General features: G+C 69.9%; 51 protein-coding genes (1 of these 51 cut by a window edge). 28 read left to right on the plus strand and 23 right to left on the minus strand.

What is annotated here, in order from left to right; all coding sequences use genetic code 11:
• Together GUI43_RS00215 and GUI43_RS00220 are read right to left on the minus strand one after the other, a co-directional pair.
• Positions 1-122: the 5' end (the start) of a carbohydrate ABC transporter permease gene (locus tag GUI43_RS00215; protein ID WP_112588710.1), read on the minus strand. It extends 832 nt beyond the left edge of the window; 122 of the gene's 954 nt are visible here — the first part of the coding sequence; it begins with the start codon at positions 120-122; its stop codon lies off the left edge, out of view.
• A gap of 76 nt (positions 123-198) precedes the next feature.
• Entirely contained in the window at positions 199-1446 is a 1248-nt protein-coding gene (locus GUI43_RS00220; RefSeq protein WP_112678373.1) for an ABC transporter substrate-binding protein, read from the minus strand.
• Positions 1447-1608: 162 nt separating this feature from the next.
• Between GUI43_RS00220 and GUI43_RS00225 the strand changes: the two genes are divergently transcribed.
• Entirely contained in the window at positions 1609-2400 is a 792-nt protein-coding gene (locus tag GUI43_RS00225) for an IclR family transcriptional regulator (RefSeq protein ID WP_170158629.1), read from the plus strand.
• A 19-nt stretch (positions 2401-2419) separates the two neighbouring features.
• Here the strand turns inward: GUI43_RS00225 and GUI43_RS00230 are convergent, their stop codons facing one another.
• On the minus strand, positions 2420-2734 hold the full coding sequence (locus tag GUI43_RS00230; protein ID WP_112697335.1) for a chorismate mutase: 315 nt from the start codon (positions 2732-2734) through the stop codon (positions 2420-2422).
• Between the two features lie 139 nt (positions 2735-2873).
• Between GUI43_RS00230 and GUI43_RS00235 the strand changes: the two genes are divergently transcribed.
• Positions 2874-3758: a CDP-diacylglycerol diphosphatase gene (locus GUI43_RS00235; RefSeq protein WP_249037601.1), complete on the plus strand. Its 885-nt coding sequence runs from the start codon at positions 2874-2876 to the stop codon at positions 3756-3758.
• Between the two features lie 326 nt (positions 3759-4084).
• Here GUI43_RS00235 and GUI43_RS00240 read toward each other — a convergent pair whose 3' ends face one another.
• The 3 genes from GUI43_RS00240 to GUI43_RS00250 all read right to left on the minus strand — a co-directional run bounded on the left by GUI43_RS00240 (position 4085) and on the right by GUI43_RS00250 (position 6360).
• Positions 4085-4675: a TetR/AcrR family transcriptional regulator gene (locus GUI43_RS00240; RefSeq protein ID WP_112697339.1), complete on the minus strand. Its 591-nt coding sequence runs from the start codon at positions 4673-4675 to the stop codon at positions 4085-4087.
• Positions 4668-5504 carry an alpha/beta fold hydrolase gene (locus GUI43_RS00245; RefSeq protein ID WP_112697636.1) on the minus strand — a complete coding sequence of 279 codons (837 nt, stop codon included), beginning with the start codon at positions 5502-5504 and terminating at the stop codon, positions 4668-4670. Before GUI43_RS00245 ends, GUI43_RS00240 begins: the two co-directional genes overlap by 8 nt.
• A gap of 76 nt (positions 5505-5580) precedes the next feature.
• Positions 5581-6360, minus strand: a complete 780-nt coding sequence (locus GUI43_RS00250) for a hypothetical protein (RefSeq protein ID WP_146765835.1) — start codon at positions 6358-6360, stop codon at positions 5581-5583.
• Positions 6361-6413: 53 nt separating this feature from the next.
• Here GUI43_RS00250 and GUI43_RS00255 point away from each other — a divergent pair, with 53 nt between their 5' ends.
• Positions 6414-7016 carry a class I SAM-dependent methyltransferase gene (locus GUI43_RS00255; RefSeq protein WP_112603105.1) on the plus strand — a complete coding sequence of 201 codons (603 nt, stop codon included), beginning with the start codon at positions 6414-6416 and terminating at the stop codon, positions 7014-7016.
• Positions 7017-7109: 93 nt separating this feature from the next.
• Here the strand turns inward: GUI43_RS00255 and wrbA are convergent, their stop codons facing one another.
• Positions 7110-7718 (minus strand): NAD(P)H:quinone oxidoreductase, encoded by a 609-nt coding sequence (gene wrbA / locus GUI43_RS00260; RefSeq protein ID WP_091399821.1) that lies wholly within the window; start codon positions 7716-7718, stop codon positions 7110-7112.
• Positions 7719-7902: 184 nt separating this feature from the next.
• On the opposite strand from wrbA, the gene GUI43_RS00265 reads away from it, so the two are divergent.
• Positions 7903-10731, plus strand: a complete 2829-nt coding sequence (locus tag GUI43_RS00265; RefSeq protein WP_170158630.1) for an AfsR/SARP family transcriptional regulator — start codon at positions 7903-7905, stop codon at positions 10729-10731.
• Between the two features lie 69 nt (positions 10732-10800).
• A complete protein-coding gene (locus tag GUI43_RS00270) occupies positions 10801-12366 on the plus strand; it encodes an alpha/beta hydrolase (protein ID WP_170158631.1) in 1566 nt (521 codons plus the stop codon).
• Positions 12367-12485: 119 nt separating this feature from the next.
• On the opposite strand, the gene GUI43_RS00275 is transcribed toward GUI43_RS00270, so the two are convergent.
• Positions 12486-12878, minus strand: coding sequence for a YybH family protein (locus GUI43_RS00275; protein WP_112697638.1), 393 nt, complete (start codon positions 12876-12878; stop codon positions 12486-12488).
• A gap of 346 nt (positions 12879-13224) precedes the next feature.
• On the opposite strand from GUI43_RS00275, the gene GUI43_RS00280 reads away from it, so the two are divergent.
• On the plus strand, positions 13225-14988 hold the full coding sequence (locus GUI43_RS00280; protein WP_112697347.1) for an alpha/beta hydrolase-fold protein: 1764 nt from the start codon (positions 13225-13227) through the stop codon (positions 14986-14988).
• 62 nt (positions 14989-15050) lie between these two features.
• Here GUI43_RS00280 and GUI43_RS00285 read toward each other — a convergent pair whose 3' ends face one another.
• Positions 15051-15764, minus strand: coding sequence for an alpha/beta fold hydrolase (locus tag GUI43_RS00285; RefSeq protein WP_112697349.1), 714 nt, complete (start codon positions 15762-15764; stop codon positions 15051-15053).
• A 110-nt stretch (positions 15765-15874) separates the two neighbouring features.
• Here GUI43_RS00285 and GUI43_RS00290 point away from each other — a divergent pair, with 110 nt between their 5' ends.
• From GUI43_RS00290 to GUI43_RS00305, 4 genes are all read left to right on the plus strand, one after another.
• Positions 15875-16540 carry a DNA alkylation repair protein gene (locus GUI43_RS00290; protein WP_112583541.1) on the plus strand — a complete coding sequence of 222 codons (666 nt, stop codon included), beginning with the start codon at positions 15875-15877 and terminating at the stop codon, positions 16538-16540.
• A gap of 75 nt (positions 16541-16615) precedes the next feature.
• Positions 16616-17854 carry an MFS transporter gene (locus tag GUI43_RS00295; protein WP_112583540.1) on the plus strand — a complete coding sequence of 413 codons (1239 nt, stop codon included), beginning with the start codon at positions 16616-16618 and terminating at the stop codon, positions 17852-17854.
• Between the two features lie 200 nt (positions 17855-18054).
• The gene (locus tag GUI43_RS00300) at positions 18055-18852 is read left to right on the plus strand and encodes a hypothetical protein (RefSeq protein WP_146765836.1); all 798 of its coding nucleotides are present in this window, start codon (positions 18055-18057) and stop codon (positions 18850-18852) included.
• 13 nt (positions 18853-18865) lie between these two features.
• On the plus strand, positions 18866-19150 hold the full coding sequence (locus GUI43_RS00305) for a hypothetical protein (RefSeq protein WP_112583538.1): 285 nt from the start codon (positions 18866-18868) through the stop codon (positions 19148-19150).
• A gap of 228 nt (positions 19151-19378) precedes the next feature.
• Here GUI43_RS00305 and murQ read toward each other — a convergent pair whose 3' ends face one another.
• Complete coding sequence (gene murQ, locus GUI43_RS00310; RefSeq protein ID WP_112583537.1) at positions 19379-20272, minus strand: N-acetylmuramic acid 6-phosphate etherase; 894 nt, start codon at positions 20270-20272, stop codon at positions 19379-19381.
• A 195-nt stretch (positions 20273-20467) separates the two neighbouring features.
• Here murQ and GUI43_RS00315 point away from each other — a divergent pair, with 195 nt between their 5' ends.
• The 3 genes from GUI43_RS00315 to GUI43_RS00325 are packed head-to-tail and all read left to right on the plus strand — an operon-like array spanning position 20468 to position 26139.
• Complete coding sequence (locus GUI43_RS00315) at positions 20468-22033, plus strand: sodium:solute symporter (protein WP_112678388.1); 1566 nt, start codon at positions 20468-20470, stop codon at positions 22031-22033.
• Between the two features lie 11 nt (positions 22034-22044).
• Entirely contained in the window at positions 22045-23241 is a 1197-nt protein-coding gene (locus GUI43_RS00320) for an anhydro-N-acetylmuramic acid kinase (RefSeq protein WP_112697640.1), read from the plus strand.
• Between the two features lie 24 nt (positions 23242-23265).
• Complete coding sequence (locus GUI43_RS00325) at positions 23266-26139, plus strand: FAD-binding and (Fe-S)-binding domain-containing protein (protein WP_112697353.1); 2874 nt, start codon at positions 23266-23268, stop codon at positions 26137-26139.
• Positions 26140-26217: 78 nt separating this feature from the next.
• On the opposite strand, the gene GUI43_RS00330 is transcribed toward GUI43_RS00325, so the two are convergent.
• From GUI43_RS00330 to GUI43_RS00345, 4 genes are all read right to left on the minus strand, one after another.
• Entirely contained in the window at positions 26218-27141 is a 924-nt protein-coding gene (locus GUI43_RS00330) for a peptidase inhibitor family I36 protein (protein ID WP_112583534.1), read from the minus strand.
• 6 nt (positions 27142-27147) lie between these two features.
• Entirely contained in the window at positions 27148-28032 is an 885-nt protein-coding gene (locus GUI43_RS00335) for a peptidase inhibitor family I36 protein (protein ID WP_112697355.1), read from the minus strand.
• 33 nt (positions 28033-28065) lie between these two features.
• Positions 28066-28929, minus strand: coding sequence for a peptidoglycan-binding domain-containing protein (locus GUI43_RS00340; protein WP_112697357.1), 864 nt, complete (start codon positions 28927-28929; stop codon positions 28066-28068).
• 209 nt (positions 28930-29138) lie between these two features.
• A complete protein-coding gene (locus GUI43_RS00345) occupies positions 29139-30167 on the minus strand; it encodes an NBR1-Ig-like domain-containing protein (RefSeq protein WP_112697359.1) in 1029 nt (342 codons plus the stop codon).
• A gap of 136 nt (positions 30168-30303) precedes the next feature.
• Between GUI43_RS00345 and GUI43_RS00350 the strand changes: the two genes are divergently transcribed.
• Positions 30304-30720, plus strand: coding sequence for a hypothetical protein (locus tag GUI43_RS00350; RefSeq protein WP_112583530.1), 417 nt, complete (start codon positions 30304-30306; stop codon positions 30718-30720).
• Between the two features lie 72 nt (positions 30721-30792).
• On the opposite strand, the gene GUI43_RS00355 is transcribed toward GUI43_RS00350, so the two are convergent.
• Both GUI43_RS00355 and GUI43_RS00360 read right to left on the minus strand, forming a co-directional pair.
• Complete coding sequence (locus tag GUI43_RS00355; RefSeq protein WP_112697642.1) at positions 30793-32826, minus strand: hypothetical protein; 2034 nt, start codon at positions 32824-32826, stop codon at positions 30793-30795.
• 67 nt (positions 32827-32893) lie between these two features.
• Positions 32894-34141 (minus strand): MFS transporter, encoded by a 1248-nt coding sequence (locus GUI43_RS00360; protein ID WP_112697361.1) that lies wholly within the window; start codon positions 34139-34141, stop codon positions 32894-32896.
• 45 nt (positions 34142-34186) lie between these two features.
• Between GUI43_RS00360 and GUI43_RS00365 the strand changes: the two genes are divergently transcribed.
• Positions 34187-34732 carry a CGNR zinc finger domain-containing protein gene (locus GUI43_RS00365; RefSeq protein ID WP_112697363.1) on the plus strand — a complete coding sequence of 182 codons (546 nt, stop codon included), beginning with the start codon at positions 34187-34189 and terminating at the stop codon, positions 34730-34732.
• Positions 34733-34820: 88 nt separating this feature from the next.
• Here GUI43_RS00365 and GUI43_RS33630 read toward each other — a convergent pair whose 3' ends face one another.
• From GUI43_RS33630 to GUI43_RS00375, 3 genes are all read right to left on the minus strand, one after another.
• Positions 34821-34967 (minus strand): hypothetical protein, encoded by a 147-nt coding sequence (locus GUI43_RS33630; RefSeq protein WP_167337290.1) that lies wholly within the window; start codon positions 34965-34967, stop codon positions 34821-34823.
• A 132-nt stretch (positions 34968-35099) separates the two neighbouring features.
• Entirely contained in the window at positions 35100-35741 is a 642-nt protein-coding gene (locus GUI43_RS00370; RefSeq protein WP_112697365.1) for a GNAT family N-acetyltransferase, read from the minus strand.
• A 253-nt stretch (positions 35742-35994) separates the two neighbouring features.
• Positions 35995-37209 carry a cellulose-binding domain-containing protein gene (locus GUI43_RS00375; RefSeq protein WP_112697367.1) on the minus strand — a complete coding sequence of 405 codons (1215 nt, stop codon included), beginning with the start codon at positions 37207-37209 and terminating at the stop codon, positions 35995-35997.
• Between the two features lie 436 nt (positions 37210-37645).
• Here GUI43_RS00375 and GUI43_RS00380 point away from each other — a divergent pair, with 436 nt between their 5' ends.
• Together GUI43_RS00380 and GUI43_RS00385 are read left to right on the plus strand one after the other, a co-directional pair.
• Entirely contained in the window at positions 37646-38032 is a 387-nt protein-coding gene (locus GUI43_RS00380) for a YciI family protein (RefSeq protein ID WP_112603132.1), read from the plus strand.
• Positions 38032-39246, plus strand: coding sequence for an RNA polymerase sigma factor (locus GUI43_RS00385; protein WP_112697369.1), 1215 nt, complete (start codon positions 38032-38034; stop codon positions 39244-39246). The genes GUI43_RS00380 and GUI43_RS00385 overlap by 1 nt, the downstream gene beginning before the upstream one ends.
• Before the next feature lie 58 nt (positions 39247-39304).
• Here the strand turns inward: GUI43_RS00385 and GUI43_RS00390 are convergent, their stop codons facing one another.
• Positions 39305-39967 (minus strand): tetratricopeptide repeat protein, encoded by a 663-nt coding sequence (locus GUI43_RS00390; protein ID WP_112697371.1) that lies wholly within the window; start codon positions 39965-39967, stop codon positions 39305-39307.
• Positions 39968-40155: 188 nt separating this feature from the next.
• On the opposite strand from GUI43_RS00390, the gene GUI43_RS00395 reads away from it, so the two are divergent.
• From GUI43_RS00395 to GUI43_RS34405, 5 genes are all read left to right on the plus strand, one after another.
• Positions 40156-40647 (plus strand): SigE family RNA polymerase sigma factor, encoded by a 492-nt coding sequence (locus tag GUI43_RS00395; protein WP_225855188.1) that lies wholly within the window; start codon positions 40156-40158, stop codon positions 40645-40647.
• A 14-nt stretch (positions 40648-40661) separates the two neighbouring features.
• Positions 40662-41510 carry a hypothetical protein gene (locus tag GUI43_RS00400; protein ID WP_112697375.1) on the plus strand — a complete coding sequence of 283 codons (849 nt, stop codon included), beginning with the start codon at positions 40662-40664 and terminating at the stop codon, positions 41508-41510.
• Between the two features lie 46 nt (positions 41511-41556).
• Positions 41557-41910 carry a VOC family protein gene (locus GUI43_RS00405; RefSeq protein ID WP_091399869.1) on the plus strand — a complete coding sequence of 118 codons (354 nt, stop codon included), beginning with the start codon at positions 41557-41559 and terminating at the stop codon, positions 41908-41910.
• A gap of 74 nt (positions 41911-41984) precedes the next feature.
• A complete protein-coding gene (locus GUI43_RS00410; protein ID WP_249037602.1) occupies positions 41985-45272 on the plus strand; it encodes a glycosyl hydrolase family 95 catalytic domain-containing protein in 3288 nt (1095 codons plus the stop codon).
• A gap of 82 nt (positions 45273-45354) precedes the next feature.
• On the plus strand, positions 45355-47484 hold the full coding sequence (locus tag GUI43_RS34405; protein WP_112697377.1) for a ThuA domain-containing protein: 2130 nt from the start codon (positions 45355-45357) through the stop codon (positions 47482-47484).
• A 19-nt stretch (positions 47485-47503) separates the two neighbouring features.
• Here GUI43_RS34405 and GUI43_RS00420 read toward each other — a convergent pair whose 3' ends face one another.
• Positions 47504-47974, minus strand: coding sequence for an RrF2 family transcriptional regulator (locus tag GUI43_RS00420; protein ID WP_112583519.1), 471 nt, complete (start codon positions 47972-47974; stop codon positions 47504-47506).
• 116 nt (positions 47975-48090) lie between these two features.
• On the opposite strand from GUI43_RS00420, the gene GUI43_RS00425 reads away from it, so the two are divergent.
• A complete protein-coding gene (locus tag GUI43_RS00425; protein WP_112583518.1) occupies positions 48091-48558 on the plus strand; it encodes a cupin domain-containing protein in 468 nt (155 codons plus the stop codon).
• A 78-nt stretch (positions 48559-48636) separates the two neighbouring features.
• Here GUI43_RS00425 and GUI43_RS00430 read toward each other — a convergent pair whose 3' ends face one another.
• A complete protein-coding gene (locus GUI43_RS00430; protein WP_112727081.1) occupies positions 48637-51117 on the minus strand; it encodes a M14 family zinc carboxypeptidase in 2481 nt (826 codons plus the stop codon).
• Between the two features lie 232 nt (positions 51118-51349).
• Between GUI43_RS00430 and GUI43_RS00435 the strand changes: the two genes are divergently transcribed.
• The 5 genes from GUI43_RS00435 (at position 51350) to GUI43_RS00455 (ending at position 55370) form a co-directional block, all read left to right on the plus strand.
• On the plus strand, positions 51350-52369 hold the full coding sequence (locus GUI43_RS00435) for a hypothetical protein (protein ID WP_146763108.1): 1020 nt from the start codon (positions 51350-51352) through the stop codon (positions 52367-52369).
• Positions 52366-52890, plus strand: a complete 525-nt coding sequence (locus GUI43_RS00440; protein ID WP_112697383.1) for a hypothetical protein — start codon at positions 52366-52368, stop codon at positions 52888-52890. Before GUI43_RS00435 ends, GUI43_RS00440 begins: the two co-directional genes overlap by 4 nt.
• Complete coding sequence (locus GUI43_RS00445) at positions 52887-53426, plus strand: hypothetical protein (RefSeq protein ID WP_112697385.1); 540 nt, start codon at positions 52887-52889, stop codon at positions 53424-53426. Before GUI43_RS00440 ends, GUI43_RS00445 begins: the two co-directional genes overlap by 4 nt.
• Before the next feature lie 47 nt (positions 53427-53473).
• Positions 53474-54421, plus strand: a complete 948-nt coding sequence (locus tag GUI43_RS00450) for a hypothetical protein (RefSeq protein ID WP_112697387.1) — start codon at positions 53474-53476, stop codon at positions 54419-54421.
• A gap of 97 nt (positions 54422-54518) precedes the next feature.
• Positions 54519-55370 (plus strand): CPCC family cysteine-rich protein, encoded by an 852-nt coding sequence (locus GUI43_RS00455; protein ID WP_112697389.1) that lies wholly within the window; start codon positions 54519-54521, stop codon positions 55368-55370.
• Here the strand turns inward: GUI43_RS00455 and GUI43_RS00460 are convergent.
• Entirely contained in the window at positions 55348-56301 is a 954-nt protein-coding gene (locus tag GUI43_RS00460; protein WP_249037604.1) for a cyclase family protein, read from the minus strand. The two genes, GUI43_RS00455 and GUI43_RS00460, sit on opposite strands and share 23 nt — an antisense overlap.
• Between the last annotated feature and the right edge of the window lie 51 nt (positions 56302-56352).

Raw genomic sequence — 56352 nt, forward strand, 5'->3', positions numbered from 1 at the left:
AACAGGGCGGCGGGTGCCAGGAAGAGGTACGGCGTCCACTTGCTACCCAGCGGGCTGGGCCGGCGCCGGGGCCGACCTGGGGTTGTTGTCTTCGGTGCTCCGGTCTGCTCGACCACAGTCATCGGGTTCGATCCTTCTGGGGGAAGGACGCTGCCGGCGCACGGATCGTTGCGCCGGCAGCGTCGCTGTGTCGAGCGGTCAGCGGACCAGTTCGCTCGCCTGCTGCTGGGCGCGATCCAGTGCCGACTTGAGGTCGGCCTTGCCCTGCAGTGCCGCGACCACGTTCTGCACGACCACCTTGCGGATGTCCGGCGTCTTGGCCTCGAACCCCAGCACGATCTGCGGCAGGCTGGTCTCGGTGAGTCCGTCGAAGACGGGGAGGAACGGGGTCGCCTTGAGCGCCTCCGCGCTGCGCTGCGTGGTGGTGGCCACGCTGCTCGCGCCGAGAATTTCCTGCAGCTTGACCTGGTTCTGCGGCTCCAGCGCCCACTTGATGAAGGTGCCGGCCTCGTCCTTGCCCTCGCTCGCCTCGTTGATCACGATCGGTGCGAGGATCGCGCCCTGCTTGCGGACCGGGAACGGGATGGGCGCGACGTTGAAGTTCAGCTTGGCGTTCTGGCCGCGGGTGGCGGTCACGTAGCCGCCGTTGTTGAGTTCCATCCCGACCTTGCCCTCGGCGAACATCCGCCGGAAGGTGGCCGCGTCCGCTCCGCGCGGGATCACGTTCGCGTCGTACAGGTCCTTGAACGCCTGCAGGCCCTTGAGGTTCTCCGGCGAGTTGATTGTCAGGTTCTTGCCGTCGGACCACGCACCGCCGAAGCCGTAGACGTAGTTGAAGATGTCCTGCCAGACACCGGCCTCCTCGGCCTCCGTCTGACGGAACGCCAGGCCGAAGACGTCACCCTTGGTCAGCGACTTCGCGGTGGAGGTGAACTGCTCGTAGGTGGTCGGCGGCGTCGGGATCAGGTCCGCGTTGTAGAACATCGCGTAGTTCGACGCCTCGAAGATGACGCCGTGCCGGACACCGTCGTGGACCATGAACTGGTCCGGCTGCTTGAGCAGGTCGTACTTGCTGGCGTCGATCACCTTGTCCAGCGGCGCGATGAGGCCGGCGTCCGAGGCCGCCTCGAACTCGGGCATGTCGAAGCGGACCAGGTCGGGGCCCTTGCCGCTGCCCATCTGCGTGAGCACGGTCTGGCCGAAGGTCGGGTACGGCACCGCGGCGGCGGACACCTGGACCTTGGTCTGGCTCTGGTTGAACTCGTCGAGCCACTTGGTCAACAGCGGCCCGCGACCCGGGTCGCCGAAGGTCGAGGCGGCGAAGGTCAGTTTGGTGACGCCGTCGCCGGAATCGCCGTCCGAGCCGCAACCGGTCAGGAGGGTGGCGACCAGGCCGAGGGCACATGTCGCCCTGGCGATGCCGAAATGAGCGCGCTTATTACCCATCGTTACTCCACTGTTACGTGTTGGCACCGAACCGATTAAATTGCAACGATCGTAGCGCCATGTGCAACGGTGTCAAGTGGCGATTGCGCATCGCGTCATCTATATTGCATAATGTGCAATGACTGCGACGGTGCTGTCCGTCGCGCGAGGGGAGACACAGCCTTGGCGCAATCAATCCGCCGCGCGATCGACCTCATCCGTCGATCCGCGGAGCACCCGCTGTCCCTTACGGAGGCTGCGGACGTGCTCGGCGTCCACAAGTCCACAGCCCTGCGCATCCTGCAGACACTGGAGTCCGCGCGCTTCGTCCGCCGCACCGGCGCGGGCACCTACGTGCTCGGCAGCGGCCTGATCGAGCTGTCCGAGCTCGCGCTCGGCTCGATGGACCTCCGCCAGCCCGCAGCCGCGCACCTGCGTGCGCTGCAACGCGCGACCGGCCACACCGTACACCTGGCGCAACTGACCGGCGACGAGATCATCTATATCGACAAGGTGGACAGTCCGGCGTTCGACGCCGTCAAGCTGCCCTCGCGGGTGGGACGCGCCGTGTCCATCTACGCGAGCGCCGTGGGCAAGACGATCCTGGCCTACCTCCCCCGGCAGGAACGCGACCGACTGCTCTCCCACGTCGTCTTCGAGAAGTTCACCGACACCACCTTCACCGACAACGACGCCCTGGAAGCCGAACTCGCCCGCATCCACGACTGCGGCTGGGCCGTGGACAACGGCGAGCACGACGCATACGTGATGTGTGTGGCCGCGCCGATCAGGGATTCGCGGGGGCAGGTCATCGCCGCCGCCTCGATCACGGCGATCGAGGTCATCGCAAGCCTCGACCAGCTCAAGAGCAACCTTCCGCTGCTCCTGGAGACCGCCAACAAGATCTCGTACGAGCTCGGCTACGCGCCGCCCGCCGTGGCGAGCCCGGACGGTGAGAGCCGCTCCGCCACCTGAGCGCGCACGTCCCGAGCGATCACCGCGTTCTCGGCGCCGACCCGCCGGTGACGCGGTGGTGCTCGTCGGTCTCCATGTCGATGAAGGCCTGGATCATGCTCCGGTAGATTCGCTCGATCAGATCCGGGTCGGCACCGGCCTCGCTGGCCAACGTGCGAACCCGGGCCACCACCTGCGCCACCCGGTCCGGCGCACGGACCGCCTGAGCGTCGCTCTTGAGCGGGGCGGCCTGCCGGACCAGTGCCTCCCGCCGGGCGAGCAGCCCGACCAGTTCTCGATCCAGCTCGTCGATCCGAGCACGGATCTCGGTCAACGTCGCCGCAGTCTCTGCCACGCCGGAAATCGTCGCACGACGGCGACACGATCAGGCGACCCGTTCGCCGGGCGACGCGCCGAATGCCCACTTTCGCCCTAATCTCGACACGTTCATGTTCGCCTCGGCACGGCAACCACGGAGGATGACGATGGGCGGAATGCCACGACGTCAGTTCGTCAGACTCTCCGGGACCGCCGGCGCCACGGGACTGCTGGGTCTGGCCGGCGCGGCCCGGGCGCTGGCCGACGGCGGCCCGACCCCCGAACCCTCCCCATCGACCCCCGGCGGCCCGGGCGCCGCGGCCTGCCCCACACCCTCGGCCCTGTGCGGCTACCCCACCGACACCGGTGGCAGGTACGACCTGTGGGACCGGGTCCAGGTCTGCGAGGGCACGAAAACCGGCCCACCGTTCCCCCAGTGTCTGCGCACGACTCCCACATACGTCGTCCTCAATGGAGGAACCGGGTCGAACCACGACTTTCTGCTCGTGCCCAGTTGCCGGATCAGCGGCATCGAGTGCCCGTTCATCACCACCGCCAACGCGCCCAACTACTGGCTGGAGGCGTGGAACAACGCGCAGCCGGGGCAGCCGGGGCACGTCGTCTACCCGCATATCGGGCTGGGCGTCAACTCCGCCGACCCGACGATCCGGATGCAGGACCAGCTACACATCCACCTGGCCGGGATCCACTCGGGAATCCAGACCCAACTCAACAACCACGACAGTGCGATCAGCAACGACCCGTCGCGCTGGCGCAACCAGATCGTGCCGATCTGGGGTCTGACGAGCACCGGCCTGCCCGCCCCGCGCTCGTACCGGGTGCTGCACGTCGCGAACCTGAACGGGAACCTCTTCCGACTCCTGCTGGACAGCGTGGTGCTACCGACCGGGGCGACAATGGCCGTGCAGATGCTGGCCGTGACGCCCCGTCTGATCGGCAGCGGCGGGTTCTACGTCCTGAACAGCGAGCCTGGCCTGCCCGTCCCGGCCGGCCAGCCCGGCGGCACCGGCACCGTCGACTTCCTGCTCGCGTACGCCTGAGCCGTCCGCTCAGCGCAGCAGCGCCATCCGGTCGATGATGGAGTCGCGCAGCCCCGGTGAAGACCTCGAAAGCTCCCATGCCGAGCACGGCTAGCTCGGCCGCCATTTCCGGGGCCCGCTCAAGGGCCTGCCCAGCGTCCCAGACGGCACCGAACATCACCCGGCACTGATGGGGCCGGCGTTCGGCGAAGGTCAGGTAGGCCGCGCAGATCGCGCGCAGGCGCTCGACCGGATCCACGTCATCCAGTGCGCCCAGCTCCTGCTCCAGGATGCCGAACGCGCGTTGAGCGACCGCGAGCAGCCGGTACGGGTCGAGGCTCCCGGTGTCAGCGGGCGGCGTCGCTGCCGCTGGCGGCGCCGGCACGAAGGCCCTGATCGATGAAGTTGATCAGCCAGGTGAAGCTCTCGTCGACGGACGCGTCGATCTGGAAGCCACCGGCCGCCTCCAGGGTGGCGAAGCCGTGCAGGACACTGCGCAGCGTCCGCATGGCGTGGATCTCCTGGCCGGGATCCAGGTCGTACCCGCTGAGCATTGCGGCCCAGGAGGCGAGCACCCGCTCGCTGGCCGGGATGAACGGGTCGTCGGGGCCGGTCGGGCGGGTGGCGTTGGCGGCCGCGTACCGGCCGGGGTGTTCCCGCACGTACGTCCGCATCGCCTGCGCGCCCGCGGCGAGGGCATCGCTGCCGGACCGGCCCTGGATGGCGTCGCGGATGGCATCGCCGGCCTCGGTCATGGCCAGGACGGCGATCCGGTGTGCCAGCTCGGCCTGGCTGGTGACGTGCTTGTAGAGCGAGGGGGTCTTGACCCCGAGCCGTTCGGCGAGCAGGCCCATGCTGAGGTTGTCGAAGCCGACCTCGTCGACCAGCGCGGCGGCGGCTTCGGTGACCGATGCCGGGGTGAGCCGGGCCTTAGGCATTGGTCAGCGTCCGGGCGAGGAAGGGCAGGGTCAGGGCGAGGACCTCGTCGGGCGTCTGGGCGTGCGGGTAGTGGCCGGCGCCCTCGATGACAGCCAGCTCGCCGAGCCCTCGCGGCAGGTCGGCGAGGATGCGCTCGCCCTCGGCCCGCGGGTCGGCCCAGTCGGGGTCGGCACTGCCCTGGATCACCAGGACCGGGCAGGTGACGTTGGGCAGTTGCCGACCGGCGTCGGCTGGGCTGGTCCTGGCCATGGCCTGGAGGACCTTCATCCGGCCGGGCTCACTCAACTTGGCCTCGATGCGCGCCAGCTCGCTGTGCCAGTCGGCGGGCTTGGTGGGGTACGCCACGTCGAGGTACTTCTTCCAGTTCGCCAGGCTGCCCCGCATGAGTACCTGCGCCAGTTGGAGGGAGCCGGCCCGGAAGCGCTTCACCCGCACCAACCCGCCGAGGTCGAAGGACTGTGCGCGGGTGAACGGCGCCAGCTCGATGGCGCCGACGATCAGCTCGGGCGCGGTGGCGGCCGCGATGGTCGCGGCACCGCCGCTGATCGACTGGCCGATGAGCACGGCCGGTCCGCCCAGGTGGCGCACGACAGCGACGAGATCATCAGCGATGTCGGTGCGGCTGTAGCCGCCCCAGCCGAGGCTGGAGTCGCCGCAGCCACGGATGTCGACGTTGGCGACCCGGTATCCGGCCGCGGCCAGGGCCGGCGCGACGAACCGGTACGAGTGCCGGCTGTCGCCCATGCCGTGTGCCAGGACGACCAGTGGGCCCTGCCCGGTGGCCTCGTAGGCGATGGTGTTGCCGGCAATGTCCAGGTATTCGGTCATGACGCCCTCCACTGAAGCTAACGCGATTAGCTAAAGGCTAACTGCATTAGCCGCAGAGGGCAAATGCCGGTCGCCGCTACTTCCCTTCGCCCAGGCCGAGCTGGGGATAGAGGGCGTCGGGGGCGGCGATCGCTCCGGGCGGCCGAGCGACAGTGACTGTCGTACCGAAGTCGCTGTAGCGCAGGGACGCGTTCGGCAGCCCGCTGGCCTCCGGCATCAGGAAGCTGACCAGTCGACCCTCGGTGTCCAGCGATGCCCGGAACGTGTGCCTGCGCGCGCTGTCCGGAAAGACACCACCGGGACCGGGGCGGAAGCTGATCCCGTTACCGGCGGCAATCCGGGTCGCGTCGATCGTCCCGGAGATCTCCGGGCCGTCCGCTCGTGCGGTGACAATCGCGTCGATCAGGCGGCCGGAGCCGCCGGAGTCGTTCTTGCCCGGTGCGAAGCTCAGGGCGAAGTCCGACGGCACCCGGGCCGGGTCGAGGACCGTCCATCCGTCGCCGACACCGCGGAACAGACTGGTCTTCATGTAGACCTCGTCGTCGATCATCCGGATGTCGATGACCCCACCCGGCGCCGTAACCTTGGCGGTCAAGCGCTTGTGGACGTTGTCGGTGTGCGACAGCGACGTGATCTGACTGGCGATGTCGACGTCGCTGCGATAACTCGTCTGATTGACGAACGCCGTGCCGCCACGCAGCAGGCCGATCGCCTCGGCCGTCGTGGTGGCATCGGCGCTGGCGGCCGACACCGGCACGGATTCAGGTCTGGGTTCGCTCTTCGTCGGCGCGCCAACCGAGCAACCCAGCAGGAGCAGGCCCGCAGAAATGCCGGCCAGTGTGGCTCGACGTGTCATGGCCATCACGGTAGGCCGCCTGGGCAAGGTCGGGTGGCCCGTATAGTGCCGCGATGGAAACGGACACGGTACGGCAGGCTTACACGTCCGTCGCGGAGCTCTACATCGAGCTGTTCGGCACGAGCCAGCAGGTGGACGCCGACGACCTCGCCCTCATCAGACGACACCTGGGCAGCCGGCCCGGCCGGGTGCTCGATCTGGGGTGCGGGCCCGGCCACCTCACCGGCTACCTTCGTGAGCTTGGCGTCGACGTGATGGGGATCGACCTCGTCCCCGAGTTCATCGCGCATGCGCGGGCGTCCCACCCGGGCGTCGAGTTCCACCTCGGTTCGATGGAACGCCTCGACGTCGCCGAGGACTCCATCGACGGCATCCTGGCCTGGTACTCGTTGATTCATCTTCCGCCGCCGGAGTTCGACGGCATGCTCAAGGAGTTCCGGCGGGTGCTGGTCCCGGCCGGGCGGTTGGTCCTGGGCGTCTTCGACGCCGAGGAGGTCGGCGCCTTCGACCACAAGGTCCTGACCGCCTACCGCTGGCCGGTCGACGAGGTCTCCGAACGACTCGGCCGAGCCGGTTTCCGGGAGGTGGAACGTCTCCGGCGGCCCGGCACCGACGAGCATCGGCCGCTTGCCGCCATCGCGGCGGTCGCGGTGTGAGGACGCTGAGGGCCGGTCTCCCATCGTGGGAGACCGGCCCTCGCCCAGCTGAGCACCCGCGTCGACGCGGGCGTGCGTTACGTGCCAGCGCGCTCAGGCGCTGAGCTTCCCGGCGATCTTGACGACCCGCTCGGCCATGTGGTCGAGGGCAGCGAACTGGGCATCGCCCAGCGGGGCGTCGTTGCTTCCGCCGGTGACGTGCGAGACGCCGTACGGGTTGCCGTCGGCGAACTTCAGCGGGTCGGTGTAACCCGGGGCGACGACCAGACCGCCGAAGTGGTGGACGGTGTTGTAGAGCGCCAGAAGGGTCGACTCCTGGCCGCCGTGCGCGGTCATGGATGCGGTGAAGCCGGCGTACACCTTGTCGGCGAGCAGGCCCTGCGCCCACTGCGGGCCGAGGGTGTCGATGAACTGCTTGAGCTGGCTGGCCACGTTGCCGTAGCGGGTGGGCGTGCCGAACAGCACCGCGTCCGCCCAGACGACGTCGTCGGCGGTCGCCTTCGGCTCGTTCTTCGTGGCGTCGAAGTGCTGGCTCCAGGCGGCGTTGGAGGCGATGGCCTCCGCCGGGGCGAGCTCCGGAACCTGACGCAGCCGCACTTCGGCGCCCGCCTTCTCGCCGGCCTCGGCGAGGCGCTTGGCCATGGCGTGGAGGGTACCGGTGGACGAGTAGTAGATGACGGAGAGCTTGGTCATCGGAGGCATCCTTCCCAAAGTAGTTGCCGCTGATAAATTTGCGGCCGCAACAATCTCGACTGTAGCAGCCACCTCGCGGCACCCCAACGTCCTGACCATGCCCACCTGCGTGACGGAGCACACCAGGAGACGGGCGCGGGCCGCGGCCGTCCAGCCGATGAGGCGGAATGGTTCGGGCCCCTACGATGAGGCGATGGACCCCGCTGGGGCGCCACCGGCGGCGCGGTACCAACTGCTCGGACCGGTCGAGGTGCGGTCTGCCGGTGGGGAACGGCTGGCCCTCGGCACGCCGATGCAGGTACGCCTCCTGGCCGTGCTGATGTCGCAGCCGGGCACCGGGTGGTCCATCGACCAACTCGTCGACGAGCTGTGGCAGGGGCGCCCACCGAAGACGGCAGCCGGCAACGTGAAGACCTATGTCTGGGCGTTGCGCCGGGCGCTGCGTTCCCCCGGCTTCCCCGACCCCGCCATCCTCGCCGGGCCAACCGGCTACCGCCTCGCCCTGGACGGGCTGACGGTGGACAGCGTGGCCTTCGACGACCTGGCCCAGCGCGGGTATTCCGCGCTGCGGCACTGTCACTGGCCAGCCGCCCAGGAGTCGTTCGAGGCCGCGTTGGCGCTCTGGCGTGGGGAGCCGTTCGCGGGCCTCCCGGGCTGGGGGGTGTTGCTCTCCGTCCGAGCGCGGCTCCAGGAGCAGCGGTCGAGCCTGGCGGAAGAGGTGGCGGACCTCCAGCTGCGTGCCGGACGGCATCACGAGCTGATCGAACCGCTGCGGAGCCAGGTCGACGCCGATCCGCTGCGCGAGCGCCCCTGGGGGCAACTGATGGTGGCCCTGGCGCGGACCGGCCGGCGTGCCGACGCGCTGGCGACGTACCGGCAGCTCCGCCACCTCCTCGCCGAGGAGGTGGGAGTCGAGCCCGGCCCCGATCTCCAACACCTGCACACCCGCATCCTGCGGGCGGAGCGGGAGCTGTTGACATCCGATCCGCGGCCACCGGAAAGAGTCGCGCCGCGAATCGTCCCCCGGCAGCTGCCAGCCCCACCGACGTTGTTCACCGGCCGGGCCGCGGAGCTGGCCCGGCTCACCACGCTGCTGCTCGGTGACTCCCGCTCGGCCAGCACCGTCGTCATCACCGGTACGGGCGGCGTCGGAAAGAGTTGGCTGGCGCTGCGCTGGGCGCACGACAACCTGCATCATTTCCCCGACGGGCAGCTCCACGTCGACCTGGGTGGATTCGGCACCGCGACGCAGGAGGCGTCACCCTCGGCCGTCGTCGTACGCTCGCTCCTGCCCGCCCTGGGTGTGAAACCCCTGGAAATCCCCGCGGAGCCGGCGGCCCAGTTCGCCCTGTACCGCAGCCTGACCGCGGACCGACGGCTGCTCGTGCTGCTCGACAACGCCCGCGACGCGGAACAGGTGCGGCCGCTGCTTCCAGGATCGACAGGCTGCGTTGTGCTCGTGACGAGTCGCCACACCCTGCCCGGCCTGGTCGCCACCGATGGCGCCCATCCCCTCGCCCTGGACCTGCCCAGCGACGGCGAAGCGCGCCAACTGCTCGTCCGCCGACTGGGTGCGCAGCGGGCCGCCGCCCAGCCGGCAGCGGTGGACGAGCTGATCAGACGTACCGCGCGGTTGCCCCTGGCCCTGTCCATCGTGGCCGCGCGAGCCGCCGCCCGGCCCACGTTTCCGCTCCAGGCCATCGCCGACGATCTCGCGGCGAGCCGGGGCGGGCTCGCCGCCCTGGCCACCGGCGATGCCGCCACCGACGTGCGTACCGTGCTCTCCTGGTCATACCGACTGCTCAGCGCGGACGCGGCCCGACTGTTCCGGCAGATCAGCCTGCACCCCGCCGCCGACGTCAGCGCGGCGGCAGCAGCCAGCCTCGCCGGAGCGCCACCGCCCATGATCCGGCCGGCGCTCGACGAGTTGACCCGGGCGAACCTGCTGGCCGAGCAGTCCCCCAACCGCTTCCGCTGTCACGATCTGCTCCGCGCCTACGGCGAGGAGCTGACGCACGCGCTCGACCGCCCGGCCGACCGTAGCGCCGTCCGCAGGCGCCTGCTTGACCACTACCTGCGTGTCGCCCGTGACGCGGCGAGGCTGGTCGACGCTGGTTGGCAGCCGCTCGATCCGCCGCCCCTGCCGACCGACGCGTCACCGTCGGCGTTCGCCGACCACCGGGCCGCGCTGGCCTGGTTCACCATCGAACAGCGGGTGCTGCTGGCCGCCGTCGACGACGCGGCCACGCACAGCTTCGACGCCCACGCCGGGCACCTCGCCCAGGCCCTCACTCCCCTGCTCAGCCGGCTCTCACAGTGGCACGACCTGGCCGCCGTACAGGCCATCGCGGTAACGGTCGCGCAGCGCCGCGGTGATCCACGGGCCGAGGCGCTGGCCCACCGGGACCTCGCGCTGGCCCACATCCAGCACCGCCGGTTCGATGCGGCCCACCATCACCTCCGGCGCGCGATGGCACGGTACGACCAGGCCGGCGACCGCCCGGGGCAGGCCAGCGCACACCTGCACCTCGCCTGGCTCTCCGACATCGAGGGCGACGCCGGAGCGGCACTGCCGCATGCCAGGGAGGCACTGGCGTTGGCCAGCAGCACCGACGACCGGCTCGGCGAGGCGGCAGCGCTCAACGCTCTCGGCTGGAGCCACGCGCGGCTGGACGAGCACGCCCGCGCCATCACCTACTGCGAGCAGGCGCTGGCGCTCTACGAGGAGGCCGAGGACCGGCTCGGCGCGGCCCACACCTGGGACAGTCTCGGATTCGCCTATCAGGGCCTCGGGAAGCATCCGACCGCTGCGGACTGCTACCGGCGCGCGCTGGCGCTCTATTCCGACGTCCAGGACCCTTGCGGACGGGCGGACACACTCGTCCGCCTCGGCGACACCCATCAGGCGGTGGGCGACCACGACACCTCGGTCGACCTGTGGCGGCAGGCATTGGCGATCCTCGACCGGGTCGGTCATCCGCAGGCCACGGTGCTGTCCGAACGGCTTGAGGCGTACCGGTGAATGCCCTGCGCCGAGCGGCTGCGGACCGGCATGGATCCGACGTGGACCGGGCGTCGGCAGGCTGGACGAATGTTGACCACGAAGAGAACCACCTTCCGGCATCCCCGCGGGGTCGCCCGTCGACGCCGGCGGCTCCTCGGTAGCCTCTCGGCCGTCGTCGCGGTCCTCGTCGCCCTCTCGCTCAACGCCCCACCGTCGCTCGCGGGCACCACGCCGACGGCCGGCGGCACCGGGCCCGTCGCCGCGGACACGACCGGCGGTTGGAACGGTCGGATCGACTGGCGGGCGTGCCCGGAACAACCCGACGATCCGGGTACGCGGTGCGGCACCCTGCGCCTGCCGGTCGACTGGGCCCGTCCGGGCGGGGAGACCTTCCCGCTGGCCCTGGCCCGGCGACCCGCCACCGATCCGGCCGCCCGCATCGGTGTCCTGGTCTTCAACCCCGGCGGTCCCGGCCTGTCCGGGGTGGACGTGGCGTTGACGGCCGCCAGCCAGCTCGGGCCGGACGTGTTGCGCCGCTTCGACATCGTCGGCTTCGACCCCCGGGGCACGGTCCGTAGCGCACCGGTGCGCTGCTCATCGGAGCTGCTGGGCCAGCACCCCTCCCTGGCACCCGTCAACGCTGCGGAGTTCGAGCGACTCCGTACCTACAACCGCCAGTTGCGCGACGACTGCCGCGCTCACAGTGGCCCACTGTTCGACCACCTCGACAGTGTGAGCGTCGCGCGTGACACGGACGCCATCCGGGCCGCACTCGGTGAGCGACAGCTGAGCTTCTATCAGTGGTCCTACGGCACACTGATCGGACAGTCCTACGCCGAGCTGTTCCCCGACCGCGTCCGCGCACTGGTCATGGACAGCGTGATGGACCACAGCCAGGGGGGCCGGGAGTACTTCCGCAGCGGGGCGGCCAGTAACGAGACGCTGTTCCACGAGTTCGTGACCTGGTGCGAGCGGAACTCCGGTTGCGCGCTGCACGGACGTGACGTGCCGGCGCTCTACGACCAACTGATGCGCCGTGCCGATGCCGGCACGCTTGTCGACGCGGCCACCGGCACCCCGCTGACCTGGTTCGAGCTTGGGTTCGCGACCTTCGTCAACTTCTTCGACGCGACCTGGGCCGATCTCGCTAACATGCTGCTCGCGCTGGAACGGGGCGAGCCCGCCTCACTCGCGTCCCCGATGGTGCCGGTCGACGGCGACAAGGACCTGACCGAGTACGCGTTACCGGCGTTCTGCCAGGACTGGTCGCTGCCGATCGACGGGTTCGCCGACTGGAACCGGTATCTCGAACTGTCCCGCGCCGCCGCACCGCACCTGCGGGCCTCCCCGTTGGCCGTCCGCTTCGGCGCGATCTGCCTGGGCTGGACGGCGACCAACCCACAACATCAGCTGCGGGTACGCACGAGCGCGCCGCTGCTGGTGCTCAACGGACGGTACGACCCGGCCACCCCGTACGACGGGGCGCAACGGGTGGTGCGCCAGCTCGGCAGCCGGGGCCACCTCGTCACCTACGAGGGGTCGGGCCACGCCAGCTACCCACGGACCGAGTGCACCCGTCGTCAGGTGGAGCGGTACCTCATCACCAGAACCACACCGCCGACCGGAGCGAGCTGCCCGGCCGCCCCGGTCTGACGGGTCGACATCGTCACGGTGACGCCCCAGCTCACGGTAGGTAGTGCGACCCATCCGACGGCCTGTCGGTCAGGTCCCCTACCCGGTGGCTGGGGCGTCGCCACCGCAACCGTCTCAGGTCAGGAGCCGTCGGACGGCTCGGCGGGCTGCTGCCCCGGCCAGAACGGCCACTCCTCGAATGAGCGGCACCGTCCGTCGTCGGCGAACCGCATGACCCACAGGTCGCGGTACTCCTGGTCGACCGGGTCGCCGTAGCGGACCTCCTGGCGCGACACGGCGGTGTCACCCTCGACCGCGACGATCTCCGTGGTCAGCTGGAACACCTCGTCGGGACCCTTGCGCTGCTTCTCCCACATCCGAGCGACGGCCGGCAGGCCGACGACGGGCGTCCAGTACGGCCCCTGCTGGTAGCTCGCGTCCTCGGTGAAGAGCGTGACCAGCGCGTCCGTGCCCGGGGTCCGCCAGAGCCGCTCGTAGGTGGCAAGCCAATCCTCGACGTGCTTCCTGTCCATGGCCCTCACCTTGCCATCCGAGCGGCGGTCAGCTGGGAAAACCCGCAGGCCGCGGGTGGCGCAGCCGTCGAGGCGCTGGCGGGCCTCGGCCCTGGACACCCTTGACATCGAAAGGGGTACCCAGCCACACTCCCGATGCTAATTCGATTTAGCTGCCATCGGAGCCCTCAACTCCCAGCACCGGACCAGACCGCGACGAGCGACCACCACAAAGGAGTCTTCGCGCATGAGGGAAACGACCGGAAGACGCAGGCTCCGGCTTGCGATCTCGATTCTCGCGTTCACGGCACTCGGTGCGGGGGCCGTCGTCCCCGCGCCGGCTGCCGCCGCCGGCAGGCCCGCGCCCGTGCCGGGTGCGACGGTCAAGGCCGACCGCACGTCACCGACCGGATACACAGTCACGTTCGTCTACCGCAATCCCCACGCCACCCAGGTCCGCCTCGCCGGGGATCTGACCCTGCTCGACGTCGACACCGGCACCACGCGCTACCAGCCGGAAGAGTGGCGGCCGGGGCGCTACCACGCGGGCGGCACCGAGTTCCTCCGGGACATGACCCGGGACCCGAAGGGGAACTGGTCGGTTTCGGTCCCGCTGCACGCCGGAGGTCTCAGCTACTGGTACCGCGTCTGGGACCCGACCCAGGGCTGGGAGAACAAGCGCATCTGGGACCCCGCCTCGACGAACCCTCGCCCGCCGGGCGAGTCCTCGTTCCGGGTCAGAAACAACGACGTGCTCGATGCCGTGCACGTGCCGTACGCCAAGAAGCAGAACGACCCGGTGCTGAAGGCGCGTGCGGACTACGAGTTGCCGGTGGCCGACCGCGCGAAGCGAGGAACTGTCCAGTACGTCCCGTACACCACGATTCTGGGCGACAGCGGCCACTACCTCGGCGTCTACCTGCCGGCCAACTACGACGCCAACCGGGCGGAGCCGTACAAGGTCGCGTATCTCGCCCACGGCATCTTCGGCGACGAGACCGACTTCATGGTCCCCGCGAACGTCCCGAACATCCTGGACAACATGACGGCCAGGGGCGAGATCGAGCCGACGGTGGTCGTCACCATGGGCAACCACTTCACGGGCACCAGCCTCGGCTTCGCGTCCTACAACCAGACCAACGCGGCAAACAACCTGGTCCAGACGATCCTGCCCCTCATCGAGAGCAGCTACAACGTCTCGACCGAGCGCTCCGGGCGGGCCTACGCCGGGTTCTCGTACGGCGGGATGACGGGCGGCGTCGTCATCAGGAACTACCCGACCACCTTCGCGTTCTACGGACACTTCTCCGGCAACCCGTCGCTCACCACCCAGGACTACGACACCATCGCGAACGCGGTCGGGGACGACGACCTCACCGTCTTCCTCGGCAACGGCGTCTTCGAGGGCAACCTCAACGCCCAGAACACCATCGCGGACAACTTCCGGGCCCGGGGGTACGCCGCCGCGACGACCCAGGTCCCCGGGGCGCACGACGGAATGACGGCGGGCCAGCTGTTCACGATCTTCGCCCGGGATCACCTGTGGTCGGGGGTCGACTCCGTGTCGGTGACGCCGGCGACGGTGGACCTGACGAAGGGATGGAACTGGGAAAGGCGGTTCACCGCCCAGGTGACGACCAACGAGGGTGTGAGCCCGGCGGTGACGTGGTCGGTCCAGGGTGCGACCTCTGCGGGCACCACCATCTCCGCGGAGGGTCTGCTCTCGGTCGCCGCCACGGAGACCGCGTCGTCGCTCACCGTCGTGGCGACGTCGGTGGTCGATCCGAAAAAGTCACGCTCGGCCCAGGTCACCCTGACGCCTCCGGGTCCGGCACGGGTCGCGGTGAAGGCGAAGGCCACGCCGGCCTCGGTCGTCCGCGGTGGCACGTTCACGCTGACCGTCGACGTACGGGCACAGTCTCCGCACCCTAAGGCTCCGAAGGTGACCGGCGAGGTCGCCGTCACCTTCGGCGGCACCACGCAGGTGGTTCCGCTCCGTGGTGGCGCGGCCGTCGTCGAGCTGCCGACCGACGGACTGCCCGCAGGGGTGCACCCGGTGCACGTCGCCTACTCCGGTGACCGGGTCCACGCCCCCACCGCGGCGGTCCACCAGCAGCTGCGGGTCCGCTAGCCAGCAGGGGTGGGCCGGCGACCTCTCGTCGTCGGCCCACCGTCAGCTGTCCGTCCGGACCGTCAGCTCACACCCCGGACCGCCTCGATGATCGTCTCGGCGACCTCGCCCGGCCGGGCCACCGCCATCGCGTGCGAGCCGCCGACGACCTCGCGCTGCCCCCGGGGGTTGGCCCGCTCGGCCATGAACCGATGCGCCTCGACGGGGATGTTCTTGTCCGCGTCCCCGAACACGAACCAACTGGGCAGCGAGCGCCAGGCGGGATCGCCGGAAAGCCCGTCACTCAGAGCCTGTTCGGTGATCGGGCGCTGGGTCCGGGCCATCAGCGCGGCCATGTCGCCCGACGCGTCCGCGCAGAACTGCGCGTGGTACTGGTCCTGGCCGATCGCCACCTCGTTCCCACCGGTCGACACCGGATACTGCACCAGGGTGTCGGCGAGGGTGCTGCCGGGGAACTTCCCGGACAGTGACAACGCCGAGTCACCGGTGTCCGGGCACAAAGCGTTGACGTACACGAGGGCCCGCACCGAGGTGTCGCCGGCCGCGGCCTGCGTGATCACCATGCCGCCGTACGAGTGGCCGACGAGGACGACAGGACCGCCGATCCAGCGGACGACATCCCGCACGTACGCGGCGTCGCCCGCCACGCTCCGCAGCGGGTTCGCGACGGCCACCGAGTCGTACCCGGCGCCCAGCCGCTCGAGCACACCGTTCCAGCTCGCCGACTCGGCGAACGCGCCGTGCACGAGCACGATGGTGGGCTGTGGATCAGGCATGATAGGTGCCCCCTCACTCCGTGAAGCTGTTCACCGCCGGTCGCACTGGTACGCCTGGATACCCGTCACGCGAGTGTGAAACGTCCGGTCCCGATGGGCAGGAGGCTGCGATGACTACGACGACGCTGGCCGAGGTGACGGCCGAACTGGCCCAGCTGGAGGACCAGAAGACACGCGAGGTGAACGTCAGACACGGCGACGATCATGGCGTGAACCTCGGCGCGCTTCGGGCATTGGCGAAGCGACTGAAGACGCAGCACGATCTCGCGCGCCAGCTCTGGGCGACGGGCGGAGCCTCGGCGCGACTGTTGGCAATCCTGATCTGCCGTCCCAGGGCGTTCGAGCGGGACGAGTTGGACGTCATGGTGCGCGAGGCGCGCGCCCCGAAGGTGCACGACTGGCTCCTGAACTACGTGGTGAAGAAGAGCCCGCACTCCGAAGAGCTGCGGCTGGCCTGGTTCGCCGACCCGGATCCCGTGGTCGCGAGTGCCGGCTGGGCGCTGACCACCGAACGCGTGACGAAGAAGCCCGAGAGTCTCGACCTCCCGGGACTGCTCGATGTGATCGAGACCGAGATGAAGGACGCGCCGGATCGCCTGCAGTGGGCGATGAACCACTGCCTGGCGCAGATCGGTATCGAGCACGCCGAGCACCGCGGCCGGGCGATCGACATCGGCGAACGCCTTGAGGTGCTCAAGGACTACCCCACCTCCCCCGGCTGTACGTCTCCGTTCGCTCCCACCTGGATCAGCGAGATGGTGCGCCGAGCGCGATAGGCAGCGAATTGTCGGTCGATCCCGCATCGGCGGGGTCGACGTCGTCTCCCGTGCGCCCCTATAGTGAGTTCCATTATGAGACTTACTGCATTCTGGCGGTGGTGGGTCGCCGGCACGACCAGCCAACTCGGCTCGGCGGTCGGCACACTGGCCCTACCGCTGACCGCGTTGACAGTGCTCCACGCGTCGGCCTTCGAGATGGGTCTGATCACGGCGGCGAGCTATCTGGCGTACCTTCTGATCAGCCTGCCGGCGGGCGTGATCGTGCAGCGCCTCCCACTGCGCGGCATGCAGGTCGCCCTGGATCTGGTCCGGGCCCTCGCCATCGCGTCGGTCCCGCTGGCCTGGTGGTTCGACATGCTGACGGTGGCCCAGTTGATCGCGGTCGCCCTGGTGGTGAGCTTCGCCAACGTGCTGTTCGACGTGGCGAACCAGACCTTCCTGCCGGAGATCGTGCCGGCCGCGCAGTTGCAGGCCCGCAACAGCCTCACCTCCGGCACGCACGCCGCCAACGCGCTGGGCGGGCCATCCCTGGGCGGCCTCGCGGTGCAGTTGCTGGGCGCGGTGCCGACGCTGTTCGTGGACGCCGTCAGCTACCTGCTCTCCGCCACGTTGCTGCGCACCCTGCCGGCCCGGCGGGTGCAGCGACCGGCCGAGCGGCCGCCGATGATCACGATGATCCGCGAGGGCTGGCACTTCGTGCTCCGGCATCCGATCATCGGACCGGCCATGTGGGACGCCACCGCGACGAACTTCGTCAACGGCGCCATGCTCGCCCTGTTCCCGTTCTACCTGATGCGTGAGCTGCACGCATCGCCGCTCATGGTCGGGCTGTTGATCGCCGCCGACGGCCTCGGCGCGCTCATCGGCGCGGCGTTGACGACCCGCTTCACCGATCGGTTCGGCACCGCACGCGGCCTGATCATCGCGGCCTTCGTCGGTGTGGCCGGCGCGCTCATCATCCCGCTGGGCACCGGCACCACCGCGTTCCTGGCCTTCGCCCTCGGAAACGTCATCTTCGCGAGTTCCACTGTGGTGCTCAGCGTGACCACCCGCACCTACCGGATGCTCGCCAGCCCACCGGAACTGCTGTCCCGGGTGATCGCCACGGTCAAGTTCGTCTCCTGGGGTGCCATCCCGGTCGGCGGCCTGCTCGCCGGCATCCTGGCCGGGCCACTCGGCGCCCGTACCACCCTGTTGATCTTCGGGGCGCTCACCGTGCTGTCCCCGATCATCTACCTGTCGACGCCGATCCGCCGACTGCGTGACCTGCCGCTTGACCCCACGCCGACACCGACCGAAGTTCGGGTGTGAATCGACCAGGTGCACTACAGGTCCGTCCACATTGCTTGGTCCAGATATCGACGGAAGGTGTAGCCGGCCATCTGCCGGGGCAAGAACCCGCGCATGGAGGGAACGGCAGGGTGCGAGGGGCGACTGCTCGGCCAGCGGCACCGGACCGGTGAGCCGGACCGGGCATGCCTGGCGACCCCGCTGCCGACAGCCTCCGCCTGATGCGGCTGAGGCACAGCCTCCCCCCGGTGGCGCTCGGCGCGGTGGCGCTCGGCGCGGCTCTGGGTGCCGACCCCGCCCACGCCGACACCCCATCGCCGTCGCGGCTCCCGCTGGTGGAGGTCGCCACCTCGCCGGAGGCCATCAAGGTTTCGGTGGCCGACGTGGTCGAGGTGCAGCTGACCGTCCCCCTGCCCCTGCCGACTGCTGTCGTCTCTCTGCCCGTGCCTCTACCGTCGGCGGACCCGCTACCCCTGCCGTCGACGGACCCACTACCGCTGCCGTCGGCCGTTGCGGTGCCGACGCCGTCGGCCAAGCCCTCCACCGCCCGGCCAAGTCGGCCGGCCGGTACCCCGTCGTCGTTGCCGCAGACCACACCGGCACCATCCGCCTCGGCTTCCCCGGGAGCACGGGTGGCCTCGCCGCCATCGCCGGCACCGTCGACGCGCGTACCGGCGACGGTGTCCCGGGGCGGCGCTGGCGGCACGTCCGACGGCCGGGCGTCGGAGCAGGCACGGGCGACGATGACCGCCGTCACCGGACAGCGGCCCAACCCGCCCGCCCGTCCCGCGCCGGGGCCACCGGCGTTCGTGCTGGCGCTCGCGTCGACACCGACCGGTGTCGGCACCGGCGGCGCTGATTCACCCACGTCGACAGCCGCAGCATCGCCGCCCACCTCGCCGCTGCGCCCGGGGCTCACCGTCACCGCCGTCGACAGGCGCGCTACCAGCCGTCCCGTCGAGCGGGGTCCTCCCCCGCCCCGACAACTCCTGATCACCCACTCGCGTCCACGACGTTGATCAGGAGAGGTTCATGGAAATCGCCGTAATCTGGATTCCCGCCCACATCGAGCCGTCGGAGCCCGCCGTCGCGAGGTGTCTCAGCCACCTTCGCCGACACTCCTACCGATTCGCAGGAATCATGCGGGCCTCGTGGGAGACCGTCGAGCAGACGATGATCGACGGAGAGGTGGATGTCGTCGTCATCGCCGACTTCGCCCACCTCCCGCCGGATCGGTCCCCCCGGATCGAGCTGGCCAACTCCCCCGACGGCGACGCGGACGAGGACCGAACGGTTCCAGACACGCAGCTCGACTGACACCACGAAGCGCCCCGTCCGATATGGACGGGGCGCTTCGGTCACGCGCCGGCAACCGGCCGGCTGCGTCCGCAACGGCTGGATCGCCATGTCGATGTGCTGTTGGGCGATATACCTCAGAGGCATATATATGACTCCTAGGTATATCGCTCAATATGGCATCCGCTCCGGCCGAGGTGACCAACGGTCACCGCCGACCGCCGGCTGCGCCCACCGCAACCCCCTGGGTCAGGCAGCGACGGCCGCCCGGACGTCGTCGTCGGCGGCGCGCAGCCGGGCCGCGGCCTCCTCGGCGGTGCAGTTCGCCAACAGCAGCACGATGGCGGTCTTGGCGTGCCCGTGCGCCGCCGCGAGCGCCCGCGCCGCCGTGTCGAGGTCGGTGTCGGCGGCCTCGGCGACAATCCGCCGTGCCCGGTCGACGAGCTTCTCGTTTGTGGCGTTCATGTCCACCATCAGGTTGCCGTAGACCTTGCCGAGCCGGGCCATCGTGGCTGTCGAGAGCATGTTGCAGACCAGCTTCTCGGCGGTGCCGGCCTTGAGCCGGGTGGAGCCGGTGAGCACCTCGGGGCCGGTGGGCACCTCGATGGCGACGTCGGCGTGCCGGCTGGTCACCGCGTCGGTGTTGCAGGCCACCGAGACGGTCGCCGCGCCCAGCGCGCGGGCGTGATCCAACCCACCAACCACGTACGGGGTACGGCCGCTGGCGGCGAGACCGACCACCGTGTCGCGGGCGGTCAGGCCGACTGCGTCGAGGTCGGCGACGGCGCGGGTCGGGTCGTCCTCCGCGCCCTCGACGGCGACGCCGAAGGCTCGTGCCCCGCCGGCGAGCAGACCGATGACCCGCTCGGGCGTCGTACCGAAGGTGGGTGGGATCTCGACGGCGTCGAGCATGCCGATCCGGCCGCTGGTGCCGGCGCCGAGGTAGATCAGCCGTCCGCCCTGACGGAGCGACGCCACGATGACGTCGACGGCGGCGGCGATGTCCGGCACGGCCCGTCGGACGGCGTCGGCGACCGTCTGGTCCTCGTCGTTCATCGCGAGAAGCAACTCGGTGGGAGACATCCGGTCGAGGTCGCCGGTCTTGTCGTTGCGGGTCTCGGTGCCGAGGGTGCTGAGGTCCACGGGGTGCTCGTTCCTCTCGCTGGTGTGCAGTCGCCGGCCAGCGGGGAGAGGCCAGGCCGAGGGCGCAGCTGCGAACAGTCCCCGTATCAGCAGGCTGAAACCACAGCGTAACCAGCCCGCACGGGCGGTGGCAAAAAGTTTCGCGTTACTCTCGGCTAACGTCACTTATTGACAACCGCTGGTAGGGAGCGAGCCGTGCGTCAACTCGACCTCGTTGTGATCGTGCTGTACCTCGTGGTGATCGCCTACGTCGGACTACGCCTGTCCGGTAAACAGAAGTCCGCCAAGGACTACTTCGTGGGCGAGGGTCGACTGCCCTGGTGGACCGTCTCGTTCTCCGTGGTCGCCACCGAGACCAGCGTCCTGACCGTGATCAGTGTTCCCGGCGGCGCCTACAGCGGTCAGGGCTTCGGCAACGTCGAGCTGGCCCTGGGCTACGTCATCGGTCGGGTCGTCGTGGCCGCGGTGCTCATCCCGCTGTACAAGCGGGGTGGGTTCGTCAGCGCCTACCAGTACCTCGGTGAGCGGTTTGGCCTGAAACTTCAGGGGCTGGCGTCGGTGACGTTCGTCTTCACCCGCCTGCTCGCCGAGGGTGTGCGGCTGTTCGCCTCGGCCATCCCCATCAAGCTTCTTCTCGACGAGTTCGGGCTGAATGTCGGCTACCAGGCCATCATCATCGTGCTGACGCTCATCACTGTGGTCTACACCTACCTCGGTGGCATCAAGGCGGTCATCTGGACCGACGCCATCCAGATGGGGCTGTACCTGGGCGGGGCGATCCTGGCCATCGCGGTGCTCAGTCACGCCGTCGGCTTCGACGGCTACTCGCAGGCGCTGGACGCCGGCAAGTTCCAGCTCTTCGACACCAACTTCGCCCTCTCGCACGTGCTCACCAGCCCGTTCGCCCTGCCGACCGCGATCATCGGTGGCGCGATCTTCGCGATGGCCAGCCACGGATCGGACCAGCTGATCGTCCAGCGCATCCTGTCCACCCGCACGCTGCGCGAGGGGCAGAAGGCGATGATCTCCTCGGGCATCTTCGTGGTGATCCAGTTCGCCGCGTTCTCCCTGGTCGGCGCGCTGCTGTGGTCGTACAACAAGGGTCAGACCTTCAAGGAACTCGGCCTGGCGAGCAGCGACAACCTCTACCCGAGCTTCATCCTGCACGCCCTGCCGGTGGGCATCTCGGGTCTGCTGGTGGCCGGCATCCTCGGCGCCGCGATGGGCTCGCTGTCCTCGGCGCTGAACTCGATGTCGAACTCCACAGTCGCCGACTTCATCCACAGCTTCTTCCGCAAGGTCCCGTCCGACGACGCGATGCTGCGGCTCGCCCGGGTGATGACCCTGGTCTGGGCGGTGCTGATGGCGGTCTTCGCCTGCGCGTTCAGCTCCAGCACCGGAAACGTCTACCTGACCGGTTTGACCATCGCCGGCTACACCTACGGTGCGTTGCTCGGTGCCTTCCTGCTCGGCCGTCTCGTCAAGCGGGCCAACCAGGTCGACGCGGTGATCGCCTTCCTGGTCACCGTGGCGGTGATGACCTACATCGTCCGCTACGTCAAGATCGATGTGACGACGGCCGGGACGACCACCGCCACCGCCATCGCCGCGCAGTGGCTGGTCCCGATCGGCGTCCTGATCACCCTGGTCGTCGGCGCGGTGTCCAGCCGGTTCCACCCGGCCCCGGAGACTCCGTACGACCATGGACGTACCGACGAGGTCGACGACGACGCGGCAGCGGCGCCCGCCGGCCGGGCGTGAAGGAGGACGTGATGCGCGTGATCGGCCTGATGTCCGGAACCTCCTACGACGGCATCGAAGCCGCCGCAGCCGAGTTCGAGCTGAGCGGCGACACAGTGCGGATGCGACCGCTGGGCCGGCTCAGCCACCAGTACTCCGACGAGTTGCGCACGCAGATCGCCGCGGCCCTGCCGCCCGCGGCGACCACCACCGAGGCGATCTGCGTGCTGGACACCGGCATCGGCCAGGCCTTCGCCGAGGCCGGCGTGCGGGCCCTCGCCCAGCTGTGCGACGGCGAGGCCGACCTGGTGGTCTCGCACGGGCAGACCATGCACCACTGGGTCGAGGCCGGCACGGTTCGGGGCACTCTCCAGCTGGGTCAGCCGGCCTGGATCGCGGAGGCCACCGGCCTCCCGGTCGTGGCCGACCTACGCGGTCGCGACGTGGCCGCCGGCGGCCAGGGCGCTCCCCTGGTCGCCCTCTTCGACGCGCTGCTGCTGGGTGGCCTGCCCGGCGTCCCGGCCGCGCTGAACCTGGGCGGCATCGCCAACATCACCGTCGTCGCTCCCGACGCGGACCCGCTCGCCTTCGACACCGGTCCGGCGAACGCGCTCCTCGACGCCGCCGCGCGCCACTTCAGCGGGGGCACCGAGGAGTACGACCGGGACGGGCGCGGGGCGGCCGCCGGGCAGGTGAACCCGGAGCTGCTGCGGCGGCTGCTCGACGAGCCGTACTACCGGCTGCCCGGCCCGAAGAGCACCGGGAAGGAGCTGTTCCATCTGCCCTACCTGCTCGCCGCCCTCGCCGACGCGCCCACACCGGACCCGCAGGACGTGTTGGCCACGCTCACCCGGCTGACGGCGGTCACTGTGGCCGGCGCCTGCCGCGATCACGGCGTCACCCGGCTCGTCGTCTCCGGCGGCGGCGCACACAACCCGACGCTGATGCGCATGATCGCCGATGAGCTGCCCGGCGTCGAGCTGTCCTCCAGCGACGACCTGGGCATCGCGTCGGACGCCAAGGAGGCGCTGGCCTTCGCGCTGCTCGGCTACCTGACCGTGCACGGGCTGCCGGGCACCCTGCCCTCGGGCACCGGCGCGCGACACGCCTCCGTGCTCGGCAGCATCACCCCCGGCCGGCAGCCGCTGCGGCTGCCGGCTCCGGCCAGCACCGCTCCCCGCCGACTGCTGATCGCCGGCCGTCCCGCCGTGCCGCCGGTGGCCGGCTGAACCCGCTCCCGGGAGGATCCGCCGATGAGACCCGTCGTACCCGTACCGCCGCCGACCGCGGTCGGCGCCCGCGCCCGCGCCGTCGCCGAACTGCTGCGCTCGCGCCTCGATGATCCGAGCCGGGCCAGCGCCGAGCTGCCCCGAAGGCTGGCGGCGGCACACGACGCCTCGCCGTACCTGTTCGAGCCGCAGGCAGTGGTTCGCGCCGCCTCGGCCGCCGAGGTGGGGGCGTTGATGGCCGGCGCCCGCGAGGCCGGTGTGCCGCTGACCCTGCGCGGCGGCGGCACCAGCCTCGCCGGGCAGGCCGGCGGCGCGGGCGTGCTGGTCGACGTCCGCACCGACTGGCGGCACGCCGAGGTCCTCGACGACGGACGCCGCATCCGGCTCCAGCCGGGTCTCACGATCCGGCAGGCCAACGCCCGGCTGGCCCGCTACCGACGCCGGCTCGGCCCGGACCCGGCCAGCGAGGCCGCCTGCACTGTGGGTGGCATGGTGGCAAACAATTCCAGCGGGATGACCTGCGGCACCACCGACAACGCGTACCGGACCATGGAGTCGCTGCGCTTCGTGCTCCCGTCCGGCACCGTCGTCGACTCCGGCGCCCGCGACGCCGACGACCGGCTGCGGGCCGACGAGCCCGAGCTGCACGCCGGGCTGCTGCGCCTGCGCGACCGGGTGCGATCGACGCCGGGTTCGCGCGCCACCATCGAGCGGCTGTTCGCGATGAAGAACACCATGGGGTACGGGCTGAACTCGCTGCTCGACCACAGCACCCCGGTCGAGATGCTCGCCCACCTGATGATCGGCAGCGAGGGCACGCTCGGCTTCGTGGCCGAGGCGGTCTTCCGTACCGTCGAGATCCACGACCACGCCGCCACCGGTCTGCTGATCCTGCCCGGTCTCACCGACGCCACCGACGCGCTGCCGGCCCTGCTCGCCGCCGGCGCCCGTACCGCCGAACTGCTCGACGCGGCCGCGCTGCGGGTCAGTCAGCGCGACCCGGGTGCGAGCCCGGCCCTGCGCGGGCTGACGGTCACCGGCCACGCCGCGCTGCTGGTGGAGTTCGCCGAGGACAGCGCGGAGCAGTTGGCCGCGACGCTGGCCGACGCCCGGCCCGTACTCGACCGGCTGCGGGCCGTCACCGGCACCGAGCTGACCCGCGACCCGCGCGAACGGGCCAACCTCTGGCACCTGCGCAAGGGCCTCTACACCGCTGTCGCCGGGGCCCGCCCGCCCGGCACCACGGCCCTGCTGGAGGACGTCGCGGTGCCGATGCCGCGCCTGACCGGCACCTGCGACGGGCTGATCCGTCTGTTCGACAGGCACGGCTACCCGGACGCGGTGATCTTCGGACACGCCCGGGACGGCAACCTGCACTTCATGCTGACCCAGTCCTTCGACACAGCGGCCGAGATCGACCGCTACGCCCGGTTCACCGACGACATGGTCGACCTGGTGCTCGCGGAGGGGGGAACACTCAAGGCGGAGCACGGCACCGGCCGGGCCATGGCGCCCTTCGTCCGCCGGCAGTACGGCGACGAGCTGTACGACGTGATGCGCGAACTCAAGCGGTTGTGCGACCCGAGCGGCCTGCTCAACCCCGGCGTGCTGCTCAACGACGACCCGACAGTGCACCTGCGGCAGCTCAAAGCCGTCCCGACCGTCGACCCCGAGCTGGACGCCTGCGTCGAGTGTGGCTACTGCGAGCCGGTCTGCCCCACCGCCGACGTCACCACCACGCCCCGGCAGCGCATCGTCCTGCAACGGCAGATCGCCCTCGCCACCGCCGCCGGCGACGAGGAGCGCCGGCGGGAGCTGACCGCCGACTACGAGTACGCCGCGGTGGACAGTTGCGCCGCGGACAGCCTCTGCGTCACCGCCTGCCCGGTCGGCATCGACACCGGGGCGGCGATGAAACGGCTACGCGCCGAGCGGCACACCCCTCGCGCCCAGCGCACCGCCCGCACTGCCGCCCGGCACTGGCAGGCCGCCGTGACGGGCGTCCGGGCGGGACTGACCGCCGCGCACGCCGTGCCGACGCCGGTGACCCGCGCCGCCACCAAGGCGATCCGTGGTCTCGGCGCCACCGAACTCGTGCCGCTGTGGAGCGACGACATGCCCCGCGCCGGCGCTTCCCGCCCCACCCCGCGCAGCGCGCCGGACGCCCGGGCGGTGTTCTTCGCAGCCTGCGTCGGCAACCTCTTCGCACCCGAGGAGGGCTCCTCCGGCGGTTCGGCGGCGGCGTTCCTGCGCCTCTGCGAACTGGCGGGGGTGCCGCTCGTCGTACCGACCGGAACGGCCGGTCTGTGCTGCGGAACCCCGTGGCAGTCCAAGGGTTACCCCGCCGGTCACCGTGAGATGGCCGAGCGGACGCTCGCCGCGCTCTGGACGGCCAGCGACAAGGGTCGCCTGCCCGTCGTGTGCGACGCGTCATCGTGCACGCACGGGCTGACGCAGCTGACCGCCGCGCTGGCCGAGGAGGACCAGGCGCGGTACGGCGCGCTGCGCTTCGTCGACAGCGTGACCTTCACCGCCGAGCATCTCCTGCCGGCGCTGCCGCAGCCCCGACGACTGGGCTCGCTGGCGCTGCACCCCACCTGCTCCACAGTGCACCTGGGCGGCATCGACGACCTGCGCGCGGTGGCCGGGGCGGTCGCCGACACCGTCACCGTGCCGGACAGTTGGGGGTGCTGCGCCTTCGCCGGTGACCGGGGGCTGCTGCACCCCGAGGTCACGGCCGGCGCCACCGCGGCGCAGGCCGCCGAGATCAATCAGCGCGACCACGACGCATACGCCTCCTGCAACCGCACCTGCGAGATGGGCATGAGCCGGGCCACCGGTCAGCCGTACCGGCACGTGCTCGAGGTGCTCGTCGAGGCGGTCGAGCCGCCGGCGTAGCCGGTGCCGTACCCATGAGCGCGCCGCCCGCCGCAGAGCTGCGGCGGGCGGCGCGGTTGGTGCGGTTGGTGCGGTACGTCAGGAGAGCGCGATGTCGCGGTAGTAGTAGCGCAGGATCGCCTGGTAGTTCTTGCCCTCGTTGGCGAGATCACGCGAGCCGTACTGCGACAGCCAGTCCCCGTCCACCCAACCACCGCATGCGGTCGTCGTCGCGCAGTAGTGCGCACGCAGGATGTTGCCGCTGCGGGTCATCCGGGCCGACCACGTCCGGTCCACCGCCGCGGACGTAGACGAGACCGCCGACGACGGCCGGTAGACCTGGTCGCCGGTGTCGTCACGAACGTCGTAGCACTGTCCGCCGGACGTTTTCCGGGTCGAGTGCAGGGCCCAGTACCAGCCGTAGCTCTTGACGGCCATCGCACCGGCGTCCAGCGAGGCGGCCGGCCAGCTCGTGATCCACTCGTTGGGGAGGACGTTCTTGACGTACGTCTTGAAGTCGACCCGGTCGACGCGCCCGAGACCGACCCGGTAGACGAGGATGGTGCTGGGCAATTTGCTGTTGGTGCCGTCGGTGCTACAGCCCGTCGGCCCGCTCAGCAACTCGTGCGAGGCGTTGTTGTTCTTGAGCGTGGCGTTGAGGTTGCCCTTCGTCCCGGCCGCGAAGTCCTGGGTCGCACCGGCGAAGTTGCTGTTGAAGTAGACCCGCACTGTCTTGTCGGTGCGGTTCCACACCGACGCGGCGTTGTTCTTCACGCACAGGCCCTTGCCGCTGCCCGCACTCTTGAAGTCGTAGCAGGTCGGCTGGGTCGTACCGTAGTCGTCCAGTGAGTCGGTGAAGTCGGAGACCGAGCCGGCCTGGTTGCTGTTGTAGTAGTAACAGAACTCGCCGCTGTCGCAGGTTCCGTCCCGTTCGGCCGCCGCTGCCGGCGACGCGACACTCAGGATGGAGGTGGACATGGCGAGGACGGCACCGACGACGGCGAGGCCCTTGCGGATATTCATGGCGTCCTACTTCTCGTTGTAGCCCTGGGAGTTCCAGAACGAAGTCGGGTCGGCGTTGTCCAGGGTGGGGTCGCCGACGCTGACGGCCGCGTGGGTCTGCCGGCCGGCCCGGACCTCGACGTGGGTGTGCGCGCCCGAGCTGGAGGACACCCCGTGCCACGACTCATCGGCGATGATCTCGCCCTTGCTGATGGCGTCGCCCACGCTCACCCCGGACTTCGGCGCGGTGTGCAGGTAGATCACCGACTTGTTGAGCGAAGAGTTGTAGACGGAGATCGTGGACAGGCCGCCGCTGCCGGTGTTGCCCCGCGCGACGTAGATGACCGTTCCGGAGACCAGGGCGCGCACGTCCGAGCCGACGCTGCGGGCAATGTCGATGCCCTCGTGCCGGCCGGGCGTGGTGGTGTAACCGTCGAAGGCGCACGTGACAGTGCCACCGCTGGCCTGGTACAGGGCGTACGACAGGTTCGTGCGGGTCGACGGCGAGAACTGGTGCGAGGCGTTGTTGTTCTTCAGCGTGGCGTTGAGGTTTGCCATGGCGCCGGCCGCGAAGTCCTGGTAAGAACCGGCGTAGCCGCTGTTGTAGTAGACGCGTACGGTCTTGGTGCTGCGGTTCCAGACCGAGGCGGCCTCGTTCTTGATGCACAGGCCCTTGCCAGCGCCAGCGCCCTTGAAGTCGTAGCACGAGGGCTGCTCGGTGCCGTAGTCGTCGAGCGAACCGGTGAAGTCCGAGATCGACCCGGCGTTGTCGCTGTTGTAGTAGTAGCAGAATTCGCCGCTGTCGCAGACCCCGTCTCGGGCCGCCGCCGACGCGGGTGATGCGACGCTGAGGATCGAGGTGGTCGCGGCCAGCGCGACGCCGACGGCGGCGAGGCTCTTACGGATGTTCATGGTGTCCTTTCAGAAACGGTGAAGGGGTGCGGGTCACTGCCCGCGCTGGTACTGCTCCCAGGTCTTGATCGGGACCCGGGGGCCGTCGTCCGGTCCCTGGTTGGCCAGGCCGTTCATGCCGAGGTAGTAGTCGCCGACCTGGTGCTGCGCCTGGCTGGACAGGTCCGTGTCGTTGATCGCCGTGGCGTGGATGTGCCACGGCCAGTCGCCCTGATTCGGGTTACGGACCCAGGCCGCGAAGCCGACCTGGCGCAGGGCCCGGGCGACGGCGGTGCGCTTGGCAGCGGTCATCCCGGTGACGGCGATGTCCACCACACCCCCGCCGTCGTGCGTACCGGCCGAGGTGGGGTCGCCGCCCGGGTTGTACGAGCCCTGGTCGAGCACCAGGGTGTAGCCGAGCAGACGCTGCGCCTCGGCCAACATGGCCTGCGTACGGGCGTTGACGACGTACCCGTCACGTGAAACCTTCCCGCCCGGGCCGATCGGGTTGCCGACCGTGTAGCGGTTCTGCCCGAGCCTCGTCAGCGACGTCGTGCCGGGCAGACCGTTCGCGGCAAGCCCGGTGTAGCCGAGCGAGCGTTGGTACGCCGCGTACGCCGAGACCGTCTGGGTGCCGAAGTAGCCGTCGACCCACTGCGCGTTGAGCAGGTTCTGGGCCTGGAGCGCCTGCTCGACGGCGAGTACGGAGTTCTTCGCGCCCGGTGTCAGGGTGTTGTCGGCCCGGCGGGGGTCGATCTGGGCGGCCAGGACGGTGGCCTCCATGTCCACGACCGGCCGCGCGGCCGTGGTGACGGTTCGCTGCGCTGTGGCACCGGATGGCGCGGCCCACGCGTGGGCCGGAACCCCGACGGCCACGCAGAGCGCGGCGAGCCCGACGGATAACCAGGGACGGCGCACTGTCGATCCTCCTCGCAGTTGGTGAGTCGTTCGGAACGGACATCACCTTGCGAGAAACGGCCTGCTGTTCGGTACCCCTACTGTCCTGTCAGATCCGTCAGGCCGTCCCCGACCTCGATGGATGTGCTGTTGTCAGCTTTGGTGGCACCCGGGACTGACATCGAGCGATCGCCGCTCTTACACCGGCCAGGGCGACCGGGGGGGCGCACTCAGGCGGTGACGGTGACCATGAAGTACACCGGCCGGCGGGTGGGAAAGAACTCCTGCCCGTTCTCGTCGACCATCTTCCAGCTCACCCAGCACTTCCCGGGACGGCTCGGCGCGGTGACCTCGACACTGATCATCACCTGCTCGTCGGGCGGTGTGTCACCGATCGCCACCCGGTCCGGCACCCGGCAGCCGTCGGCATCGGCGGTGGGGTTGGTGCGGGCGAGGAAGCGGTTGTGCCAGGCGACCTTCCCCACGTTCTTGAGGGCCCACACCTTGACGAACTGGGAGTTCACCCGCACCCGGGTGCCGTCGGGGATGGTGACGTCGGAGATGAACTTGCTGGAGTCGCCGGGGATCAGCGAATCCGAGAACGCTGAGGCCGACGGCGACACCGACGGTGCGGACGACGCCGCCACCGCGCCGGAGTCGTCCCGTGACGACCGGCCGCGGACGACGACGCCCAGGACGGCGACCATCGCCACCACCAGGAGCACCGCGGCTGCGGCGAGCCATGGCAGCCGGGGCCGCCGTGCGCCCGCGACGTCCTCGTCGGTCGGCGGATAGTCAGTGCGCCGCAGCGCGTTCCGCTCCTCAGGCGACGGCAGGGGGACGACGGACACGATGGGCCCGTGGGTCTCCGGGGCGTCGGTCCCGGTGTCGGGTTCCATTCCACCCGTGGTGATCGGGATGTCGGCGCCGGGCGGGGAATCGGTACTGACCGGCGCGGCATCGCCATCCGCGATGCCGTGGACCGTCCCGGGGCGCTGCGCATCCTCCCAGCGACGCCGCCACTGGACCTCGTCCGCCTCGCAGGCTCTGACGAACTCCCGCACGGTCTCCCAGGAAGGGAACCTGGTCCCGGCAGCGGCCTCGTGCAGGGTGGTGTGCGAGATCCGACCCGACCGCCCAGCCATCTTGCGGAACGACGGGTCACCGGCGGCGGTCCGCAGGGCGCGTAGCTGTTCGGCGAACCTCTCGGCGGCCTGTCTGTCCTGAGTCGACTGAGCGGCGGCACGCTGGTCCTTCATCACTCCCCCATGTCAGACGACGTTGTCAGGCGTTGTCAGAGCGTGTCAGAGGGTACCGAACGGGCTCGGTCGCCATCAATGTGGTGCATCGACGACACCGGGCCCCACAATTCCGGTGCATTGAAGGAGGTCACCGATGAAGAAGCTTTCCCGCCGTGGCGTACGCATCCTCGCGGCCGCCGGTCTGGCTGTGCCCGCGGCGCTGACGTTCGCCGGACCCGCGCACGCCGAGACCAACCCGCGCTGCGTCGACTCGGTGCAGATCGGCGCCACGGCGTACGTCACCGTCGGCGGTCAGACCGCGGCATCGGTCAAGCAGTACAAGGGCTGCGGCAAGAACTACGCCTACACGTACGTGTGGCAGCAGTACCGGGCAAGCCACGGTTCGTACCAGGTCTGCACCTCCATCGTGACCGGAAGCACGCTGCGCGACCTGCAGTGTTCCAGTGGTCCGGAGGTCTGGTCCCTGGGCGCCAACACGCTGTCGGTGTGCACCCGGGCCCTCGGCGGCATCTCGGACGTGGCGCAGAAGGAGACCGAGGTGCGCTGCTGACCCGACAGGGTCGACGTTTTCCCCGGCGGGGCGCTGGCACGGCCAGCGCCCCGCTTCGTTCCGATCCTCGCGTCAGGGGCAGGGTGTCCGCGCGCAAACGTCGACGACCTTGCCGGTGAGCAGGAAGACCGCTTTCTGTTTCTGGGCTCCGGCCTGGGCGCGGGGGAACTCGTGCGGATCGTCGCCGTACTCCGGTCCGACGGGGGCGAGGTTCGTCGGCGGCGGCGCGTAGGCCGCGCCGCTGTTCCAGATCACGATCGCCGAGCCGGTGTACGGGTAGCGGCGGATCGGCGTGATGCCCCAGTACGGTCGCACGTCCAGTGACCAGCCGTCGGCGAGCGCGGGGGTGTGCAGGCGCGCGCCGATGGTGCGCGCCTGCACCTCCGCCGCAGCCGGCGAGACCTGTTGGTCGCCGAAGGCAACGTGCATCAGCACCTGGTGCGCCGGGGTGCGCGGTAGTGGCCGGTCGGTCATGTGCTGGGCGTACCCGTTGGCCTCGGAGCGGTCCCACAACATCTGCAGCAGCGCGAGGACCAGTTGTTGGTCGACAGTGTCCGGGTACCAGCCGTCGAGCACGGTCTGGAACGGTGCGAAGTCCACGCTGCGTTGCAGCAGTGTGGAGTAGTTCATCGCCGGTACGCCGAGCACCGACCGGGTCCAGTCCTGGGCGATGGCGGTGAGGGCACCTCCGTTGATGCCGCCCTGGCTGTTGCCGTCGTAGTGCAGCCCGCCGACGCGATTGATCAGCGGCCGGGCGGTGGCGTCCCGGAACGCCGGGTGGGCGGCGAACCCAGCTGGGTGGATCATCGCGCGACCCAGGAAGAGGAAGTTCAGGAAGCTCTGCTGCAGCCGGTCCGCCACCGCGGGAAAGACACTGAGGTCGGTGAAGGCGTTGGCCACAAAGGGAACGTCAGCGGCGGCCATGCCGATCCAGCTGGTCGCGCAGAAGGTGAAGTTGTGGGTGTTCGACATCGTCCTGACGTTGCCGGCGTTGATCTCGGTCGGTCGACCGAGCAGTCCGTGGCCGTAGAGCGAGAGGTGGGCCGGGCGCGCGGCCGAGGCGCTGCGCGGGATGTTGCAGACGAAGTCCGCCGCCACCGTCGCGCCCGACGGCGTGGGCAGAGCGTTCGGCGTGGGCGCCGTCCCGGCGCCGCCGGCCGGCCCGTAGTGCAGGCGGGAGCCGGGCCCTCCGTCGCCGGTCAGATAGGACGGTACGCCGATGGTGCCGGCGACCTGCCGGGCGATCAACGGATCCTGCTCCGGTGAATAGTCCGTCACCTGGGTGACGGTGACCGGCGGCGCGGCCCGGCCGAGGTCGGCGAACGCGTCGTCCCGGACCGCCAACATCCGCCCGGTCAGCCCGTGCCGGCTGGCCACTGTGAAGTCCCAGGCCAGGTAGAGGCTGTGCCGCTTGACGCCGGTCCGGCTCAGCTCGGCGACGATCCGCCTCAGTTGCGGCCCCCGAGCGTCCCGCTGCCTGAGGCCGGCGCCGGTCACGTACGCCGTGAACGCCTTCGGCGCCGGAATCAACGCCCCGTTGCCGTCCCGCAGACCGCGCAACCCGACGACGTAGCGGGTGCCCTCGGTCAGCGCCACCGCCGGTCGGATGATCAGCAGCTGCCGGTCGGGCTGGCCGACCGCGTGCGCATCCAACTCGGCCCAGTACGGCGTGCGCTCACCGGTCCGGGTGTTGAGCAGCACGATCGGCGCGTTCGGCGCCAGCGAGCGGCCGATGTCGGTGACCGGCGCGATCCCGCTCGCCGCGGCGTCGAGGCCGGGTACGCGCACCAGGATCGGTGAGCCCGGGCTGAACCCGTCCTGCCGGTTCCACTCCGTCGGGTCGATCGGGGTTCCCTGCACGTTGGCGGGCATCGCGGCGGCGGCGAACCGCACCCGCTTGCCGGTGGGGCTGCTCCGGTCCGGCACTGTGAAGTAGTCGCTCGGGAACGGCAGCAGGCAGGCGGTCGGGTCGATCGGGTCGCAGGACGGGTGCCCGGTCGGTGCGGGAGTCGTTGGCGGTGCGGCGGGCGCCGCCGTTCCGAGCAGGACGGCGCCTGCTGTCACCAGCACGGACACGGCCAGACGGAGCCCTCTGGAGGTGGTCACACGCATCTCCTTCGACGCTGGACGGCGGATCGATGGGTGGTGTTCTTCCTACGCTTGTGAAAGAACCTCAGCAAGCGTCGATGTGCCCGCCCACACCTGCTCCTGGGCGGGGCCGCAGCAGCACGCCACCCGCGATGCCCGCGACAACCGGGAAGGCGGCAACCATCAGCAGTTGAGCACTCGCTGGCAGATCGGTGGCGAGGCCCAGGAGGCCGACGCCGATCGCCGAGGCGGCCACCTTCAGTCCGGCGCCGATGGTGAAGACCTGTGTACGGATCGCCTCGGCGGCCAGGTGACTCCGGGCCAGGAACAGCGCCGCCGCGAACGGTCCGGTGAAGAGCCCCGACAGCGCGAACAGTGCGGCGGCCAGCGGCAGGGAGTGCACCGCGGAGGCGAACGCGAGGGGTACACCGACCGCGACCATGGCCCAGACCGCCACGCGGGGCGCGCGGGACGCCGGCAACGGACGCCATGCCCAGAGCAGTGATCCCACGAACGCGCCACCGGCGGTCACGCCGAGGAGCAACCCGGCGCGGCTGGGTTCGTGCGTAGCCGCAGCGAGGGTGGTGGCGACGACAGCCATACCGCCGAGGCCCAGTTGGCCGACGCTGGTGGCGAGTGTGATCGTTCGCAGGGCCGGGTTCCGCACGATCGCGCGGGCACCCTGGAACAGGTCGACCGCTCGGGTCTGCTCCGCTGCCGCACCGGAGGCGGGCAGGCGCAGGAACGCGACGCCGAGCGCGCCGAGCCCGCCGGCGACCGCGAGCGCGAGGGTGGAGGTGCCCGGGCTGGCGGAGGCCGCCACCAGCCCCACCGTCGCCGGCCCGACCATGCCGGCAACGTTGTAGGACAACGAGTCCAGCGCGAAGGCACGAGCCTCGTGCCCGGGGCCGGCCAGTGCGGCCAGTTGGCTGGTCAGCCCGCCGGTCACCGCGGGCCCGCAGCATCCCGCTATCGCTAGGACGAGATAGGTCTGCCACAGCGGCGCATGACCGAGCAGGGCGACCGGGGCCGCGAGGGCGCCGGCGAAGACGGCGATTGCGGCGGCGAGCACGGCTGCTGGCCGTCGCGACCGGTCGACCAGCCCGCCGACCAGGGGCGCAGCCACGACGTGTGGGAGGAGCAGGGTCGCGACCAACGTCCCGCCGACGGCTGCGCTACCCGTCCGGTCCAGGGCGAAGATCACCATCGCGACGCGTGCGCCTTCGTCAGCGGCACGGGCCAGCAGCGCCGCGACCAGGTAGTGGGTCAGCCGAGCGCCGTCGCGGCGGGTACCGGGGTCCAGTTCCGTCACCTGTTCGACCGGTGATGACATCGCTTCACTCTTGCACCGCGTCGCGTCACCGGTCAATATGGTGACGTGAGGTTCGAGTTCATCGCCGATCGGCCGGTACTGGACTTCCTTCCGACCCGCGCCGAGCGCGGCCACGCGGACGTCGAGCAGCTGACCGCGCCAACAGACTTCGCGGAATGGGCCGTCCAGGCCGGCATCGTCGAGCGAGCGCCTGATGTGGACGAAGCCGGCCTGCGGCACGTCAAGGCACTCCGAGAGGCGATGTTCCGCCTGGTCCAAGCCCTGATCGACGGCACCGAGGCGGCCACGACAGACCGTGAGCTGGTGAATGCCGCCGCAGCGGGGCCGCTACCCACACTGCGCCTTAACGTCGACGGGGTGCACCGCAACGGCGATCTGAACTCCGTCCTGACGGTCCTCGCCCGCGACTGCCTGGAGTTGCACGCCAGCGACGACCGCCTGGCCCTCCGCTGGTGCGCCGACGAACACTGCACCCGAGCGTTCGTCGACCGGTCGCGGGGCGCACGGCGGCGCTGGTGCGGCATGCGCGGCTGTGGAGACCGTGCCAAGGCCGCCGCGTACCGCCAGCGACGGCGGACAACGATCCCGTGAGAGCAACAGACTGGCGGTCGGTGGCCGGCAGCCTGATAGTGCTCTGGCTGCTGACCACCGACCGCAGCAACGACGACTCACGGAAAGGTCAGTCGGTGATCACCGGCCAGGCGTAGGCGAGCAGGGCGCAGGCGGCACCCAGAAGCGCGAGCGAGACACCCCTCGTGGGCAGCGGCAGAGCAGCGAGCACGATCAGGATGACGGCGACAACGTAGAGAAATGCCTGGACCGACATGGGTGATCTCCTCGATCAGGGGTAGCGGGCGGCTGACGTCATCCGCGGGATGCCCCCGGGGGTGATCTCGGAAACCTCCTGCGGATCACGGTTCGGCCCACAGTGGTACGTGTGGCTCGCCCCGTGCAGTCCCTACGTCTGAGGAAGAAGCGCTTCGGCACCCACCGGTCGAAAACCCGCCGCCTGGAAGGCGCGCACGCTGCGCGCATTGCCGGCGGCCTGCTGGGCCCAGACCGGCTGGCCGTCGGGCACCAGATGGCGGGCGGCCGTCGCCAGCGCCCGCCCCAGGCCTCGGTGGCGACGCTCGTCGTCGACCTCTATCGCCGCCTCCCAACGCCCGGCCACCCCGCGGCCGAGCACGACCACCCCACCCTCGGCGCCCCAGACGCGGATGTCGTCACGACGCCGACGCGACCTGACCTCGCGAGGATGATCGGCGTCCGTCAGCTCAGCCAGGTGCAATGGAGGTGGCCCGTCAAGGCAACTCGCCACGGTCAGCAGGTCGATCGTGTCCATGGAGCGCCGGGTGCGGTCGAGCAGCGCACCCAGGAAACGCGGATTCATCGTGGCCGCCAGGGGATCGCAGTCGAGGGTGGCCAGCGTACGTCGTACCCACTGGGGGTCTTCGTCGGTGAACACCACCGAGTGTCCGGTGAAGGCGATGACTCCGGCGTCGCGGCGGCTCGGCTGTGGCACCACTGTGGTCCCGCCGTCTGGTGGCGGATAGCGCCCGTGCGCCGCCGCGTCCAGGATGTCGGCCAACGTGCGGTCCATGGTCGCCTCTCCCCCGGTCCCCGACGCGCGGCTGCCGACGGCGGACGCGGCAATGCGCTCCGCCCCTTGCCACCGCGCGGGCCAGACAGTGTCCAGACATCCTCCCGCGTGAGGTGAGCAGCTGTGGGCCCGCCGTGTCGTGAAGGAGGTCACTGACGAGCAAGGGTGTGACCCGACTTCCGGGCCACACCCTTGACACATTCACTGATCTGGACGGGCACCGCTGACTGTCCCCGGCCGAGACCCGGAAGGGTCAGCAGCCGATCCGGCTGGACCCGACCGCGATGTCGTCGTACCAGAGGGTGTCGGCTCCGCCGCCGTAGCTCTCCCAGCCCAGCTTCAGATCGGTGAGCTGCGGTCGCCAGGTGCGGTTGTACCACTGGCCGTCGATGTCGTGCGTCGGTGCGCCGTCCGCTGTCAGCCCGGGGATGGCGGCGCCGTCCACCCAGGTACGCAGCTGACCGGCCGCGCCGTCCACCATGAACTCGACGCAGGTCCACCGGTTGGTGGGTAACGGCAGGCTCTGCGCCACCCCGGCCGGGCTCTGCTCGGGCAGGGTCGCGTCGTCGGAGGCGCGGTTCCACTGCAACGCGCCGTTCTGGCCACCCAACCGCAGGTCCTTGTTGCCGTCGGCGGCGTCGGCCATCGCCATCATCGTGGTGTGTTCGGTGGGCTGGGCGGTGGTGTGCCGGACCCAGACCCGGCCGTATCGGACGTTGCCCACGCTGGCGAGGTTCTTCGTGGACCTGATGAAAACGTGGTTGCAGTACCCGGCCGCGCCGTTGATCCGGACCGACCGGCTGCCGCTGTGCGTGGTCGCCGTGTCGATGGTGGCGGTACCGGCGCCGGAACAGTCCGGGCTCACCACGGCCCAGTCACCGGAGGGCGTCGAACCGGTCTGGCCCTCGAAGCCGTCGCAGAGCACCGCGCCGGCACACCCGGTCGGCGGCTCGGTGGTGGGCGGCGGGGTGGTCGGCGGAGGCGTGGTGGGCGGCGGGGTGGTCGGCGGTGGCGTCGTCGGCGGCGGAGTGGTCGGCGGCGGGGTGGCGCCGTTGCACGGCACGCCGTTCAGGCTGAACCCGGTCGGCGCACCACCGCTGGAGCCGTACGTGCCCTGCAACCCGAACTCGGTGGAGCCGCCGGCCGGGATGCTGCCGTTGTACGACGCGTTGCGGGCGGTCACCGTCGATCCGGACTGGCTGACCGTGGCGTTCCAGCCGCTGGTGACCCGCTCGTCCCCGGCGTACGTCCAGGTGACGGTCCAACTGGAGACGGCCGCGTCCCCCGGGGAGACCTTGACGGTGGCGGTGAATCCGCCGGGCCACTGATTGGGCGTGTAGTCGACCCGGCAACCCTGGGCGGCTGCGGCCGGGCCACTGAGCACTGCCGCTCCGGTTGTGGTCGCGGCGGCGGCCAGCGCGGCGACGACCACCAGGGTCGCGGCGGGGCGGGCACGGAAAATCGTCATGAAGGGTCCTTCTGCCATCGAGCTGAGCGGAGACGGCACGGCGGCGCGTCCTGGACGGACGCGGCGCGACAACGTGCCCTGGATGCGGCGCGGCGGTGCGCCACAGCGACCGGTCGCGCGTACGACCGAAATGCCCGGCTCGGGGTGGACCTGTCAGCCGCCGACGGCCCGGTCCCCCGGACCCCGGCGACGCCCACCCTCAATCTATTGATACACGACTATCCAATCAAGCGTCGGCGGCGCTCTCCCGCCGCGTCGATCATGCAGTTTCAGTTGTCGACATAGATTGAATGCCCCTTATGTCGGGACAGCAAGTGCAAGATCGACGAGCAAGGGACACGAAAAGAATGCCCCGGCCCGTGTCGATCCGCAGGCCGCCCGTTCGACGTGGGGATGCTGGGGCCGGGAGACGGCCCCGTCGGACGAGGAGAACGCGATGTCGAAGTACATGTTGATCATGCGGGGCACCGATGAGACGAACGCGGCCATGATGGCCAACCTCGACGAGATAATGGCCTCCACCCGCCAGTTCATCGAGGACATGATGAAGGCCGACGTTCTCGTCGCGGCCGAAGGGCTGGACGATCCGCGCCAGGGCGTCGTGGTCGACTTCGGTGGAGAGGCACCGGTGGTCACCGACGGTCCGTACGGCGAGACCAGGGAGTTGTTCGGCGGCTACTTCCTGCTCGATGTCGCCACGAAACAGGAGGCGGTCGAGTGGGCGAGGCGGGTCCCGGCGGTCCGCGGGTCCAAGATCGAGGTCCGGCGGGTGGCCGAGGCCGACGAGGTCCCGCAGGGCGGCGAGAGCAACGGCCAGGTCTGATGGGTACGGCCGACGTCGAGGCCGTCTGGCGGATCGAGTCGGCGCGGATCGTGGCCGCGCTGACCCGGTTCACCGGTGATTTCGGGCTGGCCGAGGACGCCGCCCAGGAGGCGGTGGCCGAGGCGCTGGTCTCCTGGCCGCGTGCCTCTCCGGCCAATCCGGCCGGGTGGCTGATGGCCACGGCCCGACGGCGGGCGATCGACGCGATCCGCCGCCGGGTCGCCCTCCAGGAGCGATACGCCCTGTTGGCGGCCGATCCCGCGTTCGATCAGGAGATCGACCCCGACCGGATCGACGACGACGTGCTGGCGCTGATGTTCGTCAGCTGCCACCCGGTGCTCTCCCGCGAGGCGCGGGTGGCGCTGACCCTGCGGGTGGTCGGCGGCCTGTCCACCGAGGAGATCGCCCGCGCGTTCCTGGTGCCGGTGCCGACCGTGCAGGCCCGCATCACCCGGGGCAAGAAGGCGATCGCAGCGGCCGGGGTGCCGTTCGAGCTCCCGCCGGCCGGCGAGCGCCGGGAGCGGCTGGGCGGTGTCCTCAGCGTCCTCTACGTGATCTTCACGGAGGGTTCGACGGCCACGTCGGGCGACCGGCTGCTCCGCCCCGACGTGGCGTACGAGGCGATCCGGCTGGCCCGCACACTTGCCGCGCTACAGCCGGACGAGCCGGAGGTGCACGGCCTGCTCGCCCTGTGCGAGCTGACGGCCGCGCGCTTCCCGGCCCGTACCGACCCGGACGGCACCCCGATCCTCCTTGACGACCAGGACCGCCGACTGTGGGATTTCCCGGCGATCCGCCGTGGGCTGACCGCGCTGGCCAGGGCAAAGCAACGCGGCCTCGGCCCCTACGGTCTACAGGCCGCGATCGCGGCCACGCACGCGTCGGCACCCTCGGTCGAGGAGACCGACTGGGCCCGGATCGTCCGGCTCTACGAGACGCTCGGCCGGGTCGCGCCCTCGCCGGTGGTCGAACTCAACCGAGCCGTCGCCGTCGCCATGGCCTCGGGTCCGGCGCCAGCCCTGGCCATGGTGGACGAGCTGATCGCCTCCAACCGGCTCCCCGGGTCGCACCTCGTCCCGACCGTACGCGGCGAGCTGCTGACCCGCCTCGGCCGGCTTCCGGAGGCGCGTGCCGAACTGGAGCTGGCCGCGCGGCTCTGCGCCAATCAGCGCGAACGCGCGGTGCTGCTCGGCAAGGCGGCCGCGCTGAGCTGACTGCTCCAACACCGCTGGCCGAATCCCGAAGGCCGCTCGTCCGCCCGTGGTCGCAGGCTCAGATCTGCGTTCTCGCCTGCTCGATGTGCCGGGCGATGGCGTGCGCGCCGTGCGTACGTGCGATGGCGTGCGCCTCGTCGAGGATGGCGAGCGCATCCGCGCCGCGATCCTGGGCGGCGGCAATGTAGGCCAGTCCGATCATGTTGGAGGCCGTGCCCGCCAGCGCTCCGACCTCCCGGCGCAGCCGGGTTGACTCCTCCAGCCGCTCGCGTGCCTCGTCCAGCCGGCCGGCGGCGTGCGCCGCGATGCCCAGGTGCCGGAGCGCCTCCGACCGGGTCGGCTTGTCGCCGGTCTGCGCCGCCAGCCGGCAGGACCGCTCCAGGTACGGAATTGCGGTTTCGTCGTCACGTCGGATGAACTGGTGCAGACAACCAATCCAGAACAACGCCTCGGCCTCCCCGCGCGGGTCCCCCAGTGCCCGGTACAGCTCGAGCGCACGCTCGAACAGCGGCAGCTCGGCGGGATCCTCGGTAGGCGACGAGCCGGCGTCGGCGGGCGCGCTCTGAAACCGGGCGTGCAGGATCATCCCCCGCGCCAACGCCGCATCGGCCTCGACGGCGTGCAGACCCTGCTCGGCGTCTCTCAGCCCGCTGGTGTCGCCGCCGAACACCGCCCGTTCATAGATCTCTCGGGCCCGTACGATCCGATCGTCGGTGCTCATCCTCGCCCCCGCTGGCATCGCCGCTACCGTCCTAGGTCCGGCAGCCTAATCGGCAGACCGCCGGGCCGGCCCGCCCGAACACCAGATCAGGAAGCATGCAACCCCCGGACGGGAGGGCCGCGTCGTACGGCCGTGACAGTCAGCGCAGAGAACAGACCCGTGCTGGTCGCCGGAGAGGACAGACCCCGGTGAGGCGGGCCGACGAGACAGATTTCCACGACTTCGTCGCGGGCCGGATGGATCGCTGGCGGCGCAGCGCGTTCCTGCTCTGCCAGGACTGGCACACCGCCGACGACGTCGTGTCGGTGACCGTGGCAAAGCTCTACCGAAACTGGCGCACGGCGGGTCGGGCGGATAATCGTGACGCGTACGCCCAGCGGGTCCTGACCCGCACCTGGCTCGACGAGCGGCGCCGGCCCTGGAAGCGGCGCGAACAGGCGAGCGCGACGCTGCCGGACGTGCCCGTGGCGGGCCCGGAGACGGTCACCGACCGCGAAGGACTCGCCGCGTTGCTGCGCTCCCTCGGCCCCAAGCAGCGGGCGGTGCTCGTGCTCCGCTACTACCTGGACTGTTCGGTGGAGGAAACCGCGCAGATCCTCGGCATCTCCACCGGCACCGTCAAGAGTCAGTCGGCACGTGGGTTGGCGAACCTGCGCGCCGTCGTCACCGGCCAGTCCTGAGGAAGAGGCAGCAGATGGGTCACCAGTTGTTCGACGAGTTGATCGGGACGCCACCGCCGCCCCGGGTGGACGTGGAGGGCATCGTCCGGCGCGAGCGGCGCGCGAGCCGCGCCCGACTGGTCGGCGGTCCGCTGGCCGCTGTCCTGGCGGTGGCGGTCGGCGTCGGTGTCGGTGTCGCCGTACACGATCAGGAGCCCAGCCGGCCGCTGGCCGCGCCCTCCCCCACGGCCCCGGACACCGGCTTCCGTCTGGTTTTCGATACCGACGCGAGCGCCGAGGCCAGCGCGGAGCGCCTTGGCGCGGAGTTCGATGCCGCGCTGCGTGCGGTGGCGCCCGGGTCGACGTGGTTCTGGATCCCCGACCACGTGGGCGAGGCCCGCCAGCCGGACGGGCGGCCGCCGGTGTTCACCCACAACGGCCGGGACGACATGGTCGGCGGCGGATCCGGTGTGTCGTATCGGGGACGGAAAGGCCCGCTGGGGGTGTCCATTTTTTTCGACGTTCTCGATCCGGCGCCGACGGGCCGCCCTGTCGACCCCTCGGCGCCCGAGGGGCCTGCCGGATTCCACTGGCCGTGTGAGCTGCCGGAGGGTGCGGGAGACAACCGCTACCACCGCGCCTGTGTGGCGGGGACGACCCCCGGCGGCCTCCGGATGAAGACCGAGACGTTGACCGGAAAGCGAACCGCGAGCGTGCAGCACATCGTCTCGATCCAACTGCCCGGCAACCGGGCGCTCAGCGCGAGCGTCAGCAACATGGTGGGGGTCGACGAGCAGGCCGTCGCCGCACAGTCGGAGCCGCCGCTCTCCGCCGAGCAGCTGAGGGCCGTCGCGGTACGGGTCGCCGAGCGGGTCAGGGCCTGACGGTCGGGATAATGAGCTATCGATTGCCTGAGCAGCTGGAGCCCGCATGCGCGTCATTCGCATTCTGCCCAACCTTCCGGTGGCTGACGTCGGCGCCGCGAAGGGCTTCTACACCGACTTTCTCGGTCTGAGCACCGAGGCATTCAATCTGGGTTGGGTGGCCCGCTACACCTCACCCGACCCCGACGTGGCCGTGCAGCTCGTCTCCGGCGACGCGACAGCACCCGAGGATTCGGTCATCAGCGTGCAGGTGGATGACGTGGACGGCGCCTATGCCGAGGCACAGCGGCTCGGCTACGAGATCGTGCACCCGCTGACCACCGAGCCGTGGGGTGTGCGCAGGTTCTTCGTCCGCGCCCCGGACGGCAACGTCATCAACGTGGCGGCTCACCGCTCCTGAGGTGATCTCGACAATCCCGAGGGATTGACCCTCACAGACGTCCAATGTTAACTGCACATCAACGATGTGGATCGATGTTCATCCGGTTGCCGTCAACCCGGCGCGGTGGCATCGCTCCGCGTCGTCTCGACATCGCCCTCGTTTCGGCGGACGTGGGCACACCGGGGCACTTCCCGGGGTGCGAGGCCTGCATCCGCGACGATCCAGAGGAGATCGTGTCGATGAAGTTGACGCCGCCGCTACGAATCGCGCTCGCTGTCCTGCTCGCCGGTGGTGTCGTCGCCGTCGGGCCGGCCAGGCCAGCGACCGCGGCACCCACGGACGCCGCGTTCGGGACCAGCACCGGGACGTTGAACGTCAACCGGGCCGCCTACCTGTCGAAGCACGACATCGTCTACAACCGCCCGAACACGAACCCCCTGCACGGGCTGACCGTCGGCAACGGCCGCACCGGCGCCATGGTGTGGAACAACAACGGTCTGACCGCCCAGGTCTCCGGTGTCGACCTGGCGCAGCAGTCGACCTACGCCGCCGGGTTGGTCAACCTGTACAGCAACCCGCAGCTCGACACCGGCTACACCACGTTCCAGCAACGTCTCTCGCTGTACGACGGGACGCTGACCACGAAGTACGACAGCAATCGCACCGTCACGGTGCTGGGTGCGCCCAACTCCGAGGTGATGGGCATCCACGTCGAGGACACCAGACCCGGGGTCAGCAGCGTCGGGCTCGACCTGAGCCTGTGGGACATGAACACCGTCCAGAACATCGCGGACGTCCCCGACCTCGACACCTGGCGTACCGTCTCGACCTTCGCCGACGCCGCCGGCGTCGGGTTGAGCCGTGGGCAGACCGACGCGAACAACTTCGGGTACACCCTGGCGGCCACCGTCGAGGGGGCGTCGTACTCGTCCCAGGTGGTCAACGGCACCCGGGTCCGGCTGACGATCACCCCCACATCGAGCTACACGGTGTGGTTCACCGCGGCCAGCCGGATCAACTCACCGGGCCTGAACTCGGTGACCCAGGCGAAGAACCAGTTGGCGGCGGCCAAGGCCACCGGCTACGCCACCACGTTGAACAACTACCGCAACTGGTGGCACGACTTCTGGGTCAGGTCGTTCGTCCAGTACTCCAACGCGGGCGGCGACGCCGACTACCTGGAGAACGTCTACTACCTGGCGACCTACATGATCGCGGCGGGCGGCTACGGCACCTACCCGCTGCACTTCATCAACGGGGTCTTCCGGGCGACCCAGGACACCTCGAAGTGGAGCAACGGTTACTGGTACTGGAACCAACGGGACGTCTACAACTCGTTCCTGGCCAGCAACCACGTCGACCTGATGGCCGGTTTCAACAGGCTCTACAGCCGCAACCTCTCCGCGCTGAAGTCGTACACCACCACCCGGTACGGCAGCGACGGGCTCTGGGTGCCCGAGACGATGGGCTGGGACGGCAACGCCCGGGGCACGATCAACAGCGACTACGTCAACGACACCTACTCGACCGGCACCGAGGCCGCCTACAACATGTACCTGCAGTACCGGTACAGCAACGACGAGACGTACCTGCGCAACACCGCCTACCCGTACATGCGGGAGGCGGTGAAGTTCTACGAGGACATGCTCGACCACGACAGCGCCACCGGCCGGTGGTACATGGCCAGCTCGAACGCCCACGAGACGTACTGGGACGTCCGCAACGCCATCACCGACCTGGCGGCGGTGCGGCTGCTCTTCCCGCTCACCATCCAGGTGAGCCAGCAACTCGGCCTCGACGCCGGGCTGCGGGCAAACTGGCAGACCATCGTCAACAACCTGGCCCCCTACCAGGTGCAGAACGGGGCGTACCTGCCGCACGACCCACCGATCGCGCAGACCCGCAACAACGAGAACGTGGCGCTGGAGTTGGCGTGGCCCTACGACCAGACCGGCATCGGCTACCCCGACCAGCAGACCGCGATCACCACCTGGAACGTGCGGCCCCACCCGTACGGCAACGTCTGGTCCAACGACCACGTGCACGCCGCCCGGCTCGGCCTCGGCGACCAGGCCTTCCAGGGCATGCGGACGATGCTGCAGAAGTACCAGAACTACCCGAACGGGATGACCAACAACACCAACGGCGTCTTCGAGTACCTCGGCGTCCACCTGACGGCGATGAACGAGTCCTTGCTCCAGTCGTACAACGACAAGATCCGGGTGTTCCCGGCCGCGCCGACCGATGCCAGCTTCGTCGGGAGGTTCACCCTGCTCGCCAAGGACGGCTTCCTGGTCAGCTCGGAGCGCGAGGCCGGCGAGACCAAGTACGTGGGGCTGCGCAGCCAGTACGGCAAGACGGCCCGGGTGGTGAACCCGTGGGGCGGCCAGGAGGTCCGGGTCCGTCGTACCTCGGACAACGCCGTGCTGACCACCACCTCGGCCGCCGAGATCAGCTTCGCCACCGCGGCGAACACTGTGTACGTGGTGGAGCGCACCGCCAAACCGCTGTCGACGTACGCGACCAGCACGTTGACCGGCACCGCCAACCAGGGCGAGAAGAGCCTGTCCGGCACCGCCTCGACACTGGGTCTCGGCGGCGCGGGCGGTGGCGGGCTGGTCAACGACACGATGCTGACCTACGACGCCAACTGGCACCACACCACCACCCGGGGGTACGGCGACCACAACGACGACACCCACCACAGCACCACTGTCGGCTCGGCGGCCAGCTACACCTTCACCGGCACCGGGGTGGAGTACCTGTCCGAGCGGTTCAGCGACATGGGCAACGTCGACGTCTACCTGGACAACGTGTTCCAGGCCAACGTCAACCTGAACATCGCCGGCGCCCGCCAGGCGCAGCAGGTGGTGTTCCGCAAGACCGGGCTGGCCAACGGCTCCCACACGATCCGCATCGTCAACAAGACCACCTCCGTGGGCATGGTCGACGCGTTGCGGATCCTCACCGGCGGCACACCGGCGACCGGGGCGGTCGCGCTGCGGGCCCAGGCGAACGGCCGGTACGTCAGCGCCACCAGTGCCGGCGCGGGCAACCTCGTCGCGTCCGCCGCCAGCGTCGGCAGCTCGGAGCAGTTCGACCAGGTCGACCTCGGCGGCGGCACCATCGCCCTGCGGGCCCGGGTCAACAACCAGATCGTCTGCGCCGAGAACGCCGGTGCCAACCCGCTGATCGCCAACCGGGCGTCCGCCGGATCGTGGGAGACCTTCGCCCTGGTCCGCAACACCGACGGCTCGGTCAGCCTGCGGGCGACGGTGAACAACAGGTACGTGGTCGCGGAGAACGGCGGGGCCGAGGCGCTTGTCGCGAACCGGGACGCGATCGGTCCCTGGGAGAAGTTCGACCTGATCACCCTCTGACGCCGGAGCCGGTGGGCCGTGCCGGCCCGCCGGCCGGCAATGCCGCGCCCGACCGTCCACCCCCTCCCACAAGGAGCCCCGCATGAGTAGACGCGCCATCAGCAGGTTCGCCGCAGCCGTCGTCACCGGACTCACCCTCGCCGCCGGTGCGGCGACGGTCACCTCGACCCCGGCCGAGGCCGCACCGTTGGACAAGGTCCTGGTCTTCTCCAAGACCGCCGGCTTCCGGCACTCCTCCATCCCGAACGGCATCGCCGCCATCCAGCAGCTCGGCGCGGCGAACGGTTTCACCGTCACCGCCACCGAGGACGCGGCGACCTTCACCACGGCGAACCTCGCCCAGTACCAGGCGGTGGTCTTTCTCAGCACCACCGGCGACGTGCTCAACGCCGGCCAGCAGGGCGCGTTCGAGGCGTACCTGGCCGCTGGCGGCGGCTTCGTCGGAGTGCACGCCGCCGCCGACACCGAGTACGACTGGCAGTGGTACGGCGGGCTGGTCGGCGGTTACTTCGCCTCGCACCCGGCCACCCAGCAGGCGACAGTGCGGGTCGAGGACCGGGCCAACGCCTCGACCGCGCACCTGCCGTCGACCTGGACCCGCACCGACGAGTGGTACAACTACCGGACCAACCCCCGCTCGGCGGTCAAGGTGCTGGCCAGCCTCGACGAGTCGTCGTACACGGGTGGGTCGATGGGTGGTGACCACCCGATCACCTGGTGCCACAGCTATGGCGGCGGACGCTCCTGGTACACCGGCCTCGGCCACACCGAGCAGAGCTACGCCGACCCGAACTTCACCCGCATGCTGCTGGGCGGCATCCAGGTGGCGGCCGGGGCGGTGGCGGCCGACTGCCGGCCGGAGCCCGGCTACACCCCGCTGTTCGACGGCACCCAGGCCAGCCTCGGGCAGTGGCGGCAGGCGGGGCCGGGCGGGTTCACAGTGGCCGACGGCACCCTCACGTCCAACGGTGGCATGGGGTTGCTCTGGTACCCGGTGCGCACCTTCGCCAACTACTCGCTCAAGGTCGACTGGATGATGCCGGGCGACGACAACGGCGGAATCTTCATCGGGTTCCCCGATCCGCAGGGCGACCCGTGGGGCCCGGTCGCCGCCGGTCACGAGATCCAGATCGACGCCACCGACGGCGACGCGACGCGCACCACCGGCAGCGTCTACAGCTTCCAGGCACCCAACCAGGCCGCCCGCGCGGCGGCGCTGAACCCACCCGGCTCCTGGAACACCTACGAGATCGGCGTGCACGGCCAGCGGGTCGAGATCTGGCTCAACGGCGTCAAGATCAACGATTACGTCAGCAGCCGGGCCATCGCCAACGGCTACATCGGGTTGCAGAACGACGGTGCCGGGATGGACATCAACTACCGCAACGTGCGGATCAGGACCGACGGTCCGAGTGAGCCACCCGCCACCGACCTGGCCCACGGCCGGCCGGTGACGGCGTCCAGCGTCGAGCCGGGCAGCGCGCACGCGGCGGCCAACGCCGTGGACGGCAACACGACCACCCGCTGGGGCAGCGCGTACGCCGACCCGCAGTGGATCACCGTCGACCTGGGTGCCACGTATGCGATCAACCGGGTGCGGTTGGCCTGGGAGACGGCCCACGCGCGGGCGTACCAGGTCCAGGTGTCGCCGGACAACGCCACCTGGTCGCCGGTGCACACCACGACCGCCGGAGACGGCGGCGTCGACGACCTCACGGTCACCGGCACCGGCCGTTACCTGCGGGTGCACGGCACCCAACGCGCCACCCAGTGGGGCTACTCGTTGTGGGACCTGAATGTCTACGGCACCGCCGCCAGCGGCACCCTGCTCTCCCGGGGCCGACCAGTCACCACCTCCAGCGTGGAGCCGGGCAGCACGCACGTGGCGGGCAACGCCGTGGACGGCAACACCGCCACCCGCTGGGGCAGCGCGTACGCCGACCCGCAGTGGATCTCGGTGGACCTCGGCGTGTCCCGCACCCTCGACCGGGTCCGGCTGACCTGGGAGGCGGCGTACGCGCGGGCGTACCAGATCCAGGTCTCCCCGGACAACGTCACCTGGTCGACGGTGCACACCACGACAACGGGCGACGGCGGTGTGGACGACATCGCCATCTCGGCCACCGGTCGCTACCTGCGCGTCCAGGGCACCCAGCGGGCCCTGCCCACGTACGGCTACTCGCTGTGGGAGCTGGAGGTGCACGGCCGCTGACCGCGGGCCGGACCACGCCCTAGCGCAGCTCCACGATCCTGGCGCGGGTGTTGGCTGGTGCTTCGGGGTGCCCGCGCTCGACGTCGGCCCGGACGTCGGCAACGGTCTTACCGGCCAACTCCCGCCGCCAGGCCAGGTCGGCGCCACGCATGGCCTGGGCGAACGCGCAGGACTCTCGATAGTCGACGCCCGCGTGCTCGCCCGGGCCCTTGCGGAGGATCTGGTCGCACTGGAACAGCTCCTCCGGTCCTTCGATCGCGGCCACGATGTCCAGCAGAGAGATCGCCGCCGGGGTCCGGGCCAGTTGGAAGCCGCCGCGCGGCCCCGAGGTCGACGTGAGGATCCCGGCCCGGGCCAGGGCCTGGAGCTGCTTGTTCAGGTACGCCGGCGGCAGCTCGTAGAAGGCGGCGAGGGTGCTGGTCGGCACCGGGGCGTCCAGCCAGCTCAGGTTGAGGCACGTGTGGAGGGCCCATTCGACGCCCTGACTCATCCGCATAATCCTGGACTCTACCTGTCCAGAATTTGTGACGCACGCCATGATCGCTGGCGTCGATTGATTCTGGACATCTAGTGTCTAGGAATCGACAGACGACGAAGGAGTCGACTATGACTTTGGTACGCGCAGCCCAGGCCGAGGTTCTCGACAACGACCCGGCCAGCGTGATCACGCTGCTCCTCGACCCTGAGCACACCGGCGGTGCCCTGACCAGCAACCGCACAGTGCTCAAGCACGGCACCGACGGCGCGCCTCCACACCTGCACACCCACTCCGGTGAGCTGTTCTTCATGCTCGACGGCGCCCTTGACATGCTCGTCGACGACGAGGTGCACACCCTGCACAAGGGAGACGCGCTCTTTGTCCCCCCGAACACCCCGCACGCCTTCGCCCCCGCCGACGGCCAGGACGCCGACTTCCTCGTCGTGATCACCCCCGGCAAGCCCCGGTTCGACTACTACCGACTGCTGGACAAGGTGCACCAGGGCGAAGCCACCTGGCAGGAGGTCGGCGAAACCCAGGACCGGTACGACAACCACTACGTGGACAGCCCGTTGTGGGCCGGGCGACGAGGCTGACCGGCGCGACGTGTTTGCGCGAGTTGCCCCGTCGGCGCGGGTGGTCCGCACCGACGGGGCAACGATCGTCGTGGGGCGCTACCTCTTGGCGATCCTGATCGTCGCGGTGCGGTAGTTGTTGCGCTTGTCGTTCTTCGTCGGGTCGTAGTTCTTCTCGATGTTGCCGGCGCTGTCGACCGAGAACCAACGGAAGGTCGTCGTCTCGGTCACGTGGAACACCTGCCCCGGCTCACGGAACTCGGTCGCCGCGTAGCGGGGCGACTCGAGCGTGGGCCGGCTGCCGTCGGTCGTGTAGTAGATGGTGGCCGGCTCGCTGGTCTCGAAGTGCACGTCGACAGGCCCGGAGTAGCGCCCCGCACCGGGGACCAGCTGGGACGTCGGGTTCTTGTTGTCCCTGCCCCAGTCCGCCGCGACCCGGAACATCTCCATGATCCCGTTGGCGTACTCCATGGTCTCGGCGTGGCCACTGACGAGCTCGGGGTTGCCGTCCCACTCCGGCTGGAACGAACCGCCCTGCCAGTCACCGGTGGCCGGGTTGTAGACGGAGCCGCCGACCTCCCAGCCGAACGCGTAGATCCCGTAGGTGTGGTACAGGTCCTCGCGTACGTTGCCCGCCGAGGAGTAGAGGACGTCGGACGAACCGCCGACGTTCTCCGGCGTGACGACAGTTTCCCGGTGCGCCTTGACCTGCGACAGGATCCGGGCGGCGGACTGCCAGTAGAACGCCTCGTCACCCAGTGGCGGACGCGGCGTGGTGATCCGGCCGTCCGCGATGTAGGCGCCGGGCTGCCAGAAGAGCTGGCCGCCGTTGGAGTGCACCGACATCATGAACTTGATGTTCTTGTACTTCTCGACCAGCCAGATGATGTTCTTCGACTCGGGCTCGGACAGCTCCCCCGGCCCCTGGTAGGTGCCACTGACGCAGTTGGTCGACCCTCCCGCGTAGCCGTCGTGGCCCGACCCGACCCGGTAGTTCCGGTTCAGGTCGACGCCCCAGGAGTTCCGCTGCGCCGGATCGGCGCTCGCGTCCGGGCAGTGGTTCGTCATGTTCTTACGCTGCGAGGCGAAGTTGTAGAAGCTGTAGTTCGCCCCGTCGGGGTTGTTGGACAGGATGAAGAAGACGTCTGTGTTCTCGACGATCTTCTTCGTCTCCCGGTCGGACCGGTAGTTGTGCACCAGACGTTCGGCCGACTCCAGGCTGGTCGTCGCCGGCACCCACTCCCGGGCGTGGTCCTGCGCCTGGATGAGGACACCAGGCTTCGTACCGTCACGGTGCTTGCCGATCCGCAGGACCGGGATCGTCGCGGGGCCGCGCGGCACCTCGCCCTCCGGTGCTCCGACGCGCTTCTGGTCGAGGAAGTCGGTCAGCGCGACCGGGCCGACCGTCGGAGCGACGATGCCGGTGCCCCCGTTGGTGCGGTACGGGTGCGCCCGGTCGATGAGCCCCGCAGAGCGGCTCCGCAGCGCCTCGGCCACCTCGGCGGCCGTGCTCGTCGGCGCACCCGAGGCGTCCGTGGCGAGCAGGACACGAACCGCCTTGCCGGTGACCTCCACCGCGAGCGGAAGGTTCGCGTCGGGCCGGTCCACGAAGTCCACTGTGATGTCGTTGCCGCCCTGGTGGCCCCACGCCGCCGAGGTGACGACGACCGCCGCCTGCCCCGTACCACCGATCTGGGCCTGCGCCTTGCGTTGGTACCCGTTCGTCTGGTTCGGCAGGTAGACGATCTCGGCGATGTCCGGGTACTGACGGGCGATCTCCTTGGCACGGCTGTAGAGCTGCTGCGGGTGCCGGTAGCCGTCCACGAAGTCCGACTTGTAGGACGGGTTCGCCGTCAGCGGCGGCGGGGCGTCCTCGAGCCAGTTGGAGACGGCACCGGTCGCGACGCCACCGGTGGAACTCGTCAGCTTGATCTTGTTGGGGCGTACGTCGAGCTTGAAGAGATTCCGGTGGAACATGTACTGCCCCGAGTCGACGAACCGGCTCATCGTCCGGGCGAAGCCGAACGGCGTGCCCTTCCCCGAGTCGTTCTCCAACTGCATCCCGACGATGGGGTCCGCCTGCTGCCCCTCGGTGGTCCGCGCCTCGACGTAGAGGAAGCCCTGACCCTTTGTGGTGAACCAGTCGGCGCGGACCACGCGTACCGTCGCGTCGTGGTTCGCCGGCTGGGCCGCCCGCGCGCTGGCCGCGCCGACGCCAATGCCACCGTCGGCCTCGTTGCTCCAGGCGAAGCCCGCGTCGTCGCCGAGCAGCTCGACGCCCATCGCCGTGAGTTCGGTGACCTGCTCGGCGGTCACCACCGCTTCGCCCTCGATGCCGTTCGGCACGCGCCGGAGGCCGTGTTCGAGGTCGAAGCCGGCCGCGGCCACCTTGTCCAGCATGTCGGCACCGGTCAGCCTGATGTGTACGAGGCGTACCGACTCACGACCCTCAGGCTGGGATTGGCCGGTGGCGGCTGACGACCCCGTGGGATCCGCGCCCGCAGGGCCGGTCGTCACGAGGATGCTACCCACCAGGGTGGACAGCGCGAGTAGCGCGATGCGCCGTTGTGATCGCCGCATTCCCCCTCCTTCTGCCTACGACGGGTGATTGCCGGCGGACCGGTCCGGTGAGCGTATGTGCGTTCGCGGCTCCAGCGGCTGACGTCGATCGAATTTGAGCATTCCTTGAGGCGACCGTCGCCGGCCCCGCACCGCCCGCGTCCGTACCCCGGACACCAGGTCCCCCGGCAGAGGGAGCGCTTCCCCATCTGTCGGGGAGGAGAGCTGATACGCAGCCAGCGATCGTAGGTCCATGGCTGTCGTTGAGATACCGAACCGCGCCAGAGCGTGGGCGCTGGCGTGTGCCGTGTTCGTCGTCGCTGCGGTCGCTCAGCGGCTGTACTGGATCGCCGGTGGCCGGTGGGGGTACACCGCCTGCGACCGCACCGATCTGGTCGATCCGGCGGGCGGGTGCGGTGCGGACCAGGTCGTGGTGTTGCCGTTCTGGTCGGGGTGGGGCGCGGTGGGAGTCGGCGTCGCCCTCGCGGTGGTGCTCGGGTGCACGGTCCGGTTTGCCGGCACCTGGGCGACCGCCGGCAGCTGGGCCGCGGCCGCGCTGCTCCTGGTGGTCGCGTTCCCGCTGCACCTGGTCTTCGAGATCCCGGCGGCGCTGGCGGGGCGGCCCTCGGACTGGCGTGACCTCGGGGCCCGGCTCGTACTGGTGGCCGGTGGCGTCCTGTTCGCCGGGCTCGCGAACGCATCCGGGCCCCGGCGCGGACCGGCCGTCGTCGGCTACCGGCCGGTGCCGCTGTGGACACGCCGCTGGGCGTACGTCGCCGTCGCGCTGCCAGTGGTCGGCTGGGCCGTGCCCCACGCGCTGTGGGTGCTCGGCGTTCCGATCGGCATCTCCGAGCGGGAACTGAACGACATCGAACGGAACCTCTCCACACCGACGGGCGTGGCGATCACGCTCGTCCCGCCGCTCGCCGGCCTGCTCGTTCTCGGGCTGGTACAGCGGTGGGGGCAGCAGTTCCCGCGCTGGGTGCCGGGACTACACGGTCGACAGGTCCCCCGACGGCTGGCCGTGATCCCCGCCGGCGTGGTCGCGCTCACGCTCGTCACCTACGGCGTGCTGAGCATCGCGGTGCTCGTCGGCCGACTGCTCACCGGTGACACGCGCTGGTCCCAGGTGTGGGACGGATGGGCCGTCACCGCCACGCTGCTGGTCTTCCTCGGCTGGGGAGTGTCGTTGGCCGTCACCACCGCCGGCTACGCCCTCACCACCTCGACCCACGCCGCCATGACCGCCTCCCCAGGATCGGAGCGTCCATGAACCCCACTGACTCTGCCCGCGTCTCGACAGCCGCCCCGCACTGGGCGGTCTGGGCCGCCTACGCCGTCCCGCTCTGCGTCCTGCCGTCCACGGCCTGGCGACTGTCGTTGGTGTTCACCGACGATGCCGTCACCCGGTGGTACATGGTCTTCCTGTCCGCCCTGTCGATGGGGCTGGCCCTGTTGACACTCGGTCTGGTGCACGGGTGGGGACAGCGAGTCCCGTACTGGGTGCCCCGCATCGGCGGCCGTCGGATCCCGGCGCGTCCGGTCGTGCGCGTCGCACTGATCGGCGGCTTGTCGCTCGTCGCCATCTGCTTGTACTTCCTCCTGAACCAGAGGTTCCACCTTGTGCAGAGCACCTGGGTAGGCATCGGCGACGACGAACCGGTGCACCCGACTCCCGGTTGGGAGGTGCTCCGCTACTACGCCCCAATGCTCGCTTGGGGACCTCTGGTCATCGCGGTGGCGGCCGACTACCGCCGGCGCGCAGCCATGAATCACAGAATGGAAAAGCCATGAAAACCCGCAAACTGCTTGTCGCCATGCTCGCCGGGGCCGTGATGGTCGTCGGTGCCCCGGTGTCGGCGCAGGCCGACGACCAGGACCCACCGGAGGTACCCGCCACGCCGGGTGCGTGGATCGCCGGCGTCGGTGGTTTCGTCTACGACGAGCCCGGGACAGTCGGTCATCAGATCCGGTTCGGTGTCCTGGGTTGGGTCGACCGCGACGGAACAGGCCACGGCGTGTTCCGTTTCCGGCATGCGCTGCCCGACGGAAGCGTGGTGGGTGAGGGACACGCCGAGGTGACGTGCGTCAGCGTGGTGGGCGACACCGCACTGGTAACCGCTGTCGTCCCGAAGGGCGGCAGTCCGATGGTCAACCACGTCTTCGTCATCAAGATCATTGAGGGTGGTCCGGGTCGAGCCGACCAGATCGAGACGCTCCAGGCCGGCGGCGATCCGACCAGACCCGCCAAGCGGTACTGCATCGACACCGCCCCGTACAACCTCTCCCGCTACCCGGTCCGACCCGGCGGTTACGCGTTTGGCACGTGACATTTTCGCGCCTGCGGGAGCAGCATGTCCGGTCCTATCCTTGCGTGGTGTCGTACGCCGATCTCACTTATGCGCAGTGGAACGACCTCTCCGATGGGGCTGCCCACCGGCTCGTCGAGGAGATCGCCGACCGGCACGGTCTGACCGTGCCGGTCGGCCTCCGGGACACCGTGTACGCGGGGCGGTCGCACCGGGTGGCGCTGTTCGAGCGGGACGGGATGCGGTTCGCACTGGTGCCCGGCGGCCAACCGACGCTCGGCCACGACGCGACCCGTTTCCAGCCCACGTCGGACCAACTGGCCAGCTACGCCGACAGCGCTGACGAGTACGGCCTTCCACAGTTGGCCGAGTACGTCGACGCGATGACCTCGCCGATGCGCACCGTGGAGTTGCCAGCGATGCTGGTCGCTGTCGACGCGTTCGACCCCTGCGAGGTCCCGCTGGCGCCGGACGACCCCCGGGTGCTCAAACTCATCGCGTCGCAGGGAGCCCAGCTCGACGGGGTGAGCACGTTCCGGTCTGCCGGTGGGCTGACCGTCGAGTTCGACCGGACCGGGCAGGTGGCGAAGGCCCGAGCGATTACGGACGTCTCCTACGACGAGGCGATGGCCCAGCTCGCGAGCGTCGGCCTGCGGACGGCGACTGCGGATGAGTGGGAGTGGGCATGCGGCGCGGGGGCGACGACTCTGTTCCGCTGGGGTGATGACTGCCCCGTCGACGGTTACCCGTACGACTACAAAACCGGAATGCACCACGACACCAACCTGTGGGGGTTGGCGATCGGGCAAGATCCGTACAAGCACGAGGTGACCACCGAGCGCACCATCGTGTGCGGCGGCGATGGCGGCGGCACCACCTGCGGAGGCAGCGGCTTTTTCCTGGGGTGGCTCACCCTCGCGACCGCCTACCGGGACAAGGATTTCGGCCAGTGGCTCGCCTCTGACGACGGGTACGCCGAAGAGATCCTGACCCGACCCGTCCTGGAGCTGAGCTAGGCCCACAGCGGCTGGCCACTTCGCAGCGGCAGGTCCGCGCATCCGGCGCCCCAAAAAGCATGAGACTCGACGAGATTCCCAGTGCACGCTTGGCGGCATGGAGCCCGCCTACCCCTGTGTGTGCTGCGGATATCGCACCCTCTCGGACCCACCGGGATCTCATGAGATCTGTCCCGTGTGCGGGTGGGAGGACGACGTCTACCAACTCCGCTGGCCGTATCAGGCGGTCGGCGCAAACGATCGCTCGTTGTTCGATGCCCAGCGGAGCTTCATTCCGCCCTCGTCCAGCGCTGATTCCAGCCGCACGCAGACCCGCGCCGACGTAAGCGATTTCGAGCGGGAGCCCCTCTGGCGGCGCATCGATGATCGCCGCGACCGGTTCGAGCCACGCGGCGGAAGCCTCGCCCCCTGGCCCGACGATCGGACGATCCTGTACTGGTGGCGGCGCCGCACCTCGAGAGCCTGGTGGGAGGACGTCACACCCAGTGCCCTCACCTACGGCGACGACGCCGACAGTCGGGTCACCGAGTTCGTCGCTGCCGTGCGTGCTGTCGCCGACGCGACGCCGCCTGCCGATCCTGACAACCTCTCCGGCATGGAGGTCGACTTCGACCACTACCTCTGGCGCTGCCGATCGATCCGGCAGGTGACAGTGTCCAGCAGTGCGGACCCTGCCGGTCAACTGACCGCCCACTGCCTCGCCGAACAAGCCGCAACGCCACAGCAGGTCGCAGCGGAGCTTGAAGAAGTGTGGCTGCGGGACCTTCGCTACCAGGACTGGGACGCCCACCTGCTGCAGGTCACGCCGACCTCGGTGGATCTCCACGTGGCGACCAGGAACAGCCAAGGCGGCTACTACATCACCGCTTCGATCTTCACACGATGGTCCGACAACGTCGATGCGTCGACAGACGCAGCAGCCGAGTTCAGAACGTGGCGATCGGGTTGACCGGGCTGCCGGACGTGCCGGCGAAGCGGACGGGTGCGACTGCCAGGTGAAAGTCCCACTGGCCGAGCTCGGCGGCCGTCGTCGCGCAGGCTTCCAGGTCGCAGTTGTCGAGCATCCACAGACCCATCGCGACGAGGCTCACGGCGTGGACCGGCATCAGAACGTCGTCGTACCCGGACGGCTGAACGTCCTGGGGGGTGTCAGCGCCGATCAGCGCCACCCCCCGTTCGTGCAGCCACGGCAGACAGGACGCGTGCCAGCCGGCCTGCGTGAAGCCGCTGGCCGCACCGTTCTCGTGCCGGAAGCGCCCGTAGCCGGTCCGCAGGAGTACCGCATCGCCGGGTCGCACCCGCACATCCTGGCGACGCTCGGCCTCCTCGAGATCGTGGGGAAACACGCCCTGCCCCGGCTCCAGCCATGGCACACCCCGGGCCGCCGCGACGTCGAGCAGGACACCACGCGTGACGATCCCGTTCGCGGCCGCCGTGACGGCCGCCCACGCCGAGCCCGTCGCGGCGTCGACCAGTGAGTGCGACCGCCCGTTGTACATCGTGCCGTCCCAGAAGATGTGGCACGGCGAGTCGAGGTGGGTGAGGGTGTTGCCGTGGAACGAGATGCCGAGCCGCTCGGACGAGAAGCCCCAGCGCCGGTCGGCGTGGAAGGCGGGCGGCATGTTCTCCGCACCCGGCATGTCGGCGGTGCACGGGCACGTCGTCGTCGACCGCTCCATGTCTGCCGGTGCGGCGACCTCCCACGCGCAGGACACACTCCTGCCGTGCCGCACCGCCCCCGCCGCCGCCAACCGGACGTCGTCGGTGATGTGGTTCAGCGTTCCGCGCTCGTCGTCGTCGCCCCACCGCCCCCAGTTGGACAGCGTGTCGAAGTACCCGAGCACCTCGTCCTGGGTCGGCACCGGTCGCCCTGGCGTCATGTCAGCATCGACTCCTCGTGTCACGCGGTTTCGAGGCACCGCAGGTCAGAG

This window comes from Micromonospora noduli (assembly GCF_003264365.1).
GTDB classification, from domain to species: Bacteria; Actinomycetota; Actinomycetes; order Mycobacteriales; family Micromonosporaceae; genus Micromonospora; species Micromonospora noduli.

What these genes read in the sequence shown, in the direction of transcription:
- GUI43_RS00220 (WP_112678373.1), bottom strand. Translation starts at nt 1,446, where the DNA reads ATGGGTAATAAGCGCGCTCATTTCGGCATCGCCAGGGCGACATGTGCC.
- GUI43_RS00235 (WP_249037601.1), top strand. Translation starts at nt 2,874, where the DNA reads ATGCCACGACGTCAGTTCGTCAGACTCTCCGGGACCGCCGGCGCCACG.
- GUI43_RS00240 (WP_112697339.1), bottom strand. Translation starts at nt 4,675, where the DNA reads ATGCCTAAGGCCCGGCTCACCCCGGCATCGGTCACCGAAGCCGCCGCC.
- GUI43_RS00245 (WP_112697636.1), bottom strand. Translation starts at nt 5,504, where the DNA reads ATGACCGAATACCTGGACATTGCCGGCAACACCATCGCCTACGAGGCC.
- GUI43_RS00250 (WP_146765835.1), bottom strand. Translation starts at nt 6,360, where the DNA reads ATGACACGTCGAGCCACACTGGCCGGCATTTCTGCGGGCCTGCTCCTG.
- GUI43_RS00255 (WP_112603105.1), top strand. Translation starts at nt 6,414, where the DNA reads ATGGAAACGGACACGGTACGGCAGGCTTACACGTCCGTCGCGGAGCTC.
- wrbA (WP_091399821.1), bottom strand. Translation starts at nt 7,718, where the DNA reads ATGCCTCCGATGACCAAGCTCTCCGTCATCTACTACTCGTCCACCGGT.
- GUI43_RS00265 (WP_170158630.1), top strand. Translation starts at nt 7,903, where the DNA reads ATGGACCCCGCTGGGGCGCCACCGGCGGCGCGGTACCAACTGCTCGGA.
- GUI43_RS00270 (WP_170158631.1), top strand. Translation starts at nt 10,801, where the DNA reads ATGTTGACCACGAAGAGAACCACCTTCCGGCATCCCCGCGGGGTCGCC.
- GUI43_RS00275 (WP_112697638.1), bottom strand. Translation starts at nt 12,878, where the DNA reads ATGGACAGGAAGCACGTCGAGGATTGGCTTGCCACCTACGAGCGGCTC.
- GUI43_RS00285 (WP_112697349.1), bottom strand. Translation starts at nt 15,764, where the DNA reads ATGCCTGATCCACAGCCCACCATCGTGCTCGTGCACGGCGCGTTCGCC.
- GUI43_RS00290 (WP_112583541.1), top strand. Translation starts at nt 15,875, where the DNA reads ATGACTACGACGACGCTGGCCGAGGTGACGGCCGAACTGGCCCAGCTG.
- GUI43_RS00295 (WP_112583540.1), top strand. Translation starts at nt 16,616, where the DNA reads ATGAGACTTACTGCATTCTGGCGGTGGTGGGTCGCCGGCACGACCAGC.
- GUI43_RS00300 (WP_146765836.1), top strand. Translation starts at nt 18,055, where the DNA reads ATGCGGCTGAGGCACAGCCTCCCCCCGGTGGCGCTCGGCGCGGTGGCG.
- GUI43_RS00305 (WP_112583538.1), top strand. Translation starts at nt 18,866, where the DNA reads ATGGAAATCGCCGTAATCTGGATTCCCGCCCACATCGAGCCGTCGGAG.
- GUI43_RS00320 (WP_112697640.1), top strand. Translation starts at nt 22,045, where the DNA reads ATGCGCGTGATCGGCCTGATGTCCGGAACCTCCTACGACGGCATCGAA.
- GUI43_RS00325 (WP_112697353.1), top strand. Translation starts at nt 23,266, where the DNA reads ATGAGACCCGTCGTACCCGTACCGCCGCCGACCGCGGTCGGCGCCCGC.
- GUI43_RS00330 (WP_112583534.1), bottom strand. Translation starts at nt 27,141, where the DNA reads ATGAATATCCGCAAGGGCCTCGCCGTCGTCGGTGCCGTCCTCGCCATG.
- GUI43_RS00335 (WP_112697355.1), bottom strand. Translation starts at nt 28,032, where the DNA reads ATGAACATCCGTAAGAGCCTCGCCGCCGTCGGCGTCGCGCTGGCCGCG.
- GUI43_RS00345 (WP_112697359.1), bottom strand. Translation starts at nt 30,167, where the DNA reads ATGAAGGACCAGCGTGCCGCCGCTCAGTCGACTCAGGACAGACAGGCC.
- GUI43_RS00350 (WP_112583530.1), top strand. Translation starts at nt 30,304, where the DNA reads ATGAAGAAGCTTTCCCGCCGTGGCGTACGCATCCTCGCGGCCGCCGGT.
- GUI43_RS00360 (WP_112697361.1), bottom strand. Translation starts at nt 34,141, where the DNA reads ATGTCATCACCGGTCGAACAGGTGACGGAACTGGACCCCGGTACCCGC.
- GUI43_RS33630 (WP_167337290.1), bottom strand. Translation starts at nt 34,967, where the DNA reads ATGTCGGTCCAGGCATTTCTCTACGTTGTCGCCGTCATCCTGATCGTG.
- GUI43_RS00370 (WP_112697365.1), bottom strand. Translation starts at nt 35,741, where the DNA reads ATGGACCGCACGTTGGCCGACATCCTGGACGCGGCGGCGCACGGGCGC.
- GUI43_RS00375 (WP_112697367.1), bottom strand. Translation starts at nt 37,209, where the DNA reads ATGACGATTTTCCGTGCCCGCCCCGCCGCGACCCTGGTGGTCGTCGCC.
- GUI43_RS00380 (WP_112603132.1), top strand. Translation starts at nt 37,646, where the DNA reads ATGTCGAAGTACATGTTGATCATGCGGGGCACCGATGAGACGAACGCG.
- GUI43_RS00385 (WP_112697369.1), top strand. Translation starts at nt 38,032, where the DNA reads ATGGGTACGGCCGACGTCGAGGCCGTCTGGCGGATCGAGTCGGCGCGG.
- GUI43_RS00390 (WP_112697371.1), bottom strand. Translation starts at nt 39,967, where the DNA reads ATGAGCACCGACGATCGGATCGTACGGGCCCGAGAGATCTATGAACGG.
- GUI43_RS00400 (WP_112697375.1), top strand. Translation starts at nt 40,662, where the DNA reads ATGGGTCACCAGTTGTTCGACGAGTTGATCGGGACGCCACCGCCGCCC.
- GUI43_RS00405 (WP_091399869.1), top strand. Translation starts at nt 41,557, where the DNA reads ATGCGCGTCATTCGCATTCTGCCCAACCTTCCGGTGGCTGACGTCGGC.
- GUI43_RS00410 (WP_249037602.1), top strand. Translation starts at nt 41,985, where the DNA reads ATGTTCATCCGGTTGCCGTCAACCCGGCGCGGTGGCATCGCTCCGCGT.
- GUI43_RS34405 (WP_112697377.1), top strand. Translation starts at nt 45,355, where the DNA reads ATGAGTAGACGCGCCATCAGCAGGTTCGCCGCAGCCGTCGTCACCGGA.
- GUI43_RS00420 (WP_112583519.1), bottom strand. Translation starts at nt 47,974, where the DNA reads ATGAGTCAGGGCGTCGAATGGGCCCTCCACACGTGCCTCAACCTGAGC.
- GUI43_RS00425 (WP_112583518.1), top strand. Translation starts at nt 48,091, where the DNA reads ATGACTTTGGTACGCGCAGCCCAGGCCGAGGTTCTCGACAACGACCCG.
- GUI43_RS00430 (WP_112727081.1), bottom strand. Translation starts at nt 51,117, where the DNA reads ATGCGGCGATCACAACGGCGCATCGCGCTACTCGCGCTGTCCACCCTG.
- GUI43_RS00435 (WP_146763108.1), top strand. Translation starts at nt 51,350, where the DNA reads ATGGCTGTCGTTGAGATACCGAACCGCGCCAGAGCGTGGGCGCTGGCG.
- GUI43_RS00440 (WP_112697383.1), top strand. Translation starts at nt 52,366, where the DNA reads ATGAACCCCACTGACTCTGCCCGCGTCTCGACAGCCGCCCCGCACTGG.
- GUI43_RS00445 (WP_112697385.1), top strand. Translation starts at nt 52,887, where the DNA reads ATGAAAACCCGCAAACTGCTTGTCGCCATGCTCGCCGGGGCCGTGATG.
- GUI43_RS00455 (WP_112697389.1), top strand. Translation starts at nt 54,519, where the DNA reads ATGGAGCCCGCCTACCCCTGTGTGTGCTGCGGATATCGCACCCTCTCG.
- GUI43_RS00460 (WP_249037604.1), bottom strand. Translation starts at nt 56,301, where the DNA reads ATGACGCCAGGGCGACCGGTGCCGACCCAGGACGAGGTGCTCGGGTAC.